The organism is Acidovorax sp. DMC1 (assembly GCF_056314325.1).
This window is the reverse complement of the sequence record NZ_JBQUYO010000011.1, coordinates 1-56173: the sequence shown is the minus strand read 5'-3', so window position 1 is coordinate 56173 and position 56173 is coordinate 1. Positions and strand designations below refer to the sequence as shown.

The following is a 56173-nucleotide window of genomic DNA, read 5'->3' as shown; positions in this document are numbered from 1 at the left end:
AGACCGTGCTGGGCCAACCCGTGGTAATGGACTACAAGGCCGGTGCCGGTGGCACCGTGGGTGCGCAGGAGGTCATGAGAGCGCCCCCGGACGGCCACACGATCATGCTGGCCAACACGGGGGTGATGGTTATCAACCCCGCGCTGTACAGCCGACTGCCCTATGCCACCCTGAAGGACTTTGTGCCCGTGGCGCGCACCGCCATGCAGCCGCTGGCCTTGCTGGTCAACCCCAGCGTGCCCGCGAAGAACCTGCAGGAGTTCATGGCCTATGCCAAGTCGCGGCCCGGTCAGGTCAACTTTGGCTCGGCGGGCAATGGCGGCATCAGCCACCTGGTGCCCGAGATGTTCAAGACGGCCACGGGCCTATTCATGGTGCACATCCCCTACCGGGGCAGCGCCCCCGCGTTCACCGACCTCATGGGCGGGCAGGTGCAGTTCATGGCCGAGAGCATTCCCCAGGCTGCTTCGTACCACAAGCAAGGCAAGGTGCGCGCCCTGGCCGTGACTAGCAAGGAGCGCAACCCCGCGCTGCCCGAGGTGCCCACAGTGATCGAGAGCGGCATCAAGGGCTTTGAGGTGGTGGGCTTCTACGGTTTTCTGGCGCCCGCAGGCACGCCCAAGGACGTGGTCAACAAGCTCAGTGACGCCTTTGGCCAGGTGTTGCAGATGCCCGACGTGCGCAACCGGATGGTGAGCCAGGGTGCCGATCCGGCGTTTTTGGGCGCAGACGACTTTGCCAAGTTCCTGGCCGCCGAGATGCCGCGCTGGGCGGATGCTGTCAAGAAGTCCGGCGCGAAGATGGATTGACCCCCTGAGGCGCTAAGCGCCTTCCCCCTGAAGGGGGACACCACCGGTGGCCCGGTGAGGCCGGCCCACGGTGGCCGCTGGAATGGGATGGGGTGTTTTGGTGAAGTGGTGCCCTAAGGCTTGGCAGGCGAGAAAAAATCCACCCGGTCGGTGATGATGCCGTCCGTGCCCAGCGCGATGAGGCGCTGCGCTGCCCAGTCGTCATTCACCGTGTAGCTCAGCGTACGCATGCCCATGCCGTGCACTTGGGTCACCAGAGCCTGGTCCCACAGCGCGTGGTTGCACACGATGGCCACGCAGCCAAGCGCCTGGGCCTTGTCCAAACACCCGTCCCAGAGCGCGTCGATGAGCAGCGCGCGGGGTATATGGGGGGCGGTGGCCATGGCACCGGCCAGTGCCTCGGGCTTGAACGACGAGAACAAGGGCGGCACAGCCTGGCCTTGCCATAGCCGCGCAGCGTATTCACCCACCACGCGGCCAGTCACTTCTTCCTGCCCCGGCGTGGGCTTGATCTCGATGTTCAGGAAAAAACCGTTGGCGATGCAGTAGCGCGCCAGGTTCTCCAGGGTGGGCAGGGGCTCGCCCGCGTGACTGCGAGAGTGCCAGCCGCCGGCGTCCAGCTGGGCGAGCTGGGCCCAGGGCAGATCACCGCCGGTGCCGTGGCCGTTGGTCGTGCGCTCCAGCGTGGCGTCGTGCATCAGAAAAGGCACGCCGTCGCTGCTCAGCTTGGCGTCGCACTCGAACATGCGGTAGCCGTACTGGGCGCCCAGCCGGAACGCGGCCAAGGTGTTTTCAGGGGCCAGCTTGCCAGCGCCGCGGTGGGCGATCCAGCGGGGGTAGGGCCAGGGGGCGAGGGGGGACGAGGGTGCGCTCATGCGGGTTCACCAAATTTCAGCAGGTTGCCGTGGGGGTCGATGACAAACATCTCCTTCATGCCCCAGGGCTGGACGGTAGGGGACGCCAGTTGCAGGCCCCGTGCCGTGAAATCCGCGTGCAGCAAGCCGGTGTCTGCACGCACGTAGCACGAGGTGTTTTCTGCAATGTGGCGCTCGGTGCAGTGCCAGAAGTGCAGTTCGCAGCCGTCGCGCTGCAGGATCAGGTAGTTGTCCATCTCCAGCAGCACGGTGAAGCCCAGCCGTTCGACGTAGAACTGCCGGGTTTCTGCCAGGTGCAGGGAGGCCAGCACCGGCACGGTGGCCAGAATGCCTCGCCTGGCGCGGACGGCTTCACCCGGCTGCACAGGCTCAGCCGGGGATGCGTTTGCCCGTGGTGGCATCGAACGCATGCAGGCGGTCCGGGCGCGGCAGCACATGGATCACCGCGTCGGGCTGCGGCGCATGGGTGCCTTCTTCCACGCGCACGATGATCTGCTCGCCGTTGAGGCGGCCGTAGATCAGGCGCTCGGCGCCCAGCAGCTCCACGGTTTCGACCGTGACCGCCCAGCCCTCGCTGCCCACGTCCAGATGCTCGGGGCGGATGCCCAGGATGGTGCCCGGCTTGGCGCCCGGGGCGTTCTTGAGCAGGTTCATGGGGGGCGAGCCGATGAAGCTGGCCACAAAGGTGGAGGCGGGCGTGTGGTAGACCTCTTCGGGCGTGCCGAACTGCTCCATGTTGCCTGCGTTCATCACGATCATGCGCTGGGCCAGCGTCATGGCCTCGACCTGGTCGTGCGTCACGAACAGGCTGGTGATGCCCAGTTCGCGGTGCAGTTTCTGGATTTCGAGGCGCGTCTGGGCGCGCAGCTTGGCGTCCAGGTTGGACAAGGGCTCGTCAAACAAGAAGACTTGCGGCTGGCGCACGATGGCGCGGCCCATGGCCACGCGCTGGCGCTGGCCGCCGGACAGTTCGCGCGGCTTGCGCTCCAGCAGGTGCGAGAGTTCGAGGATCTTGGCGGCCTTGTCCACGCGGCGCTGGATTTCTTCCTTGGGCACCTTGGCGATCTTCAGGCCGTAGGCCATGTTCTCGTAGTTCGTCATGTGCGGGTACAGCGCGTAGTTCTGGAACACCATGGCGATGTCGCGCTGTGCGGGCTCCAGGTCGTTGACCACGCGGTCGCCGATGCGCAGCTCGCCGCCGGAGATTTCTTCCAGGCCCGCCACCATGCGCAGCAGGGTGGACTTACCGCAGCCTGAGGGGCCGACGATGACGACGAACTCGCCGTCCTTGATCTCGGCGTTCACGCCGTGGATGACCTGGTTGGCCTTGGGGCCCACGCCGTAGCGCTTGACGATGTTGCGAAGAGAGAGGGATGCCATATGTGCAATGAGTTTGATAGCTACAGGGGCTTATTGAACAAGCGCTTGCAGGGGTTTTGTCTTATTTTTCGGTATCCACCAGGCCCTTGACGAACCAGCGCTGCATGACCACGACCACGAAGGCGGGCGGCAGCATGGCCAGCAGGGCCGTGGCCATCACGATGTTCCACTCGTTGCCTGCATCGCCGCCGGCCAGCATGCGCTTGATGCCGATGACCACGGGGTACATGTCCTCGGAGGTGGTCACCAGCAAGGGCCAGAGGTACTGGTTCCAGCCGTAGATGAACTGGATCACGAACAGCGCGGCAATCGAGGTGCGCGACAGCGGCACCAGGATGTCCTTGAAAAAGCGCATGGGGCCGGCGCCGTCCACGCGTGCGGCCTCCACCAGCTCATCGGGCACCGTCAGGAAGAACTGCCGGAACAGGAAGGTGGCAGTGGCCGAGGCGATCAGCGGCACGGTCAGGCCCGCGTAGGTGTTGAGCATGCCCAGGTTGGACACGACCTGGTAAGTGGGCCCGATGCGCACTTCCACCGGCAGCATCAGCGTGATGAAGATCAGCCAGAAGCAGATGCCCTTGAAGGGAAAGCGGAAATACACGATGGCAAACGCCGACAGCAGCGAGATGGCGATCTTGCCCAGGGTGATGACGATGGCGGTGATGAAACTCACCCACATCATGCGGGCCACGGGGGCGCTGGAGCCTGGGCCTGAGCCGCCGCCAAACAGCGCATCGTGGTAGGTCTGCCAGAAGTTGCTGCCGGGCACCATGGGCATGGGCACCTGCACGATGTCCTGCGCCGTGTGCGTGGAGGCCACGAAGGCCAGGTACAGCGGGAAGCCGACGATGATCACGCCCAGCACCATGATGAGGTGCGAGAACGCGGTGAGGTAGGGACTGCGTTCAACCATTTCAGTACTGCACTTTCTTCTCGACGTAGCGGAATTGGATGACCGTCAGCACCACGACGATGGCCATCAGCACCACCGACTGCGCGGCCGAGCCGCCCATGTCCATGGCCTTGAAACCGTCGTGGTAGACCTTGTAGACCAGGATGGAGGTGTCGCGCCCGGGGCCGCCTTGCGTGGTGGAGTCCACGATGGCAAAGGTGTCGAAGAACGCATACACGACGTTGATCACCAGCAGGAAGAACGTCGTGGGCGAAAGCAGCGGGAACTGGATGCTCCAGAACCGGCGCCAGGGGCCGGCGCCGTCGATGGCGGCAGCTTCGATCAGCGACTTGGGGATGGACTGCAGGCCTGCGAGGAAAAACAGGAAGTTGTAGGAGATCTGCTTCCACACCGCAGCAATCACGATCAGCGTCATCGCATGGTCGGAGTTGAGCATGTGGTTCCAGTCAAAGCCCGACTGGCGCAGCATGTACGCCACCACACCCAGGGAGGGCGAGAACATGAACATCCACAGCACCCCTGCCACCGCAGGGGCCACGGCGTAGGGCAGCAGCAGGGCGGTCTTGTAGACGATGGCGCCCTTGATGATGCGGTCGGCAAAGATCGCGAGGATCAGCGACAGGCCAATGCCCACCACTGCCACCAGGATCGAGAAGAAGGCCGTGGTCTTGAAGGATGCCAGGTAGCCAGGGTCCTCGAACAGGGCCTTGAAGTTGTCCAGCCCCACCCATTCGGTGGACATGCCGAAGCTGTCCTGCATCTGGAACGACTGCACCAGGGCTTGGCCTGCGGGCCAGAAGAAGAACACGCTGATGATGACCAGCTGCGGCGCCAGAAGCACCCAGGGCAGCCATGCAGAGCGGAAAAGTACGCGTTTTTCCATGACGAAACTCTCAAAAAGAAAACCCCGCCGCCCCGTGAACCATGCTGGTTGACGGGGCGGCGGGCTTTCGGTGTCACCCTGCTGTGGGGCGGGGTAACACCGACAGATGGTGGACCGTACTTACTTGTTGGCGCGTGCGAAGCGGGCCAGTTGTTCGTTGCCACGGGTCACAGCGGTGTCCAGGGCTTCCTTGGGCGACTTCTTACCCGACCAGATCTGTTCGGTTTCCTCGTCGATGATCGTGCGGATCTGCACGAAGTTGCCCAGGCGGATGCCGCGCGACTTGTCGGTGGCCTTGCGGATCATCTGCGTCACGGCCACATCGGTGCCGGGGTTCTTGTCATAGAAACCGGAGGCCTCTGTGAGCTTGTACGCGCCCATGGTCACAGGCAGGTAGCCCGTGCGCTGGTGGCTGGCGGCCTGCACCTTGGTGTCGTTCAGGAAGTTCAGGAAGCTGGCCACGCCCTTGTATTCCTCGGGCTTCTTGCCGGCCATCACCCACAGGCTGGCACCACCGATGGCGGTGTTCTGGGGAGCGCCCTTCACATCAGGGTAGTAGGGCAGGGTGGAGATGCCGTAGGCAAACTTGGCTTCCTTGGCCACGCGGGCGTACAGGCCCGACGAGCCGGTGATCATGGCGCATTCTCCGGAGGGGAAGGATGCATCGGCGGTGTTGTTGCGGCCCTTGTAGACGAAGCTGCCTTCCTTGGAGGCCTTGGCCAGGTTCTCGAAGTGGCGAACGTGCAGGGGGGTGTTGATCTGCAGCTGGGCGTCGTTGCCATCAAAGCCGTTGTTCTTCGATGCGAACAGAGTGTTGTGCCACAGCGAGAAGCTCTCCAGCTGCGTCCAGCTCACCCAGCTGGTGGTGAACGGGCAGCTGTGGCCGCTGGCCTTGAGCTTGGAGGCGGCAGCGAACACTTCGGGCCAGGTCTTGGGCGGCTTGTCGGCGTCCAGGCCGGCCTTCTTGAAGGCGTCCTTGTTGTAATAGAAGATGGTGGTGGAGCTGTTGAGCGGGTAGCTCAGCATCTGGCCGTTGGGGGCGGTGTAGTAGCCGGCCACTGCGGACACATATTCGGTGGGCTCAAACTTGAAGCCTGCGTCGTTCAGCACCTTGGCCGCAGGCACGATGGCGCCCTTGCTAGCCATCATGGTGGCGGTGCCCACTTCGAACACCTGCAGGATGTGGGGGGCATTGCCGGCGCGGAAGGCGGCGATGGCACCGGTCATCGATTCGTCATACTGGCCCTTGTACGTGGGAACCACTTTGTACTGGGTCTGGCTGGCGTTGTATTGCTTGGCCAGGTCATTGACCCAGTCGCCCAGCGCTGCACTCATCGAGTGCCACCATTGGATCTCAATGGGAGCCTGCGCTTGTGCAGGCACGCAGACCGACATGGCAACAGCAGCACAGACCGCCAGAAGCTTCGTTTTCATGAATATTTCCTCCGAGGATAACGAAAAGCACAAGGGCCGGATGCTATGCAGCCTTTGTGACATTGATATGTCGTTGTCGCATGACCTCGCGCCATGCATCAACCGGGGAAACCCCTTGGGTTACCCGTAAGGGGTGCGATTGTGACCTTTTTGTGACAAGGTGTGGCGCATTTGCCGAGGCTTGCAAGGTTTTGTGCAATGCACCATGCTGGTGACTGTTCACCTGCGTGGGCACCCTCGGTTCGTTCGCGCCGCCGCGCGCCGGACGTTTCCTTCTTTCATCCCTTCTCCTTCATCGCCATGGCCACCAATTCGCTCGACAAGAACAAGATCAAGTTTCTGCTGCTCGAAGGCATCCACTCCTCCGCAGTGGATGTGATCCGGGCGGCGGGCTATACGCAGATCGAGACGGTGTCCGGGGCGTTGCCTGACGAGGAACTCAAGCGCAAGATCGCCGATGTGCACTTTGTGGGCATCCGTTCGCGCACCCAGCTCACGGAAGAGGTGTTGGCCCAGGCCCACAAGCTGGTGGCCGTAGGCTGCTTTTGTATTGGCACCAACCAGGTGGACTTGAACGCCGCGCGCGAGCGGGGCATTGCGGTGTTCAACGCGCCGTACTCCAACACCCGCTCTGTGGCCGAGCTGGTGCTGGCCGAGGCCATCCTGCTGCTGCGCGGGGTGCCCGAGAAGAACGCTGTAGCGCACCGGGGCGGCTGGCTCAAGAGCGCCGACAACGCCTACGAGATCCGCGGCAAGACCCTGGGTATCGTGGGTTATGGCTCCATCGGCACGCAGCTGTCGGTGCTGGCCGAGGCGCTGGGCATGCACGTGGCGTTCTTTGATGTGGTCAACAAGCTGCCCCTGGGCAATGCGCGGCAGGTGCAACACCTGCACGACCTGCTGGGCCAGAGCGACATCGTGAGCCTGCACGTGCCCGAGCTGCCGTCCACCGAGGGCATGATCGGCGCCGCCGAGATCGCTGCCATGAAACCCGGCGGCATCCTCATCAACGCCGCGCGCGGCACGGTGGTGGATATTGAGGCGCTGGCTGCGGCCCTCCAGGCCAAGAAGCTGCTGGGCGCCGCCATCGACGTGTTCCCGGTCGAGCCGCGCACCAACAAGGACGAGTTCCAGTCGCCCCTGCGCGGGCTGGACAACGTGATCCTGACCCCGCACATCGGCGGCTCCACTATGGAGGCGCAGGCCAACATTGGCCTGGAGGTGGCCGAAAAGCTGGTCAAGTACAGCGACAACGGCACCAGCACCTCGTCGGTCAACTTCCCCGAGGTGGCGCTGCCGGCCCACCCCGGCAAGCACCGCCTGCTGCACATCCACCGCAACGTGCCGGGCGTGCTGTCCGAGATCAACCGCATCTTCTCGGACAACGCCATCAATGTGTCGGCCCAGTACCTGCAGACCAACGAGAAGATCGGCTATGTGGTGATCGACATCGACGCCGCCTCGTCCGACCTGGCGCTGGACAAGCTGGCCCGGGTGAGCGGCACCCTGCGCAGCCGCGTCCTGTTCTGAGGCTCTGGCAGGGCTGCTTCGGCTCAGCCGGGCAGCCCTGGCCCGGCAAGCCGTAGGCCGGTGGCTTAAAATCGCGCCCCCACCCCAGGTAGACCCCCATGAATGTACCGATCGCGCTGGCGGCCTTGCAGACGCAGGCCGCCGAGCCTGCCCGACTGCGAGAAATTCCCTATAACTACACCTCGTTCTCCGACCGGGAGATCGTGATCCGGCTGCTGGGCTCCGCCTCCTGGGAGGTGCTGGACCAATTGCGCAAAGAGCGCCGCACGGGCCGCTCGGCCCGCATGCTGTATGAGGTGCTGGGCGATATCTGGGTGGTGCAGCGCAACCCCTACCTGCAGGACGACCTGCTGGACAACCCCGGCCGCCGCAAGCTGCTGGTTGATGCGCTGAACCACCGGCTGGCCGAGATCGAAAAGCGCCGCACCCCCGCCGACGACGCCGACCGCGACCGCCTCGTGGGCGAGCTCGTCGTCGCCGCGCGCCGTGCGGTGGCCGAGTTCAACGCCACTTTCGAGCAGGCCGCGCAGCTGCGCCGCCAGATCCAGAAAACCCTGGGCCGCCTCACGGCCAAGGACAACATCAAGTTCGACGGCCTCTCGCGCGTGTCCCACGTGACCGACGCGACCGACTGGCGCGTCGAGTACCCCTTTGTGGCGCTCACGCCCGACACCGAGGCCGAGATGGCGGGCCTGGTCAAGGGCTGTATTGAACTGGGCCTGACCATCATTCCCCGTGGGGGCGGCACCGGCTACACCGGCGGCGCGATCCCGCTGACGTGGAAGAGCGTGGTCATCAACACCGAAAAGCTCGAAGCCATGACCGAGGTGGAGATGCGCCGCCTGCCGGGCCTGGACCGCGAAGTGGGCACGGTGTGGACCGAGGCCGGCGTGGTCACCCAGCGCGTGGCCGATGCGGCCGAGCGCGCAGGTTTTGTGTTTGCGGTGGACCCGACCAGCGCCGAAGCATCGTGCATTGGCGGCAACATCGCCATGAACGCAGGTGGCAAAAAGGCCGTGCTGTGGGGCACTGCGCTGGACAACCTGGCCAGCTGGCGCATGGTCACGCCCGACGCCCAGTGGCTGGAGGTGACGCGCCTGGACCACAACATGGGCAAGATCCATGACGTGGAGGTCGCCACCTTCGAGCTGCAGTACTTCGAGGCCGATGGCAAGACGCCCGTGCGCACCGAGCGGCTTGAAATTCCGGGCCGCACCTTCCGCAAAGAAGGCTTGGGCAAGGACGTGACGGACAAGTTCCTGGCGGGCTTGCCCGGCATCCAGAAGGAAGGCTGCGACGGCCTCATCACCAGCGCGCGCTGGGTGGTGCACCGCATGCCCGAGCACACGCGCACCGTATGCCTGGAGTTCTTCGGCAACGCCAAGGACGCCGTGCCCAGCATCGTCGAGATCAAGGACTTCATGTTCGCCGAGCAAAAGCGCAGTGGCGTGTTGCTGGCGGGCCTGGAGCATCTGGATGACCGCTACCTGAAGGCTGTGGGCTACGCCACCAAGAGCAAGAAGGGCAACGGCGGCCTGCCCAAGATGGTGCTGATTGGCGACATTGCCGGTGACAACGCCGATGACGTGGCCCGCGTGACCAGCGAGGTCGTGCGCCTGGCCAACACCCGCAGCGGCGAAGGCTTCGTGGCCATCACAGCCGATGCGCGCAAGAAGTTCTGGGCCGACCGCAAGAAGACGGCGGCCATCAGCCGCCACACCAACGCCTTCAAGATCAACGAAGACGTGGTGATCCCGCTGCCACGCATGGCCGAGTACACCGACGGCATCGAGCGCATCAACATCGAACTGAGCCTGCGCAACAAGCTCAAGCTGTGCGACGCGCTGACCGAGTTCTTCGAGCGTGGCAACCTGCCCCTGGGCAAGCACGACGCCGACGACGAGGTGCCTTCGCCCGAGCTTCTGCAAGACCGCGTGGCCCAGGCCATCGCCCTGGTCGAAGAGGTGCGCGCCCTGTGGCAGGGCTGGCTGCACGATGTGGAAACCCTGTTCCCCCAGCTGCAGGACCACACGCTGCGTGCCAGCTGGAAGACCCAGCTGCGTGCGCCGCTGCAAGGCATCTTCACCGGTGCGGCGTTCAAGCCCATCCTGGACGAGGCCGTGGCCATCCACAAGCGCGTGCTCAAGGGCCGCGTGTGGGTGGCGTTGCACATGCACGCGGGCGATGGCAATGTGCACACCAACATTCCCGTCAACAGCGACGACTACGAGATGCTGCAGACCGCACACGAAGCGGTGGCACGCATCATGGTGCTGGCACGCAGCTTGAACGGCGTGATCTCGGGCGAGCACGGCATTGGCATTACCAAGCTGGAGTTTTTGACCGACGACGAGCTGCGTCCGTTTGCCGAATACAAGCGCAAGGTGGACCCGGAAGGCCGCTTCAATAAAGGTAAATTGCTCCGAAATCAGGAGCAATCAGGGCATGTTCCACTGGCGCTTGGTGCCGATTTGGCCTCAAAACCTGCGCTGCATGCCGATCTGACCAACGCCTACACGCCCAGCTTCGGGCTGATGGGCCACGAGTCGCTGATCATGCAGCAGAGCGACATCGGCGCCATTGCCGATTCGGTCAAGGACTGCCTGCGCTGCGGCAAGTGCAAGCCCGTGTGCTCCACGCACGTGCCACGCGCCAACCTGCTGTACAGCCCGCGCAACAAGATCCTGGCGACCTCGCTGCTGGTCGAGGCTTTCCTGTACGAAGAGCAGACCCGCCGGGGCGTGAGCATCAAGCACTGGCAGGAATTTGAGGACGTGGCCGACCACTGCACGGTGTGCCACAAGTGCGAGAGCCCTTGCCCGGTGAAGATCGACTTCGGCGACGTCACCATGAACATGCGCAACCTGCTGCGCAAGATGGGCAAGAAGACCTTCCGCCCCGGCAACGCGCTGGCGATGACCATGCTCAACGCCACCAACCCGGACACCATCAAGCTGATGCGCTCGGCCATGGTGGACGTGGGCTTCAAGGCCCAGCGCATGGCCGTGGACCTGCTGCGCAAGGTGGGCCGCAAGCAAACGGCCAAGCCGCCAGCCACGGTGGGCACGGCTCCGATCAAGGAGCAGGTGATCCACTTCATCAACAAGAAGCTGCCCGGCGGCCTGCCCAAGAAGACGGCGCGTGCGCTGCTCGACATCGAGGACAAGGACTACGTGCCGATCATCCGCAACCCGCAGGCCACCACGGCCGAGACGGAGGCGGTGTTCTACTTCCCGGGCTGTGGCTCGGAGCGCCTGTTCTCGCAGGTCGGCTTGGCAACCCAGGCCATGTTGTGGCACGCGGGCGTGCAGACGGTGTTGCCGCCCGGCTACCTGTGCTGCGGCTACCCCCAGCGCGGCTCGGGCCAGTTCGACAAGGCCGAGAAGATGATCACGGACAACCGTGTGCTCTTCCACCGCGTGGCCAACACACTCAACTACCTGGACATCAAGACCGTGGTGGTGAGCTGCGGCACCTGCTATGACCAGCTGCAGGGCTACGAGTTTGACAAGATCTTCCCGGGCAGTCGCATCATCGATATCCACGAGTACCTGCTCGAAAAGGGCATCCAGCTGCAAGGCAAGGGCGCCTACCTGTACCACGAGCCCTGCCACAACCCCATGAAGCAGCAGGACTCGATGAAGACCGTGAAGGCGCTGGTGGGCGAGCAAGTCTTGAAGAGCGACCGCTGCTGCGGCGAGTCGGGCACGCTGGGTGTGACCCGGCCCGACGTGTCCACGCAGGTGCGCTTCCGCAAGGAAGAAGAAATCCGCAAGGGCGAAGCCAAGCTGCGCGAAAGCGGTGCCGTGGGTGCCCAGGACAACGTGAAGATCCTCACCAGCTGCCCCAGCTGTCTGCAGGGCCTGAACCGCTACGAAGGCGACCTGAACAACGGCCTGCTCGAAGCCGACTACATCGTGGTCGAGATGGCGCGGGAGATCCTCGGCGAGAACTGGATGCCCGAGTACGTACACCGTGCCAACAACGGCGGCATTGAGCGGGTGCTGGTCTGATGACCTGTCCCTTGTGCGCTGAAGATGGCGGCGCCTTGGTCTGGCGCGGCGAGCGCCTGCGTGTCATCCGTGCGCAGGAGGCGGGGTTCCCCGCCTTCTACCGCGTGGTCTGGAATGCGCATGTGGCCGAGTTCTCGGACCTGGCCGCCGCTGACCGTGCGCATTGCATGGAAGCCGTGACCCTGGTGGAGCAGGCGCTGCGCCAGCACCTGTCGCCCACCAAAGTCAACATCGCAGCGCTGGGCAACATGGTGCCGCACCTGCACTGGCATGTGATTGCGCGGTTTGACTGGGACAGTCACTTTCCATCGCCCGTATGGGCCGCGGCACAGCGGCCGAGCCCCGCAGCGCAAGAGGCCGCCGTGCGGGCCTTGTTGCCCGCGCTGGAGGTGCAGCTGCAGTTCCAGCTGGCGCAGTGGGCCGCCCGGTAACCTGGCTGGCAGCGTGTGCCGGGGCGGGTGGGACAATGGCAGCCGTCGTTTCTGACAACAGTTTTCTCAAGGTGATTCCATGGCAGGTTTGAAAGCGGGCGCTCCCACGCCGCAGGCCCTGACGGTGCATGAACAGTCGCGCGTGCTGGAGGTGGTCTTTTCGGATGGCGCCACATTCCGCATTCCGTTCGAGCTGATGCGCGTGTACTCGCCCTCGGCCGAAGTGCAGGGCCACGGCCCGGGGCAAGAGGTGCTGCAGACGGGCAAGCGCAATGTGGCGCTGGTCAACCTGGAGCCCGTGGGCAACTATGCCGTCAAGCCCACGTTCTCTGACGGGCACGACAGCGGGATCTTCACCTGGGACTACCTCTACGAACTGGGCCAGAAGCAGGACGCACTGTGGGCCCAGTACACCGAGCGGCTGGCTGCGGCCGGGGCCGATCGCGACGCGCCCATGGCGCCCAAGGGTGGTGCAGGGGGCCACGCCTGCGGCGGCCACTGAGGCTGTGCGCAGAAGCGCCGGGGTGCCAGGCACCTTCAGCTGCACAAGCCCCTGTTCACCAAGGTGCTATTGAAAATATAGCTGTCAGCGCAATATTAGCTTGCGCTAGCGGCTGGTTTTGTTTCAATAGCGTTCTCCAAATTGCGACAGATGCCCCAATTCAGTGCGGGGTTGTCGCTGTACCTCTGGCGTTCACGCGCCTAGCATGATTCTTATGAGCACCACGCATTTCGGTTTTCAGTCGGTGGACGAGCAGGAAAAGGCACGCCGTGTGCGCGGTGTGTTTGATTCCGTGGCATCCAAGTACGACGTGATGAACGACCTCATGTCGGCGGGCCTGCACCGAGCCTGGAAGGCTTACACCGTGATGGTGGCCAACCTGCGCGAAGGCAGCCAGGTGCTGGACATTGCCGGTGGTACGGGTGACCTGGCGCTGGCGTTTTCCAAGAAGGTGGGCGCCTCGGGTCGTGTTGTGCACACCGACATCAACGAAGCCATGCTGCGCGTGGGCCGTGACCGGCTCATCAACGAGGGCGTGGTGCTGCCCACGCTGGTCTGTGACGCCGAAAAGCTGCCGTTCCCCGACGCGCATTTCGATGTGGTGAGCGTGGCCTTTGGCCTGCGCAACATGACCCACAAGGACCAGGCGATTGCCGAGATGTGCCGCGTGCTCAAGCCCGGCGGCAAGCTGCTGGTGCTGGAATTTTCCAAGGTGGCCAAGCCTCTGGAGAAGGTGTACGACTGGTACTCGTTCAAGGTGTTGCCCCAGCTGGGCAAGCTGGTGGCGGGCGACGACGCCAGCTACCGCTACCTGGCCGAGTCCATCCGCATGCACCCGGGGCAGGAAGAACTCAAAAGCCTCATGCAAAAAAATGGTTTTGGGCATGTGGACTATCACAACATGACGGGGGGAATTGTCGCCCTCCATGTTGGAATCAAGTGCTGAGCGGTTTGCTCGGTCGATAACGGAGACGGAGAAGTCATGATGAAACTGTGGTCTGTGGTGTTGGTCGCGATGCTGGCGTTTGCACACGCCGATGCCGACGCCGCGCGGCGACTGGGTGGTGGCAAATCGGTGGGCAAGCAGTCCAGCAACGTGACGCAGCGCGAGGCAGCCACGCCGCCCGCTGCACCGGGCGCACCCGCACAGAGTGCGACCAACACGGCGGCGGCCGCCAAGCCTGCCACCGCTACGCCGGCAGCAGCCCCGGCCGCTCCGGCCAAGAAGCCCTGGGGCGCCATGCTGGGCGGCCTGGCAGCGGGGCTGGGTCTGGCCTGGCTGGCGCACTCGCTGGGTCTGGGCGCAGGCTTTGCCAACATCCTGATGATTGCGCTGCTGGCGCTGGCGGCGTTTGCCATCTTCAAGATGGTCATGCGGTCGCGCAACGGTGGCGGAAATGGCTCAGGCAACGCGGCGGGTGGTGCTCCGTTCGCATTCCAGGGCGCGGGGGCCGCAATGCCTGCCGCTGCGCAGGTGCCTCCGCAGTACAGCCCCAACAACGTGGGCAACGACGCATCGGCCCGCCCCTGGGAGCGCAGCAGCATGGCGTTTGACGCCTCGCGTGCTTGTCAGGGGGGCGTGGGCTCGGGTGTGGTGATCGGCTCGGGCCTGTCGGGCTCGCAGAACTGGGGTGTGCCCGCAGACTTCGACACCGAGGGTTTCCTGTCGGCCGCCAAGCGCAACTTTGTGACCCTGCAAGGCGCGTGGGACCGGTCGGACATCGCAACCCTGCGGTCCATGATGACGGACAACATGCTCGATGAAATCCGCACCCAGCTGGCCGAGCGCGAAGCCCACCGGGGCACGCAGCCGAACCACACCGATGTGGTGATGATCGAGGCGCAGCTGCTGGGCATCGAAGACCTGGGCGATGGCTACATGGCCAGCGTCGAGTTCTCCGGCATGATCCGTGAGGAGCCCTCGGCCGGGCCCAGCCCGTTCCGGGAGGTCTGGAACATGACCAAGCCCAAGACCGGCAACACCGGCTGGCTGGTGGCTGGCGTGCAAGCGCTGCAGTAAACGCAGCCCATGGGGCCCCTGCGGTTCAGGGGCATTCCAGTTCAGGGAATAATCGGGGACTATGGCAACACCACAGTCCCCTTTTCCTTTTCTGGACGGCCTCTTCGAGCGCCTGGCCGCTGGCCCGCAGCCCCCGCAATGGCTGGTCCACGAAGTGCAGCAACGCCTGGTGCTGTTTCTCAACCATGTGCTGATGCAGGAAAAAGAGGCCACGGACCGGCTGGTGCGCCAAAAAGGCCGCATCGCGCGGGTGCAGTGGCGGGCCTATTCCCTGTCGCTGGTTATCACCCCGGCCGGCCTGCTCAATCTGGCGCCCGAATCCGCGGTGCCCGACCTGCGGCTGGAAGTGACCGACACCTCTCCTTTCACCCTGGCCCAGGCCGCGTTGCGGGGTGACAAGCCGTCCATCCGCATTGAAGGTGACGTGCAACTGGCGGCCGAGATCAACTGGCTGGTGGACCATGTGCGCTGGGATGTGGAAGAAGACCTGGCCCGCGTGATCGGCGATGCCCCTGCACACACGCTGGCGCAGTTTGCCAGCCGGGCTTCACAGACATTGCGCCAGTTTGTGGGTTCGCGCATGGCCGCCGCCAGCGCGTCGTCTTCCTCGGTGGTGGTTGCGACGGCACCGGTGGCACCCGGCGCTCCGGCGGCTGCACCACTGTCACCCTCGGGTGGTTCGGACCGGGCCGACGCATGAAGCGCTTCTTGCGGGGGGCTGCCATCCTGTGGGTGGTGTTCCGGTTCGGCCTGGATGGCTTGCTGCTCGACAGCTTCAACAAGCCCTGGCTGCGCATGATTTCGCGCATCGTGTCCATCGGGCGCAATCTGGATGCGCCGCGTGGCCAGCGCCTGCGGGAGGCGCTGGAGAGCCTGGGCCCCATCTTCGTCAAGTTCGGCCAGGTGCTGTCCACCCGCCGCGACCTGTTACCGCCCGACATTGCCGACGAACTGGCCCGCCTGCAGGACCGCGTGCCGCCGTTCGACCCCGACATTGCCATTGCCACCATCGAGCGTGCGTTCCGCCGCCCGGTGGATGAGGTGTTCACCTCCTTCGACCGCATACCGGTGGCCAGCGCGTCCATCGCCCAGGTGCATTTCGCCACGCTGCGTGACCGCCAGGGCATTGAGCGCGAGGTGGCCGTCAAGGTGCTGCGCCCCGGCATGCTGCCGGTGATTGAGAAGGACCTGAGCCTCATGCGCATGATGGCGGGCTGGGTGGAGAGTCTGTCGGCCGACGGCAAGCGCCTCAAGCCCCGCGAGGTGGTCGCCGAGTTCGACAACTACCTGCACGACGAGCTGGACCTGGTGCGCGAGGCCTCCAACGCGGCCCAGCTGCGCCGCAACATGGCGGGGCTCGACCTGGTGCTGATCCCCGAGATCTTCTGGGACTTCTGCCACCCCGAGGTCATGGTGATGCAGCGCATGAAGGGCGTGCCCATCAGCCAGATCGACCGCTTGCGTGAGGCGGGGGTGGACATCCCCAAGTTGGCGCGCGACGGCGTGACCATCTTCTTCACCCAGGTGTTCCGCGACGGGTTCTTCCACGCCGACATGCACCCGGGCAACATCCAGGTGAGCCTGGAGCCCGCCACGTTCGGCCGCTACATCTCGCTGGACTTCGGCATCGTGGGCACGCTGACCGAAGTGGACAAGGAATACCTGGCGCAGAACTTTGTGGCGTTCTTCCGGCGTGACTACAAGCGCGTGGCCGAGCTGCACATCGAAAGCGGCTGGGTACCGCCCGAAACGCGGGTCAACGATCTCGAATCGGCCATCCGCGCCGTGTGCGAGCCGTACTTTGACCGTCCGCTCAAGGAAATTTCACTCGGGCTGGTGCTGATGCGTCTATTCCAGACTTCGCGCCGTTTCCACGTCGAGATCCAGCCCCAGCTGGTGCTGCTGCAAAAGACCCTGCTTAATATCGAGGGCCTGGGCCGCGAGCTGGACCCGGACCTGGACCTGTGGAGCACGGCCAAGCCGTTCCTCGAAAAGTGGATGCTGGAACAGATGGGTCCCCAGCGCCTGTGGCGCGAGCTGCGCGCCGAGGCGCCGCACTACGCCAAGCTGCTGCCCGAGCTGCCGCGCCTGATCTACGACGCGCTGCGCCAGCGCCCCGCAGACCACCAGCCCGCCCTGCGCGAGTTGCTGGAGGCGCAAAAGCGCACCAACCGGCTGCTGCAATCCATCATTTATGGCGGCGTGGGGTTTGTGCTGGGGCTGCTTGCCATGCAGCTATTCATGCGCATCCGGGTTTTTTAGCGTCTGCGGCACAAAAGTTGCCTTCATAATCCGCAGCAATTTTGTAACGTGTTTGTAAGCGGGGCTGCGGCCCCATGGTCGTCAGGCGCCGCAGTGTGACCACCCCAGCCACTTTGCGCGCGCGCTGCCTTTTTCGCTACCACCTCTGGAGTTTTGGAGCGGCGCCATGCTGTTGTCATTCATCGTTCTGTACCTGCTGGTTTCGATTGGTGTGGGCCTGTATGCGGCCACTCGCGTGCACAACACCGCAGACTACGCGGTAGCCGGGCGTAGCCTGCCGTTGGCGGTGGTGATTGCCACCACGTTTGCCACCTGGTTTGGATCGGAAACCGTGCTGGGGGTGTCGGCCCGCTTTGTGGATGGAGGGCTGGGCGCCGTCGTGGAGGACCCCTTTGGCGCGTCCATGTGTCTGGTGTTGGTGGGACTGTTTTTCGCCTACAAGCTGTACCAGAAGAACCTCATCACCCTGGGCGACTACTACCGCCAGCGCTACGGTCGTGTGATTGAAGTGACCTGTTCGGCCATCATCATGTTCAGCTACCTGGGCTGGGTGGCGGCGCAGATCACGGCCCTGGGCCTGGTGTTCAACCTGCTCACCCAAGGCGCTGTGTCGATCACCATGGGCATGATCATTGGCACGCTGGTGGTGCTGGTTTACACCCTGTACGGCGGTATGTGGTCGGTCGCCATGACCGATTTTGTGCAAATGATCGTCATCGGCGTGGGCCTGCTGGCCATCGCTTGGTATGCGGCCGACCTGGCGGGCGGTGCAGGCAAGGTGGTCGAATTTGCGGCGCGTGAGGGCAAGTTCCATTTCTTCCCGACGGGTGGCGTCAAGGAATGGACATTTTTCATTGCTGCTGCCATCACCATGATGCTGGGCTCCATCCCTCAGCAGGACGTGTTTCAGCGCGTCATGTCGTCCAATAGCGCTGCCACCGCGCGCAAGGGACCGGTGATCGGCGGCCTGTTGTATTTGCTGTTTGCCTTCATCCCGATGTTCGTGGTCACCGCTGCAGTCTTGGTGATGCCCGAAACGGCGCAGGCGCTGCTCAAAGATGACCCCCAGAAGGTATTGCCCACCCTGGTGATGGAGCGCATGCCATTGATGCTACAGGTGGCGTTTTTTGGCGCGCTTCTATCGGCCATCATGTCTACTGCATCCGCTACCTTGCTGGCGCCTTCCACCACATTTGTTGAAAACATCCTGCACAACCTGCGCCCTGGGATGAATGATCAGCAGACCCTCAAGGCAATGCGCATCTCCGTGCTGGTGTTCACGGGCTGTGTGCTGACCTATGCCATCACCATGCAGGGCACCTCGATCTATGAGCTGGTGTCGGGCGCGTACCAGGTGCCGCTGGTCGGTGCCTTTGTGCCGCTGGTGTTTGGCCTGTACTGGAAACGCGCCACCACCCAAGGCGCTCTGCTGGCCGTGGCGATGGGTCTGGGTGTCTGGCTGCTGTTTGTGGCGAGCCCCATGCTGTCGGAGGCTTTCCCGCAACAACTGGCAGGTGTGCTGGCCGCTTTGGTCGGGATGCTGGCGGGTTCGTTGGCTCCGCAGTGGATCGATGATCACAAGGGGCATGTCACCCACTACCAAGGCAGTGCCAGCTGAATGCCCGGGCCCGCGCTATGGTGCGGGCCTTGCAGATGGGCATGCCGCCTATAATTGAGGGTTTTGCACTTTCCCTCAACACACTGACATGCCTATTTACGCCTACAAATGCGGCTCCTGCGGCCATGCCAAGGATGTGCTGCAAAAAATCTCCGATGCACCCCTGACGGTGTGCCCCGCCTGCGGCGCTGAAGCCTTCTCCAAGCAGGTCACTGCGGCGGGATTCCAGCTCAAGGGTTCGGGCTGGTATGTGACGGATTTCCGGGGGGGCAGCGGGGGCAGCTCCGCTCCCGCAACTGAAGCCAAGTCGGAATCCAAGACCGAGTCTTCTGCATCTGCCAGTGGTGGTGATGCTCCTAAAAAAGAAGCATCCAGCGCAAGTACCACTAGCGCTGGAAGTGCCGGCGGCACTTCTTCCTCTTCGAGCTGAGGACCTGCATGGCTGCCTTGCGCAAATGGCTGTTGACAGGCCTTCTGGTCATCGTGCCCGGTGTCATCACGGCCTGGGTGCTCAACTGGATTGTGAGCACCCTCGACCAGACCCTGCAGATCCTGCCGGGCGCGTGGCAGCCCGACAAGCTGCTCGGGGTGCATGTCCCGGGCTTTGGCGTGGTGCTCACGCTGGCCATCTTGCTGGTGGTGGGTGCCATTGCCAGCAACTTTGCGGGCCGCAAGCTCGTGGAGTGGGGCGATGCGCTGGTGCACCGCATTCCCGTGGTGCGCTCGATCTACTCCAGCGTCAAGCAGGTGTCGGACACGCTGTTTTCCGAGAGCGGCAACGCCTTTCGCAAGGCCGTGCTCGTGCAGTGGCCCCGCGAAGGGGTGTGGACCGTGGCGTTCGTCACGGGTGCCCCCAATGGTGAAGTGGCTGCCTACCTGCGCGACGAGTTCGTCAGCGTATACGTGCCCACCACCCCGAATCCCACCGGTGGGTATTTTGTGATGGTACGCAAGAGTGACTGTGTCGAGCTCGAAATGAGCGTGGACAGTGCCCTCAAGTACATCGTCTCCATGGGTGTGGTGGCTCCGGCGGACCCAACGCTGCCCCCGCCCAAGTAAAAAAAGCAATCTCTTTCAACGTCAACGCGCCCTGCGGCGCCGGAAGTTTTGTCATGGCCATGCGTTCCCACTATTGCGGTCTTGTGACCGAAGCCCTGTTGGGCCAAACCGTTACCCTGTCGGGCTGGGTGAACCGCCGCCGTGACCATGGTGGCGTGATCTTCATCGACCTGCGTGACCGCGAAGGCTACGTGCAGGTGGTGTGCGACCCCGACCGCGCCGAGATGTTCAAGATCGCCGAAGACGTGCGCAACGAGTTCTGCGTGCAGGTCAAGGGTGTGGTGCGTGCTCGCCCCGCCGGCACCACCAACGACAAGCTCAAGACCGGCCAGATCGAAGTGCTGTGCCATGAGCTGAACGTGCTCAACCCTTCGGTCACGCCTCCGTTCCAGATCGACGAGGACAACCTGTCCGAAACCACGCGCCTCACGCACCGCGTGCTGGACCTGCGCCGCCCGTACATGCAGAACAACCTGATGCTGCGCTACAAGGTGGCCATGGAGGTGCGCAAGTTCCTCGATGCCAACGGCTTCATCGACATCGAAACCCCCATGCTCACCAAGAGCACGCCCGAAGGCGCGCGCGACTACCTCGTGCCCAGCCGCGTGCACGACGGCCAGTTCTTCGCGCTGCCCCAGTCGCCCCAGCTGTTCAAGCAGCTGCTGATGGTGGCGGGCTTTGACCGTTACTACCAGATCACCAAGTGCTTCCGCGACGAAGACCTGCGCGCTGACCGCCAGCCCGAATTCACCCAGATCGATATCGAAACATCGTTCATGGAAGAGCAGGACATCCGCGACATGTTCCAGGGCATGATCAAGACGGTGTTCCAGAACACGCTGGGCGTGGACCTGGGCGAGTTCCCCGTCATGACCTACCAGGACGCTGCGCGCCTGTATGGCTCCGACAAGCCCGACCTGCGTGTGAAGCTCGAATTCACTGAGCTGACCGACGTGATGAAGGACGTGGACTTCAAGGTGTTCTCGGGTGCCGCCAACATGAAGAACGGCCGCGTCGTGGCCCTGCGCATTCCCGGCGGCTCCAAGGAAAACGGCGGCATCAGCCGCGGCGAGATCGACGCCTACACCGAGTTCGTCAAGATCTACGGCGCCAAGGGCCTGGCCTACATCCGCGTGAACGAGCTGGCCAAGGGCCGTGACGGCCTGCAGTCGCCCATCGTGAAGAACATCCACGACACCGCCCTGCAAGCGGTGCTGGAGCGCACCGGTGCACAAGACGGCGACCTGATCTTCTTCGGCGCCGACAAGGAAAAGATCGTCAACGACGCCATTGGCGCGCTGCGCATCAAGATCGGCCACAGCGAGTTCGGCAAGAAGAACGGCCTGTTTGAAGACCGCTGGGCGCCGCTGTGGGTGGTGGACTTCCCGATGTTCGAGTACGACGAGGAAAACCAGCGCTGGAACTCGGTGCACCACCCCTTCACCAGTCCCAAGGACGGCCACGAAGACTGGATGGTCACCGCGCCCGAGAAGTGCATCTCCAAGGGCTACGACATGGTGCTCAACGGCTGGGAAATGGGTGGCGGCTCCGTCCGTATCCACCGCGCCGATGTGCAGCAGAAGGTGTTCGACGCCCTCAACATCACGCCCGAAGAAGCCCAGCTCAAGTTCGGCTTCCTGCTGGACGCGCTGCAGTACGGCGCGCCCCCGCACGGTGGCCTGGCCTTTGGCCTGGACCGCATCGTGACGCTGATGACCGGTGCCGAGTCGATCCGCGACGTGATCGCCTTCCCCAAGACCCAGCGCGCCCAGTGTCTGCTCACGCAGGCACCCAGCCCTGTGGACGAAAAGCAGTTGCGCGAGCTGCACATCCGCCTGCGCAACCCCGACGCGGTCAAGACTGCGGCCTGATTTCGGACGCATCACGTCCTTCGCGTATGCAGCCATGCATCGCACAACAAGCGGCTCGGGCCTAGTGCCCGGGCCGCTTTTTTCATGCGCGGCGCATCAAGGCACTGACCGCCGGGCACGGACTGAAAGAGGTACCTCCATGCGTTTGTTGACACGCTCCCATTGGCTGTTGGCAGCGGCCGCCTGCATCGCCCTGGCCGGATGTGGCGAGAAGAAGACCGAACTGGGGCAGGGCGGCTCGGTGGTCACGGGCTCGGCCGGACCGCAGGGCGCGCAGAACGCGGCCCGCGAACTGGTGCGTTGTGATGCGCCCGTGGCCACCCTGGCGCTGGCCGAGAACCCCAACGGCTACATCATGGGTTCGGGCTACCAGCTGCCTTCGTCACCGGTGCCGCTGGTCAAGCTGCTGGCTCAGCAGAGCGGGTGCTTCCGGGTGGTGGACCGGGCGGCCGGCCTGAAGGGGACGATTCAGGAGCAGGAACTGAAGGACGCAGGTGTGCTGCGCAAGAACAACTCCACCGTGGCCAAGGGCAAGGGCTACGAGGCGCAGTACACGCTCACGCCCAGCCTCACGTTCAGCGAACAGGATGCGGGCCGGGGCCTGGCCGGGGTGATCGCCATGATCCCGGTGCTGCGCGACATTGCAGGCCTGGCCGGGCTGGTGGAGCAGGTCAAGTTCAAGGAAGCGCAGACGGCCTTGCTGCTGTCCGACAACGAAACCACCGAGCAGGTGGCAGCGGCCACCGGCTCCGCACGCACTACCGACCTCGGGGTGGGCGGCCTGGTATTCGGCAAGCTGGGCGGCGCCGCAGGCGCTGGCTGGAGCAATACCAACGAGGGCAAGGTCATCGCCGCAGCGTTTCTGGACGCACACAACCAGCTGGTGGTGCAGGCGCGCGCGTTGCAGGCCAAGGAGCTGCCCCCGCCCGTACCCACCACCACGGCAGCCCAGCGCCCCAAGGGCGGTTGAAGGCAAAGGGCGCCGAGCCATGGCAACCGCCGGGCCGCAGCGGCCGTACAAGCTTCCGGAGTCGGTGCTGGTGGTGATCCACACGCCTGCGCTGGACGTGCTGCTGATCCGTCGCACCGGGGGCGAAGGGCATTGGCAGTCGGTCACCGGTAGCAAGGACGCGCTGGACGAGCCCTTTGCCGAGACGGCCCGCCGTGAAGTCGCCGAAGAAACCGGCATAGACACCCGGGCACCGGGTTGCCTGCTGACCGATTGGGCGCTGGAGAACGTGTACGACATCTGGCCCCAATGGCTGCACCGTTATGCCCCTGGCGTGGTGCGCAACCGCGAGCGCGTGTTTGGTCTGCGTGTACCCCCCGGGACACCCGTGGTGCTGAGCCCGCGCGAGCACGATGCCTATGAGTGGCTGCCCTGGCAGCAGGCAGCAGACCGGTGTTTTTCTGCCTCCAATGCCGAGGCTTGCCTGTTGCTGCCCCGGTTCGTGAGCCCCTGAAAATCCGGCGAGCCACTGGCCGCTGGCCAGTTGTTGAGGACGGCCGCGGGCCAGGCGCCGTTGTCTCAAGGAGAGTCTGGCGGCCGCAGCCGCAGGGCTGCCGCAGGGTCGTCGGCCTCGTCAGTGGGTGCTGGGTTCAGTGCCAGGCTGTCTTGCGGAGGCGGTGGGATGCGTGCCGGTGCGTTGTCGCCGCTGCTGCGCACCCGCAGTGCCACGCCGCCGGGGTGCCGCTCGCTGTCTTGCCCCAGGATGGCCCTTGCCGGGGCCGTACCCATGCGGGTACGCAGTGCGTCGATGGCTGCCTGCAGGGGCTCGGGCGCGGCCATGCGCGCGCTGTGGCGCAGCAGCACCTGCTGGGCCATATCCAGCAGTTTGGAGTTGAGGGTGCGTTCAGCCTCGGACAGCAGGTTTTGCACAGCCCCGCCCGGGTCGCCCCCCAGGCTTTGTGCCATCGCGACTTCGGCCGTCTTGTTGACCCGTTGCAGGCAGTCGCGCACCAGCTCGCTGTAGGGCTCATGCAGGTTGCAGGCATTGGCCATCAACTCGGTCAGACCCCTTGTGTTGGCATAGCGCATGCCCAGGGCGCGCACCCAGCTGTCACCCTCGGGCAGCTCAATGGATGTGACGGCCAACACGGCCAGCAGGCTGCCCAGGTTGCAGGCGGCTTCAAAGTCAAAGGTGCTGGACGTGATCTCGCGGGCCATGCCACGCACCGATTCGACTGCCTGCGAGAACTGCCGCTGCTGGATGAGCTGCAGCGCGCGCGCCACCTCCGCAAACCGACGGATGCGTGCGCTGCTGTGGTGGCGCTCCAGGATGCGGGCAAAGTCGGCCATGCAGCGCTCAATGCCCTTGCGGTCGTTTTCGGCGTAATAGGCAAACGTCAGCAGCACCAGTGACTGGTAGTCGAACAGCTTGGAGTCAATGCCCAGCACCGTGGCGCGCGCCAGCACCTTGGTGGCTGTGGCGCGGTCGCCCATGTAATACGACATCATCCCCAGCTTCTGCAGCCGCACGACCGAGTCGGGCGTGAGGGTGCTGGCCGTGCGGTAGGTCTCGATGGCCTGCGCAAAGTTGCCCATCTCCACCTGCGCGCGGCCCAGCACGTCGTAGGCGTCGGCAAACGAGGCGTCCTCGCCAATCAGCTCCTGCAAGGTGGTGATGGCGCGCGCGGCCTGTCCTGATTCGATCTGCGCACGGGCCACGCCCAGCTTGGCCCAGGGCAGGGCACGCGCGGCGATCACGGCCTCGAACAGGGTGCGCGCCTTATCGTGCCGTCCCAGGCGCAGCAGCAGCTCCGACCCGATGCGGGCGGCGTACAGCCAGTAGGGTTTGCGGGCCTCGAAACGCTCCACGCACAGCGCAGCGGCCTGCTCGAAGTCCTCGGCCTCGATGGCATCGAAGATGGGCTTGAGATGGATCTTGCGCAGGCGCGCCAGGCTCAGGCGCTCAAACAGCGCGCTGGGCGTGAAGGGCTTGAGCAGGTAGCCGTCCAGGGCCGACTCGGCAGCCTCGGCCACGGCGGCATACGACGCCTCGGCCGTGACCATGAAGAACACGGTGGAAAACGGAAGCAACTGCGCGCGCCGCAGGTCGTCCAGCAGGGTCTGGCCCGAATAGTTGGACTCGCCAAAAAACTGGTCGCACAGCACGTAATCGAACACCGTGTGCTCCAGCCGGGCGCGCGCGTCCTGCACACGGGAGCATTGCACGATGCGGGTCACGCCGTATTCGCGCAACTGTCCCACCAGGATGCTGCGCGATGTGGCATTGCTGTCCACGATCAGCGCCTGGGTCGGTGGGGCGGGATTGGGGCCGCTCTCGGTAGCCATAGGGGTCGGGGCCGTCCCTGCGTGCTCAAAATATGAAGACACCCAGTGTAAGGCGCTACAGCCACCCGCCCGCGTCGGGCAAACCCGCTTTCCGCGCGGCTTGCGACACAATTCAGCCATGCAACACGACGACATCCTGCGCGTAGCCACCTACAACATCCACAAGGGGGTGCAAGGCATCGGGCCCGCGCGGCGGCTGGAGATTCACAACCTGGGTCTGGCGGTGGAGCAGCTCGATGCCGACATCGTCTGCCTGCAGGAGGTGCGCAAGCTGCACCGGCGCGAGGCGGCGTATTTCCAGCGCTGGCCTGAGCTGCCGCAGGCCGAGTTTCTCGCGCCGGAAGGCTACGAGGCGGTGTACCGCACCAACGCCATCACCAAACACGGCGAACATGGCAATGCGCTGCTGACCCGCTGGCCGGTGATCGGGCACCAGCACGAAGACATCTCGGACCACCGCTTCGAGCAGCGCGGCCTGCTGCATGTAGAGGTGGATGTGCAGGGCCGCAATGTGCACGTGATCGTGGTGCACCTGGGCCTGATCCCCGGCAGCCGCATCCGCCAGATCGAGCGTCTGCAGGCCTTCATCGAGCGCGAGGTGCCGCCCGGCACGCCGCTGGTGGTGGCGGGTGACTTCAACGACTGGGGGCAGTTGCTCAAGCGCATGCTGGCGGGCTTTGGCCTGTATGAATGGGATGCGCCCCGCACTTTCACCTACCCCGCACGCCTGCCCTTGGCGCAGCTCGACCATGTGTATGCGCGCGGGCTCACGCCGCTGTCGCTGCAAGTGCCCCGTGGCCGCATCTGGTGGCGCATGTCGGACCATCTGCCCTTGATTGCGGAGTTCCGGCTGTGAGGCCCGGGCGGGGCGTGCTTGGTGTGTGCGGTGGCGGGGGGGCCGGATGAGGCGCAAGCCCTTTGCGCAGGCCCCAGGCACCGGGCCCGCCGACGACCACCAGGTCCGTCTGCTGCAAGGTGCCGAGGAGTTCTTCCCGGCGCTGATTGAGGCCATGGATGCCGCCATGGCGGACATCCAGTTCGAGACCTATATCTTTGACTTCACCGGCGCCGGAGCCACGGTGGCCCAGGCGCTGATGCGCGCCGCAGCGCGCGGCGTGCGCACCCATCTGGTGGTCGATGGCGTGGGCACTGGTGCTCTGCCCAAGGCCTGGGCCGAGCAGTTGCAGGCTGCCGGGGTGCTGTGCAGCGTGTATTCGCCGCTGGGGCCGCTGGGGCTGCTGCTGCCGCACCGCTGGCGGCGCCTGCACCGCAAGCTGTGCGTGGTGGATGGGCGGGTGCTGTTCTGCGGCGGCATCAACGTGCTGGATGACTTTCACGACCCCAACCACGGCACGCTGGAGGCGCCCCGTTTTGATTTTGCGGTGCGGGCCACCGGCAGCCTGGTGGCCTCGGCCAGCGACACCATGGACCAGCTCTGGTGGCGCATGCAGGCCGTGCGCGACGCGCGCCAGCGCCGCCTGCCGGAGGCCCTGCGGGCCCTGCGCGCGGCCAGCGCCGCACGGCATGCGGAGCAGGGCGGCGACCCCGATGCCGGCCCCCCCGTGCGTGCGACCCTGGTGCTGCGTGACAACGTGCGCAACCGCAGCCGCATCGAGAAGGCATACCGCAAGGCCATCGGCACGGCGCGGCACGAGGTCATCATCGCCAACGCCTACTTCATGCCCGGCGGCAAGCTGCGCCGCGCGCTGGTGATGGCCGCGCGCCGGGGCGTGCGCGTGCGCCTGCTGCTGCAGGGGCGGTACGAATACTTCATGCAGTACCACGCAGCCCGCCCGGTGTATGGCGCGCTGCTGGAGGCCGGGGTCGAGATCTACGAGTACGCCCCCAGCTTTCTGCACGCCAAGGTGGCCGTCATCGATGCGCAGGGCGACCGGCCCTGGGCCACGGTGGGTTCGTCCAACCTTGACCCGCTCTCGCTGCTGCTGGCGCGCGAGGCCAATGTGGTGGTGGAAGACGCCGCCTTTGCCATCGACCTGCGCCAGCGCCTGGTGCACGCCATGCAGCACGCGGGCCGCCGCATGGACCCTGCGCGCTATGCCGGCCGCCCGCTGCGCCAGCGGGTGCTGGACCGCGTGGCGTTTGGTCTCATGCGCCTGGCGCTGTGGGTGACGGGCAAGCGGTACTGAGGGCATCTTTGTCGAGTGCGCTACTTTATTGATAGCTGCTCAGGCATATTGCACTAGCGCTTGCTGCCTAAAACCCTTGTAATCGATCAAACTGTGTTCGCTGGTACGATGCCACCCATGTCCAGCCAACCTGCCGCCGATATGACGCCCATCCCACCGGACGAAGGCACGCCCGTTTCCGTCAAGATCCGAGAACGCCTTGCCGCCGCGCGCAAGCGCTTTCACGCCAACGACAACATTGCCGAATTCATCGAGCCCGGCGAGCTGGAGAAACTGCTCGACGAGGTTGAGGTCAAGATGCAGGGCGTGCTCGACAGCCTGGTCATCAACACCGAGGGCGACCACAACACCAACAACACCGCGCGCCGCGTGGCCAAGATGTACCTCAACGAGGTGTTCCGTGGTCGCTACGTGGCGCAGCCGCCCATCACCGAATTCCCGAACGCCGAGCACCTCAACGAGCTGATGATCGTGGGCCCGCTCACCGTGCGCAGTGCCTGCAGCCACCACTTCTGCCCCGTCATCGGCAAGATCTGGATCGGCGTGATGCCCAACGAGCACACCAACGTGATCGGCCTGTCCAAATACGCGCGCCTGGTGGACTGGATCATGGGCCGTCCCCAGATCCAGGAAGAAGCCGTGGTGCAGCTGGCCGACCTGATCATGGAAAAGACCCAGCCCGACGGCCTCGCCATCGTCATGGAAGCCAGCCACTTCTGCATGTCCTGGCGCGGCGTGCGCGACAACGACAGCCGCATGATCAACTCGGTCATGCGCGGCGTGTTCCTCAAGGACAGTGCTCTGCGCCGTGAATTTTTGTCCCTCATTCCTGGAAAGAACTGACCATGCTGGTACGCCTGCTTTACGCCAGTCGCGCGGTCGATACCTCGCCCGCCGCCATCGAAGCCATCCTGACGCAGTCGCGCCAGCACAACCCGGGCTCCGGCATCACCGGCGTGCTGTGCTACGGCGGTGGCGTGTTCCTGCAAGCCATCGAGGGCGGCCGCTCTGCGGTGAGCGAGCTGTACGGCCACATCCAGAAGGACCCGCGCCACAAGGACGTGGTGCTGCTGCACTACGAAGAAATCGCCGAGCGCCGGTTTGGCGGCTGGACCATGGGCCAGGTCAACCTGTCCAAGATCAACCACTCCATCCTGCTGAAGTATTCCGAGAAGCCTGAGCTGGACCCGTACTCCGTGTCGGGCAAGGTGTCGTTTGCGCTGCTCGAAGAGTTGATGGCCACGGCCTCCATCATCGGAAGAGCATAGAGATCACCCCCCTGAGGCGCTGCGCGCCTTCCCCCCGCTCTCGCTCCACTTCGCGGTGCGGGCAGGGGGACGCCACCAGTGCGGCGGGGCGGCCCTTGCACGGTGGCCCCCAGCTTGGGCCGCGCCAGTTGCAGATGCCGTGAGCGGTACCTAGCCCTTCAATTCAAGCCGCAGCCGCCATCGCGCTGCGGCTTTTTGCATTCAAGCCCTCTCTCTTTCTGACCCGTGACCTTCACCGCCTTCGCCCTCATCATCCTCGCCGGCCTCATCCACGCGTGCTGGAACATCGTGGCCAAAAAGGCCGGGGGGGACTCGCGGTTTGCGTTCTTCACCTCGGTGATCATGATGGTCGTCTGGGCGCCGCTGGGCTGGTACCTGGGGCGCGACGCGGTGCCGCAGTGGGGTGCGGTGGAGTGGGGCTTCGTGGCCGCCAGCGGGCTGCTGCATGTGGCGTACTTCGTCATCCTGCTGCGCGGCTACCGTGTGGCGGACCTCACCGTGGTCTACCCGCTGGCGCGCGGCTCGGGGCCGCTGTTGTCGTCGCTGGTGGCTATCACGCTGCTGGGCGAGCAGATCTCGGCGCTGGGTGCCTTGGGCATCGTGGGCGTGGTGGGGGGCGTGTTTCTGATCGCGGGTGGCCCGGGCCTGCTGCGCGCCGCGCACGACCCTGCCGCGCGGGCGCGGGTGCACAAGGGCATGTTGTACGGCTTGCTCACGGGGGCTTTCATTGCCAGCTACACGGTGGTTGACGGCTATGCGGTCAAGTTTCTGCTCATGTCGCCCATTCTGGTGGACTACATGGGCAACTTTGTGCGTGTGGGCCTGTTGGCCCCGGTGGTGCTGCGCGACCTGCCCACGGCCCGCACGCTGTGGCTGGCGCAGTGGCGTTTTGCCCTGGCCGTGGCGGTGGTGAGCCCGGTGGCCTATGTGCTGGTGCTTTATGCCATGCAGCAGGCGCCCCTGTCGCACGTGGCCCCGGCGCGCGAGGTGTCCATGCTGTTTGCCGCGCTGATTGGCGGGCACCTGCTGGGCGAGGGGGACCGCCTGGCGCGTATCTGTGGCGCGCTGTGCATTGCAGCGGGTGTCACGGCCCTGGCCTTGGGATGACCACCATGGCACCCCAACCCCCATTCCACCTGCTGGGCTGCGACTTCTCCAGCAGCCCCACGCGGCGCAAACCCATCGTGCTGGCGCTGGGCCAGCGCCAGGGCGCGCGTGTGGTTATCACCGCGCTGCAGCCGTTCGACACCCTGGCCGCATTCGGCCAGTGGCTGGAGCAGCCCGGCGACTGGGTGGGCGGTTTTGACCTGCCCTTCGGCCTGCCTCGCGAGCTGGTGCAGGCGCTGGGTTGGCCCACCGACTGGCATGCCTGCATGCAGCACTACCGCAGTCTGAGCCGCGAGCAGATCCGTGCCCAGTTTGCGGCGTTCTGCGACGCCCGCCCGGTAGGTGGCAAGTTTGCGCACCGCGCCACCGACGGGCCCGCGGGCTCCAGCCCGTCCATGAAATGGGTGAACCCGCCGGTGGCCTACATGCTGCACGCGGGCTTGCCGCTGCTGCTGGACGCCGGTGTGCACCTGCCAGGCCTGCACGCAGGCGACCCCCACCGCGTGGCGCTGGAGGCCTACCCCGGTCTGCTCGCGCGCGAGGTGCTGCAGCGGCGCAGCTACAAAAGCGACGACCGCGCCAAGCAGACGCCCGACCGCCTCATCGCCCGCAAAGACCTGGTCAACGCGCTGGAGCTGGGCCACACCCGCCTGGGCCTGCGCCTCAAGCTCAGCCACGCCCAGCGCGACGCGCTGGTGCAGGACGCCAGCGGCGACAGCCTAGACGCCGTGCTGTGCCTGCTGCAGGCCGCCTGGGCCGAGCAGCGCCATGCCGAGGGCGATGCGCTCTATGGCCTGCCGCCGGGACTCGATCCACTCGAAGGCTGGATCGTCACGGCGGACAAGCCCTGACCAACGATTCCGCCGCTTTTCCGGGCATCGGCCCGCCGCAGGCTGCGTAGCATGGGCGGTACACGTAGGACTTTGTTTGCCATGTCTTTTGTCCCCCGCCGCTTGCTGGTCCTGACTCTGCTGGCCCCGCTGCTGGTACAGGCCGCCCCCGCGCCCTGGTACTACTGGCGCAGCCTGGTCGATGGCCAACGTGTGTGCGCGCAAACCTCGCCCGGCCCGGGCTGGGAGCAGGACAGCGCCCCCCACGAAGGCCCCGGCTGCCAGCCGCGCCGCAAGGTGCTCATCGTGCCCATGCGGTGACAGGCCGCACGGTGGACGGTGGATTGCGGTTGTTATAAAAAACATAGCTATCAGCGCTTATTGCATAAGCGCTAGCAGCCAAAAATGCTTGCAATCATGTGCATGCATTCGATAATGGCACGCATGACCGAACTCATCCTGATCCGCCACGGCGAGACCGACTGGAACCGCGAACTGCGCTTTCAGGGCCACGTGGATGTCCCCCTCAACGCCACTGGCCACGAACAGGCTCGCCGCCTGGCCGAGCGCCTGGCCGCAGAGCGCCCCGTGGTGCACCACCTCATCTGCAGCGACCTCATCCGCACCCAGCAGACCGCCACGCCCAGCCTGCAGGTGCTGTTCCCTGAGGCCCGCATCGACACCCTGACCGACAGCGCCCTGCGCGAGCAAAACTTTGGCGTGGTGGACGGCAAGCGCGTGGACGACGTCAAGCAGGAACACGCCGACGCCTGGAACCAGTGGCTGCGCTTTGAAGCCGACTACGGCATGCCCGGCGGCGAGACCACCCGCCAGTTCCACACCCGCGTGATGGACGCCGTCTACCGCATCGCCCAGCAGCACAGCGGCCAGACCGTGATGGTGGTCACCCATGGCGGCGTGCTCGACATGATCTGGCGCACTGCGCGTGGCACAGGGTTGGATGGCCCGCGCCAGAGCGACATCCCCAATGCAGGGCTCAACCGCGTGCGGGTGAGCGGCGAGGTGGTGGAGGTGTTGGACTGGGCCGATGTGCGGCACCTGGCGGATTTGCCGGAGCAGCCGGTGTATGACCAGACGAAGTTGGTGGTGCGGTGATGGCTAGGGAGGCTCCGTCCACGATGTAGAGCCTTCAGAAACCAACGATAAATGAGGGTACTGAAAAGGGAGGGTAGCCGCGCATGGTGCATAGCAAGAGGAACCCCCAAACGATAGAGAGCGCAATAGCTACGTAGATTGGTACTCTGCTCACGGAAAAACGTTTCAGGACCAGCGCGCGTGTAAGTCCGATGCCTTTGCCAGACAGCCGATCGTTGACCATCTGACGATAGATGTGATCGTCCTCGTGGAATAGATGGAAGATGGCGGCTCTTTTGGAGCTAGGAACTATGAGGTGTTTCACTAGCTCCTCTTCGACTTTCTGAAGGGCTGCCTCCCAGTACTCTTGCCAAAACTTAGCTCCAGCAGCCATTTGCACTTGGTACAAAGATACTGAGAGGCCCGCGAGGCATACGAGGAAACTCACAATAGGCTTTGAGTGTCCCGACTGGACCACCCCAGCCAGCAAGACACCCTGAAAAATCATGAAGAAGTTGTTGCGCTGTACTAGCTGAGATATCTCAAAGTTACGTGTTTCTAGCGCGATCTGAAAAAGGCGCTTCAGTGCGACTAGATCAGGTTTTTCTGAAGGATCTCCTGCTTCAACGGTTACGCCAACAACGACCGTCTGCTTGCCTTGGTGTTGATCGCGCTTTGGCAATATCTCATCCGTTTCCTCTGTCACTGATGTCTCCCTTGCGTTTGTTTAGTTTGGATAGGATATTGTTGGCGTGTCAAAGTTGACAACTCTTATCTTTCACATTGTGGGCGGTGGTCGGATGAATATTGGTCTAACCCCAGCACCCCATTCACCACCCCCACCTGCCGCGCCAACCTCACCGACTCCGGCTGCCCATTCACCAACGGCTGCAACACGTTCTGCACCGCCGCCCACTGCCCATTGCGCTGCAGCGCATCCAGCCAGATCTGGTGGAAAAGATCTCTCTGCGCATGGCTGCCGCCAATCTCCACAAGCCGGGGCAGAGCCACGCCCAGCTTCTCCACGGCCGTCGCCCAGTCGCCCTGCGCATGCGCCAGCAGGCCGTGGGCGGCAGGCACGCACACCTGCTGCCACACGGTGCGTTCATGCGCCTCGGTGCGGGTGGCGGCGTGGGCGGTGATATTGTTTTGCAGCGTGCGCGCGGCCTCCATGCGCCCGGCGCGGGCCAGGCCGTAGAGGTATTGCAGGTCCAGGAAGGGCAGTACGTGGTCGGCCAGGCGCAGTGCCAGGTGGTCAGCCACATCAGCCCAGCGGTCGCCCACGTCCACGCCTGCCAGCTCCAGCCGGGCGAGCAGGGACACGGCGTTGATCTGGTCCTGGGTGTATTCCTTGACCACGCCCCAGACCTGGCTGTCGTAGAGCGCGAGCACCTCGGCATGCCGGTCCTGCTCCAGCAAAAACAGCGCCTGGTGCCACCAGTTGTGCGTGACCATGAAGGAGTTCAGGCCCGTCCAGGTGTCGCTCACGCTGGCCATGAAGTCTGTACCTTCGCGGATGCGGCCCTGGGTCAGCATGACGTGGGCCAGCGCATGGTGGGCCCAGGGCTCTTTGCGGCACAGGCTGATGGCGTGGCGTGCGGCGCTTTCGGCCTCGGGCAGGCGGTGGCATTGCTCCCAGCCAAAGGCCAGCATGCCGTGCAGGTAGGGCACCTCGGCTGCTGCGGGCAGGGCCTGGAGCGCCAGGCGCAGCATGCCGGGCGAGTCGCCCCGGTTGAACAAATGGTATTGGCCGAGCTTGAGGGAGGCGAGGTCACGCGGGTGCAGGCGGGCTTGCTCCTCGTGCAGCGCAATGGCGCGGGGCAGGTCGCCATCCACCCAGGCAGCGACGGCGGCCACAAAGCGTTGTTCACGCTCGGTAGCCTCTGTGGCGCGGGCCAGGGCCTGGTCGATGAAGGGGCGGGCGTTGCGCGGGGCGTCGGCCGACTCGGCAAACATGTGCAGTGCGGCGCAGCTGGCCTGAACGATGGGGCTGGTGTCAGCCGCCGCTTTCAGCACGTTCACCGCGCGGGCCTCGCAGGCGATGAAGCCTTCTACAAAGTCATTCAGCGCTGTCGCGCTGGTGGCGTCGTGCAGCGTGATGGGGTTGCCCAGGCTGTCGGTCATGCGGGTGTGCGTGGAGGATGGCATGGGGCATTGTTGGGTCGCTGGGCTCAGCCGCCGTTGATCAAGGTCAGGTAGGCGTTGCGGGTTTCGGCCGAGACGGAAGCGACGAGCTGTTCGTGCGGCGTCTGGTGCCGCGCCAGCATGCGGGCGCTGGCCACGGTTTTGGACTTGCAGTACCAGTGGCAGGTGTGCTGCATCAGAAACAGCTCGGCCGTCATCATGTAGGCGCGGTCCTTGGGCGACAGGTGGCTGGTGTTCTGCACCACATGGGCAATGCCGCGCGCGTGGATGGCGAGCGCTCGGCGCACGTCAAAGGTCATGGCGGGCAGCAGCTTGTCGGCAAATGGGATTGGCACGGAGAGCCGGCTGACGCGGGCGTGGGCTTCGTCCACCTTGGCAAAGTCGGCGGCAAAGCGGCTGAACTGCTCGCTCAGCTGCGACTCGGTGGTGCTTAGCAGGCTCCAGATCTGGCTGCGGCGCTCGTCGGTGCTCTCGCCCAGGGCGCGCAGGTAGCCGTCGGTCAGCGCCTCCATCAGCTTTTCGATCTGGTAGTTGGCCAGGTGTTTGCCCAGCAGTGCAATGCGCTTGCGCTGCTCTTTGGCATTGAGCATGAAGGTGCCGGTGGCGATGAGGATCGCCAGGATGATGATGTCCATGCGGTGGTGGGGTGGTGGTTGGTAGGGCGGGGGGCTCCAGCGGTGGTGCCAGCGTCAGAGCATGCCCCCAAGGTTACCAACAACAGCGCACGACAGACGCAGGGTTATGCCGCAGGCGGCTGGGGCCATGCGCGCTGGGGTTCGCGGATCAGCTCGAAGGCATGCGCAACCTGCAGCACGCCCAGGTCGTCAAAGCGCGCACCCGCAATCTGCAGGCCGATGGGCAGACCCGCGCGGGTGTACCCGCAGTTGACCGAGGCCGCAGGCTGCTCGGACATGTTGAATGGCACGGTAAAGCCGATGTGTTCCAGCGGGCGCAGCGGGTCGTTGGTGGGCGAGGGCAGCTCGGCCTGGAAGGCGACGTTGGGCGCCACGGGCGAGATCACGTAGTCGAAGGCACTGCAGGCCTTGACCGTGTTCACCCGGGTCAGGTGGAACTGGTGGCTGGCGTTGAAGACTTCGGTGCCGCTCATGCTGGCAGCACTGTCGGCCCAGGTGCGGATGTAGGGCAGCACCTTGTCGCGCCGCGCCGCAGGCAGGGCCTGCAGGTCGATGTGCGAGCGCATGCGCCAGAAGTGGTCCATGCCGTCGAGCATGGCTTGGGTCATGAAGGGCACCATGGGCACGATGGTGGCGCCAGCGGCTTCCATGAGTTTTGCGGCGCGCTCCACGGCGGCCTTCACTTCGGGCTCCACGGGCAGGCCGCAGCCTGCATCCAGCAGCAGGCCTATCTTCAAACCTTGCAGGCCGCGCGGGCGCTCGGCCAGTTGGTTGAACTGGCTCCAGGCGATGTCCTGGTAGGGCAGGCTCATGCTGTCGCGTGCGTCGGGCTGGCTCAGCACCTGCATCATCAGCGCGGCGTCGGCCACGGTGCGGGTCATGGGGCCGGCGGCGCGGCCTGTGTAGGGCGGGTCAATCGGGATGCGGCCCAGGCTGGGCTTGAGGCTGAAGATGCCGCACCAGCTGGCAGGCAGGCGCAGCGAGCCACCAATGTCGGTGCCGATGTGCAGCGGGCCATAGCCCGCAGCGGCCGCCGCGCCGCCGCCAGCGCTGGAGCCGCCCGGGCCCTTGCTCACGTCCCAGGGGTTGCGCGACAGCGGGTGAAAGGTGGACAGGCCGGATGACAACATGCCGTAGTCGGGCATGGTGGTCTTGGCGACGATGACGGCACCTGCCTCGCGCATGCGGGCGGCGGGGGGGGCGTCAGCTGCGGCGGGCACCAGCTCGACGGCGGCTGTGCCCAGCGGGGTGGGGTCGCCTTCGGTGGCAATGTTTTCCTTGATGGTGCTGGGCACGCCGTCGAGCAGCCCCTTGGGCTCACCGCGCAGCCAGCGGGCCTCGGAGGCACGGGCCTGGGCTAGGGCGGCCTCGGGGCGCAGCAGGTAGGTGGCTTTGATGTGGGGCTCCCACCGTTCAATGTGGGCCAGCACGGACTGCGTGACCTCGACCGGTGACAGCTTGCGCTGGCGGTAGGCGGCAATCAGGTCGTGGGCGGGCAGGTCGTGCAGTTCGGTCATGGCGGGGTGGGTGGTCGCCGTAGCGATGTTTATCAATAAAAAAGGCTGCAAGCGCTAGTGGATCAAGCGCTGGCAGCTATTGTTTTAGGAGTCTTGACTCCTGCACGCGCCGCGTTGCGGCGCGTGGCTGTCAGGACCAGGACAGCGCGGAGATGTCGTTCACGAACACGGGCATGTCTTTCCACAGGCCCTTGAGGTTCTTGTTGGCCACCGTGATCCACTGGTTGGAGTACAGGAAGGCGTGCACCGCATCGTTGGCCAGCAGGCGCTGCGCATCGCCCAGCAGCTTGGCGCGGTCGGCAGGGCGGGCGGCGTTCTTGATCTGGCTGAACAGGTCGTTGAACTTGGGCGAGTTGTAGGCCCAGTAGTAGTCGGGCTTGGCAAAGTTGCCCAGGTCAAAGGGCTCCACGTGGCTGATGATGGTCAGGTCGTAGTTCTTGCTGCCGTAGGTGCCGCTGAGCCACTGCGCCCATTCCACGTTCTGGATCTTGGCGATGATGCCGACCTTGGCCAGCTGGGCAGCCACCACCTCGCCGCCCTGGCGGGCGTAAGGCGTGGGGGGCAGCGTCATGGTCAGCTCCAGCGGTGTCTTGATGCCGGCCTCGGCCAGCAGCTTCTTGGCCTTTTCAGGGTCGTAGGGGTTCACGCCCGTGGTGTCCACATAGCCAAACGCGCCGGGCACGTAGTGGCTGCCGATGGGTGCGCCGTAGCCGTCGCCCGCGCCTTCGATCACGGCCTTGCGGTCAATGGCTGCGGCAATGGCGCGGCGCACGCGCACGTCGTCCAGCGGCTTCTTGCCGTTGTTGATGGCCACGATGGTTTTGGCGCGCGAGCCGCTGACCACCACCTGGAACTTGGGGTTGGCCTTGAACTGCGCCACGCTGCGCGGCGTAACGCGCGGGAAGGCGTCCACGTCACCGGCCAACAAGGCAGCCACCTGGGCAGCCGGGTCGGAGATGAAGCGGAAGGTGGCGCGCTTGATCTTGAGCGCCTTGGCGTCGCGGTAGTCGGCCCAGGCGGTCAGCACCACCGATGAGCCCTTGTTCCAGGCCTGCAGCTGGTAAGGGCCGGTGCCCACGGGCTTGTTGGCGTTGGTGTCGGCGCTCTTGGGCTCCACGATGATGGAGGTGGCCTGGCCCAGCACGAACAGCAGGTCGGGGTCGATCTCCTTGTTGAGCAGCACCACGGTGTAGTCGTCCACCACCTGGGTGGTGATGCCGGCAAAGGTGCGCTTGTCCTTGTTGGTGCTCTTCTCGCCACCTGCGCGGTCGTACGAGAACTTGACGGCCGCAGCGGTGAAGGGCTCGCCGTTCTGGAACTTCACACCACGGCGCAGCTTGAAGGTGTAGGTCTTGAGGTCGGGCGAGACCTCCCAGCTTTCGGCCAGCAGGGGCGACACGCTGCCGTCGGGGTTGATCTTGGTGAGCGTCTCGAAGATGTTGTACTGAACGATCTCGGCGATGGCGGAGGCTGCACCGGCGGTCGGGTCCAGGCCTGGGGGCTCCAGCGTCATCGCCAGCGTCACCGCATCTTTGCGGCCTTGCGCCAGGGCGCCAAGCGAGGTGGTCAAGGGCACAGCGGCGATGGCGCCAGTGGCAAGGACGGTACGGCGGTTCAGCATGTTCGGACTCTCCAGACAAAAAACCAGACAACAACCATAGAGACCCCCGGTGCAATTTGTTACCGGGGAGGAAAGAAGCTTTTTACACCATCACACCTGCATGTGGTTATGCGGTTTTTGCCGTTGCCGCAGTCGCTGCAGCGGCGGCAGCTGCACGGCGTGCCCGTGCCCGGCCGGGCAGCACCTGCGGCACGGCACCCACCAGCGACTGCGTGTACGGGTGCTGCGCGTTGCGGAACAGCTCGCCCGGCGAGCCGCGCTCCACGATGCGGCCCTGGTACAGCACCACCACCTCGTCGCACAGGTGGTTGACCACCGCGAGGTCATGGCTTATGAGCATGTAGGTGATGCCGAACTGCTGCTGCAGGTCTTGCATCAGGTTCAGCACCTGGGCCTGTACCGACACGTCGAGCGCGCTCACGGGCTCGTCGGCCACGATGAGGCGCGGCCGGGTGATGAGGGCGCGTGCAATGGCAATGCGCTGGCGTTGGCCGCCCGAAAATTCGTGCGGGTACTTGCCCAGGTCGTTGGTGCGCAGACCCACTTGCGACAGCACCTGGGCGGCCTGCTCGCGCTGCTCGGCGCGCGTGGTCTGGCCTTGCGCCTGCAGTGGTTCGGTCACGATGCGCTCCACGGTCTGGCGCGGGTCCAGCGATCCGTACGGGTCCTGGAACACCATCTGAAAATCGCGGCGCGCCTGGCGCAGCTGCTCGGCGGGCAACTGGTGCAGGTTGCGGCCCAGCAGCTCCACCGTGCCGGAGGTGGGCGCATCCAGCGCCATCACCAGCCGTGCCAGGGTGGACTTGCCCGAGCCCGATTCGCCGACTATGCCGAGGCTGCGGCCAGAGGCAATCGAGAAGTTCACGCCGTTGAGCGCATGCACCTTGCCCGGCGGGCGAAACAGGTGCTCGCGGGGCAGTGTGTATTCGCGCACCAGGTCGGTCACCTGGAGCAGCGGCGCGGTGGCTGGCGCGCCAGTGGTGTGGGGTGCCTGGGTCATGCAGCCACCTCGATGACGTTCACCACATCCGCACTCTGCGCCTCGGCAATGGCTTCGCGCCGCAGGCAGCGCACCAGGTGGTCGCCGTCGGTATCGGTGGCCACCAGCGTGGCCTCGGGCTGCTTGTGGTGGCAGTCATCCACCGTGTAGCTGCAGCGCCCTGCAAACGGGCAGCCAGCGGGCAGGTCCACCAGCTCGGGCACCGTGCCCGGAATGGTGGACAGGCGCGGGCGCTCGCCGGGGGCATGCACGGCACCCAGGTGGGGCCGGGCGGCGAACAGCCCGCGTGTGTAAGGGTGGGCCATGGCCGAGAAGACCGAGGCAGTGGAGCCGCTTTCGACCACGCTGCCGCCGTACATCACCATCATGCGGTCCACGTTCTGCGAGATCACCCCCAGGTCGTGCGAGATGAGGATCAGCGCCATGTTGCGCTCGGCCACCAGGTCGCTGATGAGGTCCAGGATCTGCTGCTGGATGGTCACGTCGAGCGCCGTGGTGGGCTCGTCGGCGATCAGCAGGTCGGGCCCGCAGGCCAGCGCCATCGCAATGGTGATGCGCTGGCGCTGCCCGCCCGAGAACTGGTGCGGGTAGGCGTCAAAGCGCTGTGCGGCGTTGGGGATGCCCATGCGGTCCAGCAAGGCAATCGCTTCGGTGCGTGCGGCTGCTGCATTCATGCCCCGGTGCAGGCGCAGCGGCTCCGCCACCTGGCGGCCAATGGTGTGCACGGGGTTCAGGGCCGTCATGGGCTCCTGGAACACCATGCCAATGCGGTTGCCACGCATCTTGCACATCTGTGCATCGGTGCGGCCCACCAGCTCTTGCCCATCAAAGCGGATGCTGCCGGTGACCCGTGCACTCTCGGGCAGCAGGCCCATGAGCGACATGGCAGTGATCGACTTGCCGCAGCCTGATTCACCGATCAGGCCCAGGGTTTCACCGCGCGCCAGCGAAAAGCTCACGCCGCGCACGGCATCGGCGGGGCCCCGGTGCGTCTGCAGGCGGATGCGGAGGTTGGAGACTTCTAACAGAGACATCGTGGAATGCAGGTGGTCTTCGGTGCGGAGCTGTCAGCGTTTGCGGGAGAGGCGGGGGTCGAGCAAATCGCGCAGCCCGTCGCCCAGCAGATTCAGCCCAAGCACCGCCAGCGCAATCGCCATGCCGGGCCACACCGCCAGCAGCGGGGCCTGGAACATCAGCGTCTGTGCCTCGCTGAGCATGCGGCCCCAGGAGGGCTGGGGCGGCTGGGTGCCCAGGCCCAGGTACGACAGGGCGGCCTCGGCCAGGATGGCGATGGCGAATCGGATCGACACCTGAACGATCAGCACCGATGTGATGTTGGGCAGCACATGCTCAATGGTGATACGCCAAGGCCCCTTGCCGCAGGCACGGGCCGCGAGAACGAACTCCCGGCCCCAAATCGCATTTGCCGATGCACGCGTTAGCCGCGCGAAGTTTGGGATGTTGTAGATGCCAATGGCGATGATGGAGTTGACAATACCCGCGCCAAACACTGCCGTGAGCATGATGGCAGAGAGAATGGCAGGAAACGCGAAACTGAAGTCGGAAAGTCGCATGATGAGCTCTTCCACCCACCCACGCTTGGCGGCGGCTAGCAGCCCCAGCGCTGTACCGATGGTGAGGCCGATGCCGACTGCGATCACGCCCACGAGGATTGAGCTGCGCGCCCCGACCAGCAGCAGCGAGGCTACGTCACGGCCAAAAGCATCGGTGCCGAGCCAGTGCTTTGCAGAGGGGCCGGCCAGCTTATTGGCCAGGTCCATCTCGTAAGGCGACCAGGGGGTCCACACGAACGATAGCAGCGCGGCCAGGATCAACAGCAGCGACAGGACCGCTCCGATAACGAAGCTGCGGTGACTCAACGCGCGGTGAAGCCAGCCGGGTGCGGAAGACGAAGAGGAGGGGGAGACGGAGGCGCTCATGGATGGATCAGATGTCGGAGGCCTTCACGCGGGGGTCGATCACGGCGTAGAGGATGTCCACGACGAAGTTCACGATCACCACCATGGCGGCGAGCAGCATCACGCAATTGCGCACCACGATCAGGTCGCGGTTGGAGATGGACTGGAAGATCAGGCGCCCGAGGCCGGGCAGATAGAACACGTTCTCGACCACGATGGTGCCCGCAAGCAACTCTGCAAATTGGAGTCCCATCACCGTGACGACCGGGACCATCGCGTTACGTAGCACATGGCCCCACAGCGCAGCGCGCTGCGTGAGGCCCTTGGCGCGGGCGGTGCGTACAAAGTCTTCACGCAGCACCTCCAGCACGGCCGAGCGGGTGATGCGCGCGAGGATGGCAGCCTGCACCACGGCCAGCGCAATGGCGGGCAACAGCAGGGCTTTGAGGGCTTCTAGCGTGCTGCCGCCAGCGTCTTCCGTCCAGCCCGGAAAGCCGCCGGCCGAGAACCACTGCAGCTTCACCGAGAACAGCAGGATCAGCAGGATGGCGAACCAGAAGTTGGGGATGGCAATGCCGATCTGCGCAAGCCCCATCACGCCCACGTCACCCAGCTTGTTGTGGCGCGCGGCGGCGTACACACCGGCGGCCAATGCCAGCACCGTGGTGATCACCATGGCCATCAGGGCCAACGGCACGGTAAGCGCCAGGCGCTCCAGCACCAGGTCGAGCACGGGCGAGCTGTAGGCGTAGCTGTCGCCCATGTTGCCCACCACCAGGCCGCTCACCCATTGCCAGTAGCGCAGGCTGGCGGGCTGGTCCAGACCCAGCTTGGTGGCCAGAGCCGCCACCGCATCGGGAGAGGCATCGGGACCCATCAGAATCTGCGCGGCATTGCCCGGCAGGATTTCCAGCACCAGGAACACGACGATGGAGGCGCCAATCAACGTGGCCAGGAGGGTGACAAACCGCTTGAGAAAAAACAGGCCCATGGGTGGGGTGCGTTGGCAGGTGGGTCAGACGCAGGGGCGTCAAAATTAATGTGTATACACAGCATAACGGTAAAAACATCCCCGTCGGCGGTGGTGGGTTGCAGTGTGGCACGCAAGGCACATGCCACCGGCGCGGGATAATACGGAGCATGAACTGCGCCGCTCGCTCCGTTGCCCCTGTTTTTGGCCCCGTGCACTGGGAGGCTGTATGGCGCTGATGATTACGGACGAGTGCATCAACTGCGATGTGTGCGAGCCCGAGTGCCCCAACCAGGCGATCTACCTGGGGCAGGAGATCTACGAAATCGACCCGAACAAGTGCACGGAATGTGTGGGGCATTTCGACGAGCCCCAGTGTGTGCAGGTCTGCCCTGTGGCCTGCATCCCCGTGAACCCGCAACACGTGGAAAGCCGTGAAACCCTGTGGCAGAAGTTTCAGCGGCTGCAGGCGTCTGCGCCGACGTAATTTGAATCCAATCGGCCGATTGCGCTAGTGAATCATATCTGGAATGCTATTGAATAGATAGCAGAATTTGCTGCGTAACGGCTGAGTGTGATGGTGGCCCTTCAGTCCTCGACGGGCCGAGGGGGCTTGGGGCGGGGCGGTTTGGTGGTGTGGATGAGCAGCGTGGCCTTTTCCATGTCCCCCGCCAACAGAGCGGGGTAGGCCTTGAGCGAGTGGGCGATGCTGTCCTCGATCAGCGTGCGCTGGTCTGGTGACGGTTTCTTGAGCACCCAGTTGGCGACTTCGCTCTTGACGCCCGGATGGCCGATACCGATGCGAAGGCGCCAGTAGTCGGGCGATCCCAATTGTCCGTGGATGTCGCGCAGGCCGTTGTGTCCGGCATGGCTTCCGCCGCGCTTGAGCTTGACCTGGCCGGGGGCAATGTCCAGCTCATCGTGCACCACCAGGATTTCCTCGGGCAGGATCTTGAAGAAGCGCGCCAGCGAGGCCACGGACTTGCCCGAGAGGTTCATGAAGGTCTGCGGCTCCAGTAGCCATACGTTCTGGCCATGCACCGTGGTGCGCGCCACCAGCCCGTGGTAGCTGCGCTCGGGCACCAGCGTAGCCTTGAGTTCGCGCGCCAGGGCATCAATCCACCAGAAGCCGGCGTTGTGCCGCGTGTCTTCGTAGTCCGGCCCGGGGTTTCCCAGGCCTACAAACAGCTTGATCATGTGCGGGATTATCGGTGGCTGGGGTGGGGGCAGGCCGTCGGGAGGGCTGTGGCTGCCTGAGGATGCAGTCGGCGAGATAGAGGTGCGGCGTGAAAAGTGCGCTACACCAATGAAAACGGCCCACACGAAGTGGGCCGTTTCGTGGTCAACACCGCAACGCGGGTTGACCGGGTGAAGTGATCGGGGTCGTGGACCGACGAATTACTTCTTGCCCTTGCCCTTGCCCTTGGCATCGGCTGCAGGAGCGGCGTCAGCAGGGGTCTCAACCACCACGACGGGAGGCACAACAGACACCAGCACGGGGTTGTTGTTCTGGCCGCCACGGACCTTGGCCACCACGCCCTTGGGCAGCTTGATGTCCTTCAGGTGCAGGGAAGCACCCTTTTCCAGCTTGGACAGGTCCACAGCGATGAATTCGGGCAGGTCCGAAGGCATGCAGGTCACGTCCAGTTCGTTCACGACGGGGTTGACCATGCACTTGTCCACCTTGACGGCGTTGGACTCTTCAGCACCGCTGTAGTGCAGTGGCACCTTCAGGTGCAGCTTGGTCTTGTCGTCCACGCGCTGGAAGTCGATGTGCAGCACCAATTGCTTGTAGGGGTGGTATTGCACGTCACGCAGCACGACCTTGGACGTAGTGCCAGCCACTTCCATATCCAGCACGCTGGAGTGGAACGCTTCCTTCTTGAGGGCGTGCCACAGAGCGTTGTGGTCCACCTCGATCAGTTGGGGCTCTGCAGCACCACCGTACACGATGCCAGGCGTCTTGCCCGAATTACGCAGACGGCGGCTCGCACCCGTACCCTGCTTGGCGCGCTCAAAAGCGACGAAGTTCATAGTTAGCTCCTGAAAAGGACAGACCGCGACCAGTCATATCCCGATTAAAAAAGACCTGTGACGCCACTGTGGCGGCAGGCCTGCGCATTGCTCTCGAACAGACAAGCCTCCCTAAGGAGGCCTGCGTGCAATCCGACTGCAACGCTCCCGGGGGAGCGCGTCAGAACAGGTTGTCCTGGTCCGAGAACAGACTCATGACCGACTCACCCTTGGCAATGCGCTGGATCGTTTCGGCGATCAGCGGGGCCACGGAGAGTTGGCGAATCTTGGAACATCCCTTGGCGTTATCGCTCAGCGGGATGGTGTTGGTCACCACGACTTCATCGAGGGCTGTGCCCTTGGCGATGCGTTCGATGGCAGGGCCCGAAAAAATGGGGTGCGTGCAGTAGGCGTACACGCTCTTGGCACCACGCTCCTTGAGCACTTCGGCCGCCTTCACCAGCGTGCCGGCGGTGTCGATCATGTCGTCCATGATCACGCAGTTGCGGCCTTCGATTTCGCCGATCACGTGCATGACTTCCGACACGTTGGCCTTGGGGCGGCGCTTGTCGATGATGGCCAGGTCGCAGCCCAGCTGCTTGGCCAGTGCACGTGCACGCACCACGCCTCCCACGTCGGGGGAGACGACGATCAGGTCTTCGTAGTTCTTCTGGCGCAGGTCGCCCAGCAGCACTGGCGACGCGTAGATGTTGTCCACGGGAATGTCAAAGAAACCCTGGATCTGGTCAGCGTGCAGGTCCATGGTCAGCACGCGGGCCACGCCCACGGCTTGCAGCATGTTGGCCACCACCTTGGCCGTGATCGGCACACGGGTAGAGCGGGGGCGACGGTCCTGGCGGGCGTAACCGAAATAGGGGATCACGGCGCTGATGCGTTCAGCCGATGCACGCTTGAGCGCATCGACCATGATCAGCAGTTCCATGAGGTTTTCGTTGGTGGGTGCGCAGGTAGACTGCACCACGAAAACGTCACGTGCACGCACGTTTTGCTTGATTTCGACGGTGACTTCACCGTCAGAGAAGCGACCCACGTCAGCCGCACCGAGGGTGGTGCCGAGGTGTTGGGCAATTTCAGCTGCCATGCCAGGATTGGCATTGCCGGTGAAAACCATGAAGTCGGGGTGGTTGGCTTGCATGAGCGTCCCAGCAGTCTGAAATAAAAGCCCGTACGCGGAAAGCGTTTGGCAGGGGAAGAAGGATTCGAACCTTCGCATGCCGGAATCAAAATCCGGTGCCTTAACCAGCTTGGCGACTCCCCTACACAGGTCAATTGCCGAAGGCAACCAACCTTAAATTTCTCCTGATGCCCAACCTGCCAGAGGATGAATCATCAGATTTTCACATGCCTTCACTTGCCAGCCCTCTGGGGCTCCGCTCAGGTCGACTGCATGTGACATCTGCGCAAACACTGCACTGCCTGAGCCTGTCATTCTGGCTTTGAGACCGCGATCGTTGAGCCATTCAATGGCTTGCGAAACATCCGGGCAAAGGGCCTGAGCAACCGGCTGCAAGTCATTTCGACCGAAGTCAAAGTGTGCTGCAGCAAAGCCTAAGATTGTAGCACTATCTGAATCGCGTTTCAAACTTGGTGACGAAAAAATTTCTTTTGTCTCCAAACCTGCAGCGGGCTTCACGATCACAAAGCTCGCTTGCGGCAGCTGGCGCGCTTTCTCAAGCGGCATGATTGTCTCACCAATTCCCTCCACCCAAGCGTTGTGACCGCATAAAAAAAACGGAACATCTGCACCCAGTTGCAAACCGATCTTGGCCAACGCATGTCTTGGCAGGTTGAGTCCCCACAACCGGTTCAATGCGAGCAGCGTGGTTGCGGCATCAGACGAGCCTCCTCCCATGCCCGCTTGTGCAGGCACGCGTTTCAGGATGCTGATGTGCGCACCCTCGCTGCAGCCCGTGGCGGCTTGCAGCGCGCGAGCTGCACGAACCGAGAGATCCACTTCGGGCAGTGCCATCGACAGGTCTTCCCGCGAAATCAACCCATCGGCTCGGCGCTCGAAGTGCAAGGTGTCGCACCAGTCCACAAGCATGAACACGGACTGCAGCAAGTGGTAGCCATCCGCACGGTGCCCGGTAATGTGCAGAAAGAGATTGAGCTTGGCCGGGGCCGGCACGTCATACAAGGCTTGCATGGGGAGGTGGTACGAGGTGGTGCCGTGCGAACGGTGCTGCTGGCCGTCGCAGAGGGCAGGCCGTCAGGGAGTCAGTGCAATGCGCAGCGTGGCGGTGGGCTGTGGATCGTCACGGCGTGCCGTCAGCCGTCCGTCGGCAATGCCGGTGAGGTCAGCTTGCCACCCCGTCGCACTGGCCTGGGTGCCCTTGAGCCAGCTAAACAGGGCGGTCACAGGAATGCGCGTACCGGTCACATCCTGGAGCAGCGTGTCGAGGGAATCAGAGGTGCGGGTGTCCTGGCCGCTGACCAGTTGCGCATGCCCATCCTTCCAGTCGAGTTGCGCAATGCGATTGCCGAAAGGGCTGAGCAAAACGAGTCCGCCGGCCTGGGCGGTGCCGCGCAGCTCAAACATGGCGGAAAAAGACTGCGAAGCCTGCCCGTCAATCTGAAGTGCGATGCGACCGTTCCAGCTGTTTTCCTCCGCAGGGGCTGATGGCATTGGCTGCGCACAGCCCGCAAGCCATAAGGCACACAACACCAGCCAGCCCCTCCATCGATGGAGAAGCGTTCCGGTCAGTGGGCTGGCGATGGTGCCAAACAGGCCTGGCATCAGAGGGAGGCTCCGAGGCGTTTCAGGGTCTCTTTGAGGGTGTCGTTGTCGGGGCTGGCGCGCTGTCCTTCTTTCCAGACGCGCGTTGCGCCGTCCTTGTCACCCATGCTCCAGAGAACCTCACCCAGATGTGCGGCTATCTCCACGTCGGGCCGGGCCTTGAAGGCCGCTTCGAGGTGCTTGCGCGCGTCGGCCTTGTTGCCCAGGCGGAATTCCACCCATCCCAGGCTGTCCATGATGAAGGGGTCGTTGGGGGCAAACTGCAGGGCCTTCAGGATGAGCTGTTTGGCCTCGTCCAGCCGCACGCCCCGGTCCGCGAGCGAATAGCCGAGGGCGTTGTAGGCGTGGTGGTAGTCGGGCTGGCGCGCGATCACCTGGCGCAGCAGCTGTTCCATGGTGTCGGGCTGGCCAGCCTTTTCGGCAAGCATGGCCTGGTCGTAGACCAATTCCGCATCGTCCGGAGCTATGGCCACCAGTTCCGTTTGCACTTTGTAGGCTTCCTGGTACAGGCGTTGGTCGCGCAGCAGCTGTACTTCGGCCATGAGTTTCAGGCGGTGGCTTTCCGGGGAATTGCCTGGCAAGCTGCGCAACAAGGCCCGCGCCTGGGTGAGCTTGCCCTGGCGTGCCAGCAATGACGCTCGACGCGTCTGTGCACCAAAGACTTCCTCGGCGTTGTCGATGCGTGCGAGCCAAGCTTCTGCGCCCGCAAAGTCTTTCTTTTTCTCGGCAATCTGTGCGTGCAGCAAGTACGCCTGCGTGAGACTCTTTCGCCGCAGGTCGGCATCGGCGGACGTTGAGGCAAGCTCCATGAACCGCTGCAGCGACGCCTCAGCAGCGGGCAGCCGGTTGTCTTGGTATTGCAGAGTGGCCGCCACCAGCCAGGCCTCCGTCAGATCAGGCTTTTCCTTCGTGACGGTTTCCAACTGGCGACTGGCCTCTGGGTAGCGCTGCAGGCCCAGCAATACCCGGGCATACGCCATGCGCAGGTCCGGGATGGGCTGCTTGGACAGGGTTTGCGTCACGATGGGCTCCGCGTCCAGCAGGCTTTCGTCCATCAGCTCCAGCGCCAGTCGGGCGGCACTTTCGCTGGCATTGTCCAAGCCCTGCGCCCTGCGTGCCGCGTCCAGCGCGCCGGCCTTGTCGCCCGCAGCAAGTCTCACGCGGCCCAGCGATACCCAGGCCTCGGGCCCGGTGGCTGGATTGGTGAGTTCGTTGACCAGGGCTTGTTCCACCACTTTGGCGGCCAGCGCTTTGTCACTCGCACGTCCATACAGTTGCGGCAAGGAGGCCAGCGCAGAAGCCTTGGACCGGGGAGAGGCCTGTGCGAGTTCCTGGCGCAGCAATTCCGGTGTTTCGGCGATGCGGTTCAACGCGATCAGGATTTGCAGCACATATTGATTGGCCTCGCGCGACTGGGGCAGGGCTTCCTTCCAGGCTCTGGCGGCAGCCAGGGCGTATTCGCCCGATCGTGACTGCAAGGCAATGTCAGCGGCGCGTTGGTAAAGCTGACCATCCGCACTACGGCGCGCGGCCTCCAGCATGAATGCGTAGCCGGCGCCTGGGTCCCCGGTTCGCGCACTGATCTCGCCCAGGAAGATTTCGTAGAACAGCTCTGCGTCCAGCGTGGGGTTGGAAGCCACTGAAGAGGAGGACTCGCTCGGGGGGCGGCTTTCGCCGGCGGGCTTTTGGGCCCAGGCAGAGTGGGCGGCGGCCGCAATCACAGTGGCCAAGGCGACGGTACGAAAGCTGTGGGATAACACCATCGGGCCATAATAATCCATGCCTGTTAAGCCGTTGCCCGGTTGTTTGTATGCCTGAGTTGCCTGAAGTGGAAGTGACGCGGCGCAGTTTTGCTAACGCGATCACTGGAGCCCGGATCGAGGCGGTGGTGATGGGCAAGCCCTTGCGATGGCCTCTGGGTTGCGACCCGCAATTGCTGGTGGGTCAGCAAGTGGTCGGATTGCGTCGGCGGGGCAAGTACCTGTTGCTGGATATGGAGCAAGGCCTGCTGCTTCTGCATCTGGGCATGTCCGGCAGCCTGAGGTTTGCTACTGACATGCCGGAAGCGGGCCCGCATGACCATTTTGACCTCGTCACCAACCGTGGCACGCTGCGCCTGCACGACCCACGCCGATTTGGCGCGGTGGTCTATGCGCCATCAGATGATTCGCCCGTGGCCGCGAAGCTGCTGGGTGGGTTGGGCATGGAGCCCTTGTCAGAAGAGTTTCTGCTCCCGACTTTTCAGGCGGGACTCAAGAAAAGCCGGATGCCCATCAAGCAATTGCTTCTGGCGGGACGCTTGGTGGTGGGGGTGGGGAATATCTATGCCTCCGAGGTGCTTTTCTTGTCTGGCATCCGTCCCACTACTGTGGCTTCCCGCATCGGCGCTGCCCGGGTCCAGAAGTTGCATCAGGCCATTCGTTCCGTGCTGGCCCGCGCTGTAGAAATGGGGGGGAGCACACTGCGCGACTTTTCGAATGCCGATGGAATGGCGGGCCACTTTCAGACGGCCGCGAATGTGTATGGCCGCGATGGTCAGCCATGCCACGCCTGTGGTACAGCCATCGAGCTGATTCGCCAGGGACAAAGAAGCACTTACTTCTGCCGGCAGTGTCAACGCCCCTAGGTGCCGTCGTCCGATCGGCGGTTTGTGACAGCTGGCGGACGGTCGATGCTATATTTTGTATATACCTGCCTCGCGGGCCATCCATAGATCTCTGGGAGCAAAGTGGGACCTTCATTCAACGAACAGTTTGACCAGCATGGCGTCTGGCGACGGGAGTTCGCCCAGCAGCTCAAGCGGCTGGCCGATTGGATGGCCACGCATGACCTCATGGACGCAGCGGTGCAAGAGCGCCTACAACGCCTGGAGGAGCAGGTACGCAGCGACAAGGTCATGGTGGCGTTTGTGGCGGAGTTTTCGCGCGGTAAGTCAGAACTGATCAATGCGATCTTTTTTGCTGACTACGGCCGCCGCATCATGCCTGCCAGCGCTGGCCGCACGACCATGTGCCCCACCGAGCTGGGTTACGACGCCAATGTGGCGCCCAGCTTGCGGCTGCTACCCATTGAAACCCGGCTTCAGATGCAGAGTCTGGCGGAGTGGCGCGTCAAGGCAGACCGCTGGCACGAGATTCCCCTGGACGTGGGCAACGCGGACCAGATTGCCAAAGCCCTCGAAAAAGTGGCGGAGGTGCGCAAGGTCAGTTTGGACAATGCGCGTGCGCTGGGTTTCTGGCATGACGATCTGACGGACGAGAATCCTGTGCCCGATGCGCAGGGCATGGTGGAGGTGCCCATGTGGCGCCACGCCATCATCAATATCCCTCACCCTCTTTTGAAGCAAGGGCTGGTGATTCTGGACACGCCCGGCCTGAACGCCGTGGGTGCGGAGCCGGAGTTGACCGTCAACCTCATTCCCCAGGCACACGCGGTAGTGTTCATCCTGAGCGCTGATACCGGTGTGACGCGCTCGGACCTCTCGATCTGGCGTGAGCACCTGGCCATCTCAGCAGAGAGCGTGGAAGCGCGTTTGGTGGTGTTGAACAAGATCGATACGCTCTGGGACACGCTCAACACCGCCGAGCAAGTCCAGTCGCAGATGGAGCGGCAGTGCGCGACCTCGGCGGAGATGCTTGGTGTGTCTCTGGATCGTGTGGTGCCGGTATCGGCCCAAAAGGGCTTGGTCGCCAAGATCACCGCGGATGACGTATTGCTGGAAACCAGTGGACTCCCCGCGCTGGAAGAGGCCCTGGCCAAAGGCATCATGGGCAGGCGCCAGTCCATATTGCGCGCTGCTGTGGCCACAGGCGTGGCGAGCCTGCGCACCGAAACGTCGCGGGTCATCAACATTCGGCGGCGGGACCTCGATGACCAGATGGCAGAGCTTCGCAGCCTGCGGGGCAAGAATGCATCAGTGATCGAATCCATGCGCCATCGCATTGAGCAAGAGCAGCGTGAATTCGACCTCAGTACCGCCAAGATTCAGGCGGTTCGCGCGGTTCATCTCAAGTTGCTGCGTGATGTGTTCCAACAGCTGGGCGCCAAGGCTCTCAAGGCAGAGCTGGCCGAGCTGGCCCAGACGCTGCAGCAAAAAGGGCTCAAGCTCGGCGTCAAGAAGATATACGTCCAGACCTTTGACAAGCTGCGAGGCACCTTGGACAAAGCGCAAGCCTCTGGAACCGAGATCCAGGCCATGCTGAGCGGGACCTTCCGGCAGCTCAATGCCGAGTTCGGTTTTTCCTTGCAGGTGCCTACGCCGCCACAGCTGGAGCATTTTGCGCAAGACCTGCACCAAATCGAGCAGAGCCATTTGCAGTACCTGGGCATGAGCAATGCGCTCAAGCTGGCGCAACCCGAGTTTGCCGAGCGTCTGGTGCGCGCTTTGGCGATGCGTTTGCGTACGGTCTATGAGTCGGCCGCCAACGACCTGGAACTGTGGAGCAAATCCGCCACCGCGCAATTGGACGCGCAGCTGCGGGAGCGGCGGCGCAGCTTCGCTCGTCGCATGGAGGCGGTAGATCGTATCCAACAGGCTGCCAGCGGGTTGGTGGAGCGGATCTCCGAGATTGAAGCTGGCGAAGAAGAACTTGGACAGCTGGAGCGTAAGCTCCACGAGCTCACCTCCAAGTTGGTGGCTCTGCCAGGGGCTACACCCGCATTGACTGACGCGCATCCGGTTTCTGCATGAGTGCTGAATCCCGAGAGGGTGTGGCCGAGCGGGTAGTCGCTTGGCAGGCGGTACATGGGCGTAACCATCTGCCCTGGCAGCAGACCCGAGATCCCTACCGGGTATGGCTGTCGGAGATCATGCTGCAGCAAACCCAAGTCACCACGGTACTGGACTACTACACGCGCTTTCTGGACCGATTTCCTGATGTGAGTGCCCTAGCGGCAGCCCCTCAGGACGAAGTTCTGGGATTGTGGAGTGGCTTGGGTTACTACAGCCGTGCACGCAACCTCCATCGCTGCGCCCAGCAAATCATGACCGACCATGGCGGTGCCTTCCCGCGAACGGCATCGGTGCTGGCGTCATTGCCGGGCATCGGGCGTTCAACCGCCGGCGCCATTGCAGCATTCTGTTTTTCAGAGCGCGTACCCATTCTGGATGCCAATGTGCGGAGGGTCCTGACGCGTCTGCTGGGCTTTGACAAAGATCTTGCCTCTGCCAAGAACGAGCGCCTTCTATGGGAGCATGCCGATGCGCTGTTGCCTGTGCGCGATCTCAATGTGGCGATGCCCCGTTACACCCAGGGCTTGATGGACTTGGGGGCTTCCCTGTGCACGCCTCGCGCTCCAAAATGCTCCGATTGTCCTTTGTCTGGCGATTGCGTCGCTTTCAAGGAAGGCAATCCTGAAAGCTATCCCGTCAGAACCAGGAAAATGTCACGCCGGGCCGAATCCTGGCAATTGGCGATTCTGCGCGATGGCCAGGGCCGCATCTGGCTGCAGCGCCGCCCTCCAACAGGGATCTGGGCGGGAATGCACTGCGTACCCGTCTTCCCTGACCTGGAGTCCCGAGATACTTTTGTGAATAGCTTGGGGGGCAATGAGCAATTGGTGCAGCAAGAGCTGCAGCCCTTCGTACATGTGCTGACGCACCGGGACCTGTACCTTCATCCCCTGTTGATACAGGCTAACGGGATGATCGCCCTAGCAGAAGAGGGGGAGTGGCTGGGGCCAGACCAATGGTCTTCGGTGGGGTTGCCGGCGCCTATTCGCAAGTTGCTGGACACCACGCAATCTACCCTTTGGTAGGTGCGCATGTCGCTCCAGCGAATGTCTGTGCCGCCTTCGCCAGCGCCGAGATCCCGTTACTCATGCTGCGCGCAGGTTAGCGCGTAGCAATCAGGCGCCAGCGTAAGAGTCAGCGCCCGTCCAGTTCGCGGTGGCGCTTCAGCGCGGTCCACCGGTCGCTGAAAGCCTGGGCCAGTCTTTCGACCAGATAGACAGAGCGATGTTGCCCGCCCGTGCAACCGATGGCTACCGTGACGTAGCTTCGGTGGTTGCGGTCCAGCATGTCCAGCCAGTGCGTCAGAAACTGTTCAATGTGCGCTCGCATCAGAGCCACGTCCGGCTGCAGATCCAGAAAATCAGCCACAGGCTGGTCCAGTCCTGTGAGATCCCGAAGGGCCGCCTCATAGTGCGGGTTGGGCAGCATGCGCACGTCGAAGACGTAGTCGGCATCCATGGGAATGCCGCGTTTGAACGCAAAGGACTGGAATACCAAGGTCAATTGCCCTTGCGCCGTGGACATCAGACCTTTGACATAACTTTGCAATTGGGAGGCGCGGATGGTGCTGGTGTCGATCACGTGCGATTGTTCGCGCAGCTCTGCCAGCAACTCCCGCTCCAGCTCAATGATCTGGACCAACGCCCTGCGCCCTTGCTGGAGATCGTCGTGCGACAAGGGATGGCGGCGGCGCGTTTCGGAGAAACGCCGCACCAGGGTATCAATCGTGGCATCCAGAAAAAGGGATTTCACGGCCACGCCCTGGCTGCGCAAACGGCTCAATTCCTGAGGCACCTGGTGCAGCGAGGTGGCGCTGCGGACATCCACTGCAATGGCTACGCGGTTGCCATGGTGTTTGTGTTCCAGCGCTACGAAGGCTGGCAGCAGTTCGGGTGGCAGGTTGTCTACGCAGTAGTAGCCAGCATCTTCCAGTGCATGCAAGGCGACGGATTTTCCAGATCCCGACATGCCTGTGATGACAACGATCTCAAGAGCCATCAGCGTTTCCTAGCGGCAGAGGAGGAGACAGAGGAATCCAAAGGTGGGGTAGGCGCTCTGGCCAACGTCGGAACAGCAGTACCCAACATTTCGCGCGCGTGCGCCAGTGTGGTCTCGGTAGCGCGCTCGCCACCCAGCATGCGAGCGATTTCTGCCACGCGTTCATCTTGCTGCACAACCAGAACCGTGCTGGTTGTGCCCTGAGCGCTCTTGTTTTTCGCCACCTTGAGGTGGTGATGCGCACAGGCTGCCACTTGCGGCAGGTGGGTCACCGCTAGCACTTGCCGATCTCGCCCCAGCTGTTGCATCAGCCTTCCTACGGTTTCGGCGACTGCTCCACCCACGCCGGAGTCCACCTCGTCAAAAATGAGCGTAGGTGCTGCTCCCAACTCGCTGGTTGTGACCGCAATGGCGAGCGAAATGCGAGACAGCTCGCCGCCCGATGCGACCTTGCCGACGGGCTTGGGTGTCATGCCGGGGTGCCCTGCAACCAGGAACACGACATCGTCAATCCCATCGGATGAGGGCTCTGCCGCCTTGCTCACTGATACCTCGAATTTGCCACCCTCCATGCCGAGTCCCTGCATGGCCTGAGAGATGGAGGCTGAGAGTTTGGGGGCCGCTTTGGCGCGTGCCATAGAAAGCGTGCGCGCTGCTGCCTGGTATGCCTTGGCGCTGGCCGACTCGCTGGCTTGCAGCCTGTCAAGATCGGTCGCAGCATCAAGCTCATGCAGGGATGCTTTCCAGTCCTTGAGCAGCACGGGTAGCTCTGCAGGAGGGCGTTTGTACCGGCGTGCCAGTCCCATCCACTGGGACATGCGCTCGTCCAGCTCCGTCAGCCGTTGCGGGTCGATGTCTGCATGGCGCAAGTAGCTGTGCAGCGAATGCACTACATCGGTCGTCTGCGCCAGGCTCGACGCCAAGATATCGGCCAGATTGGCGAACTCTGGCTCAATATGTTCCTGAGCTTGAAGAAGGGCATGCGCGCGGGTCAATGCGGAAACAGCTCCACCTTCGTCTTCCTGCAAGGCCTGAAGCGTCCCCTGCGCTGCGTCCAGCAGGGCCTGTGCATGGGACAGGCGTTTGTGTTGAGCGTCGAGTTCCTCCCACTCGTCATCACCGGGCCCCAGCTTGTCCACTTCGCTGATTTGCCACTGCAGGCGCTCGCGCTCTTGCTGTAGTGTGGCTTGTGCGGCGCGCGCCTGTTGCAATGCTTTGAGGTCCGCGCGCCATTGCGCCCAGCGGGATGCTGTGTCCCGGGTGTTCACACCGGCGAATGCGTCAAGCAAGCCTCGCGCCGACTCTGGTCGGGTCAGGCTTTGCCACGCGTGCTGACCGTGGATGTCGACAAGCATCTCACCCAGCGAGCGCAACTGGGAGGCTGTGGCAGGGGTGCCATTGATCCACGCGCGGCTCTTGCCCTGCGTGTCGACGGTGCGGCGCAGCAGCAACCGATCATCCGCTTCAAACCCTCCTTCATCCAGCCAGGGGCGGGCGTGCGCGGGACAGTCAAATTCCGCGCAAATGTCGGTCTTGTTGCATCCCTCTCGCACCACCCCAGCATCTGCACGTGCCCCCAAGGCCAGTTGCAATGCGTCGATCAGAATGGACTTTCCTGCACCTGTCTCCCCGGTCAACACGGTGAAGCCATTTCGCAAATCCAGTTCCAGCGTTTGTACGATCACGAAATCGCGCAGGGTAATCTGCCGCAACGCCATGGTCAGGAGCCCCCTTCATTCCAGCGCAGCTTCTTGCGCAGTGTCGCGAAGTAGTTCCAGCCCTGCGGGTGTAGAAAACGTACGCGGTGTTCCGACCGTTTGACGAGGATGCGGTCGCCATGCAGCAAGGATGCGAGAGACTGCATGTCGAAGTTTGCGCTGACATCGCGCCCGCTCACCACTTCAACGGCTACTTCCGCCGCATCGGAGAGCACGATGGGGCGGTTGGACAGCGTATGGGGTGCGATAGGAACCAGCACCCAACCTGGGATGGAGGGGTGAAGCATCGGGCCTCCTGCGGACAGCGAATAGGCTGTCGATCCGGTGGGGGATGCAATGATGAGACCGTCGGCCCTCTGGTTGGCCACAAACTGTCCACCCACTTCCACGCGCAGCTCCACCATGCCTGAAGTTGCGCCACGGTTGACGACCACATCGTTCATGGCAAGGGCTTCAAACACCACACGCTCATCGCGAACCACGGTTGCGTGCATCAGTGGCCGCTGGTCTTCTTCGTAGGCCCCTCGCAGCATGGGCGGCAATGTGGTCTGATAGGTGTCGAAAGGAATGTCGGTAATAAAACCAAGTCGGCCCTGGTTGATGCCGATCAGTGGCGTTCCAAAACGGGCCAGGCGGCGACCAATCCCCAACATCGTCCCATCACCCCCGACCACCAAGCCCAGATCGCACCGCGCACCGATCTGGTCTACATTCAAAGATGGATAGTGTGTCAGTCCGGTATTGCTGGCGGTTTCTGCTTCCAGCGCAACCTCACATCCCTGGCGCTCCAAGAAATGTGCAATGTCTTCCAAAGCCCTGCGCGAGCCATCACCGGAGGCGCCTGCAGCTGAAGTCTGGTACTTGCCTATAAGTGCGACATGGCGGAAATTGGACGTCATCACGAAATTACATCATTAAAAATGGCCGCCGAGTGCGTGGGGCAGAATTCGGCCAGGAGCAGTCGGTGACGCCGAGCGGAAGCTGACGTTCAGCGCGAAGGTAGCAAGGTATCCGAAGCAATCCTGTCGTTCGGACAATTCAGCAATACCGTCACTAGCACTTGAATTCGCCCGCGACTGAAACAGTCCAATTGCCAACACCCTTCTTGGCCTCGACTGGATAGCAACGCTTGTTACGCGTAAGCGTGAAGTTTGCTTGCCCGGAAATGAGGCCCTCTGAAAAGTGATACGAGCCAAGCATTGTCAGGGTTGGCGCTCCACCTTCTGAGCCGAAACGAGTGCTTATCTCACGCTGCGCAATTGCAAATACCTCGGAGTTTTCGATCATTCGTTTTCCAGCCATGGAGACAAAAATCACCATGACGGAGATAAGAACTACGGTAACGGCAAGCTTTCTCCACATTGCGCGGTCTAATGCAATGTATCCCGCAGAGCCTGCGGTATGAGCTTAGCAATGAAGGGTATTCGAGACACAGATTAGTCTTGAGAGGTACTCGCAACCTGGGGGCCAGACGCTGATCTTTGCAAATAGTTGAGAGTAGAAGTTCCAAGCAATCGACGAACCTCAACCAGACCAACTATACCTTTCAAGCGCGCAGGACTAGGCTTTCCAGCGGCACGTCTCGTGCTCCAATCAAGCCGTTTCTGGGTGATTGACCGCTTTAGGGAACGGGACACACTGACAGCTCAGGGCCCGCTAGCGTCCCTCGCCGTGGGGCAGAATCCGGCCAGGAGCAGTCGGTGGCGTTTGACCAAAGCAGACGTAAAGTGGGCTGCTGCCGGTTCCGTTGACACCGACCTAAGCTTCTTGAGCTTTCTCGAACTGTACGGGACTGAGATAGCCGA

52 protein-coding genes and 1 tRNA gene (1 of these 53 cut by a window edge) are annotated in these 56173 nt (G+C 63.7%); 27 read left to right on the top strand and 26 right to left on the bottom strand.

Annotation, left to right across the window (positions count from 1 at the left end):
* Positions 1-809 carry the 3' portion of a Bug family tripartite tricarboxylate transporter substrate binding protein gene (locus ACT531_RS19765; RefSeq protein ID WP_476018526.1) on the top strand. It extends 160 nt beyond the left edge of the window, so 809 of the gene's 969 nt are visible here — the last part of the coding sequence; its start codon lies beyond the left edge, outside the window; it ends in the stop codon at positions 807-809.
* 113 nt (positions 810-922) lie between these two features.
* Here ACT531_RS19765 and ugpQ read toward each other — a convergent pair whose 3' ends face one another.
* The 6 genes from ugpQ to ugpB form a co-directional block, all read right to left on the bottom strand.
* The gene (gene ugpQ / locus ACT531_RS19760) at positions 923-1684 is read right to left on the bottom strand and encodes a glycerophosphodiester phosphodiesterase (protein ID WP_476018525.1); all 762 of its coding nucleotides are present in this window, start codon (positions 1682-1684) and stop codon (positions 923-925) included.
* Positions 1681-2049 (bottom strand): bleomycin resistance protein, encoded by a 369-nt coding sequence (locus ACT531_RS19755; protein ID WP_476018524.1) that lies wholly within the window; start codon positions 2047-2049, stop codon positions 1681-1683. Before ACT531_RS19755 ends, ugpQ begins: the two co-directional genes overlap by 4 nt.
* Before the next feature lie 4 nt (positions 2050-2053).
* A complete protein-coding gene (locus ACT531_RS19750) occupies positions 2054-3064 on the bottom strand; it encodes a sn-glycerol-3-phosphate import ATP-binding protein UgpC (protein ID WP_015012734.1) in 1011 nt (336 codons plus the stop codon).
* 61 nt (positions 3065-3125) lie between these two features.
* Positions 3126-3977: a sn-glycerol-3-phosphate ABC transporter permease UgpE gene (gene ugpE / locus ACT531_RS19745; RefSeq protein ID WP_015012735.1), complete on the bottom strand. Its 852-nt coding sequence runs from the start codon at positions 3975-3977 to the stop codon at positions 3126-3128.
* Position 3978: 1 nt separating this feature from the next.
* Positions 3979-4860 (bottom strand): sn-glycerol-3-phosphate ABC transporter permease UgpA, encoded by an 882-nt coding sequence (gene ugpA / locus ACT531_RS19740; RefSeq protein WP_015012736.1) that lies wholly within the window; start codon positions 4858-4860, stop codon positions 3979-3981.
* Between the two features lie 120 nt (positions 4861-4980).
* On the bottom strand, positions 4981-6294 hold the full coding sequence (gene ugpB / locus ACT531_RS19735; protein WP_110959697.1) for a sn-glycerol-3-phosphate ABC transporter substrate-binding protein UgpB: 1314 nt from the start codon (positions 6292-6294) through the stop codon (positions 4981-4983).
* A 300-nt stretch (positions 6295-6594) separates the two neighbouring features.
* On the opposite strand from ugpB, the gene serA reads away from it, so the two are divergent.
* From serA to nudB, 14 genes are all read left to right on the top strand, one after another.
* Positions 6595-7824: a phosphoglycerate dehydrogenase gene (gene serA / locus ACT531_RS19730; RefSeq protein ID WP_476018523.1), complete on the top strand. Its 1230-nt coding sequence runs from the start codon at positions 6595-6597 to the stop codon at positions 7822-7824.
* Between the two features lie 98 nt (positions 7825-7922).
* Positions 7923-11837, top strand: coding sequence for a DUF3683 domain-containing protein (locus tag ACT531_RS19725; RefSeq protein ID WP_476018522.1), 3915 nt, complete (start codon positions 7923-7925; stop codon positions 11835-11837).
* On the top strand, positions 11837-12268 hold the full coding sequence (locus ACT531_RS19720) for an HIT family protein (protein WP_476018521.1): 432 nt from the start codon (positions 11837-11839) through the stop codon (positions 12266-12268). The genes ACT531_RS19725 and ACT531_RS19720 overlap by 1 nt, the downstream gene beginning before the upstream one ends.
* Before the next feature lie 79 nt (positions 12269-12347).
* Positions 12348-12770: a gamma-butyrobetaine hydroxylase family protein gene (locus tag ACT531_RS19715; protein ID WP_476018520.1), complete on the top strand. Its 423-nt coding sequence runs from the start codon at positions 12348-12350 to the stop codon at positions 12768-12770.
* 214 nt (positions 12771-12984) lie between these two features.
* Complete coding sequence (gene ubiE, locus ACT531_RS19710; protein WP_015012742.1) at positions 12985-13716, top strand: bifunctional demethylmenaquinone methyltransferase/2-methoxy-6-polyprenyl-1,4-benzoquinol methylase UbiE; 732 nt, start codon at positions 12985-12987, stop codon at positions 13714-13716.
* Positions 13717-13752: 36 nt separating this feature from the next.
* Positions 13753-14790 (top strand): Tim44 domain-containing protein, encoded by a 1038-nt coding sequence (locus ACT531_RS19705; protein WP_476018519.1) that lies wholly within the window; start codon positions 13753-13755, stop codon positions 14788-14790.
* Between the two features lie 61 nt (positions 14791-14851).
* Entirely contained in the window at positions 14852-15490 is a 639-nt protein-coding gene (locus ACT531_RS19700; protein ID WP_476018518.1) for a hypothetical protein, read from the top strand.
* Positions 15487-17052 (top strand): ubiquinone biosynthesis regulatory protein kinase UbiB, encoded by a 1566-nt coding sequence (gene ubiB / locus ACT531_RS19695; RefSeq protein ID WP_291445603.1) that lies wholly within the window; start codon positions 15487-15489, stop codon positions 17050-17052. The genes ACT531_RS19700 and ubiB overlap by 4 nt, the downstream gene beginning before the upstream one ends.
* 166 nt (positions 17053-17218) lie before the next feature.
* Positions 17219-18670, top strand: a complete 1452-nt coding sequence (locus tag ACT531_RS19690; protein ID WP_476018517.1) for a high affinity choline transporter 1 — start codon at positions 17219-17221, stop codon at positions 18668-18670.
* Positions 18671-18758: 88 nt separating this feature from the next.
* Complete coding sequence (locus ACT531_RS19685; RefSeq protein WP_015012746.1) at positions 18759-19100, top strand: FmdB family zinc ribbon protein; 342 nt, start codon at positions 18759-18761, stop codon at positions 19098-19100.
* Between the two features lie 8 nt (positions 19101-19108).
* A complete protein-coding gene (locus ACT531_RS19680) occupies positions 19109-19729 on the top strand; it encodes a DUF502 domain-containing protein (RefSeq protein ID WP_015012747.1) in 621 nt (206 codons plus the stop codon).
* A gap of 53 nt (positions 19730-19782) precedes the next feature.
* Positions 19783-21600, top strand: a complete 1818-nt coding sequence (gene aspS, locus ACT531_RS19675) for an aspartate--tRNA ligase (RefSeq protein ID WP_060986755.1) — start codon at positions 19783-19785, stop codon at positions 21598-21600.
* 139 nt (positions 21601-21739) lie between these two features.
* Positions 21740-22570 carry a CsgG/HfaB family protein gene (locus tag ACT531_RS19670; protein WP_060986754.1) on the top strand — a complete coding sequence of 277 codons (831 nt, stop codon included), beginning with the start codon at positions 21740-21742 and terminating at the stop codon, positions 22568-22570.
* Positions 22571-22589: 19 nt separating this feature from the next.
* On the top strand, positions 22590-23063 hold the full coding sequence (gene nudB, locus ACT531_RS19665) for a dihydroneopterin triphosphate diphosphatase (RefSeq protein WP_110959687.1): 474 nt from the start codon (positions 22590-22592) through the stop codon (positions 23061-23063).
* 65 nt (positions 23064-23128) lie between these two features.
* Here nudB and ACT531_RS19660 read toward each other — a convergent pair whose 3' ends face one another.
* Complete coding sequence (locus ACT531_RS19660) at positions 23129-24895, bottom strand: response regulator (RefSeq protein ID WP_476018516.1); 1767 nt, start codon at positions 24893-24895, stop codon at positions 23129-23131.
* Between the two features lie 118 nt (positions 24896-25013).
* Between ACT531_RS19660 and ACT531_RS19655 the strand changes: the two genes are divergently transcribed.
* From ACT531_RS19655 to ACT531_RS19620, 8 genes are all read left to right on the top strand, one after another.
* Positions 25014-25751 carry an endonuclease/exonuclease/phosphatase family protein gene (locus tag ACT531_RS19655; protein ID WP_015012752.1) on the top strand — a complete coding sequence of 246 codons (738 nt, stop codon included), beginning with the start codon at positions 25014-25016 and terminating at the stop codon, positions 25749-25751.
* A gap of 46 nt (positions 25752-25797) precedes the next feature.
* Positions 25798-27042, top strand: a complete 1245-nt coding sequence (gene clsB / locus ACT531_RS19650; protein ID WP_309826343.1) for a cardiolipin synthase ClsB — start codon at positions 25798-25800, stop codon at positions 27040-27042.
* Positions 27043-27159: 117 nt separating this feature from the next.
* Positions 27160-27885 (top strand): GTP cyclohydrolase I, encoded by a 726-nt coding sequence (folE, locus tag ACT531_RS19645; protein ID WP_015012754.1) that lies wholly within the window; start codon positions 27160-27162, stop codon positions 27883-27885.
* Positions 27886-27887: 2 nt separating this feature from the next.
* Positions 27888-28310 carry a BLUF domain-containing protein gene (locus ACT531_RS19640; protein WP_015012755.1) on the top strand — a complete coding sequence of 141 codons (423 nt, stop codon included), beginning with the start codon at positions 27888-27890 and terminating at the stop codon, positions 28308-28310.
* A 225-nt stretch (positions 28311-28535) separates the two neighbouring features.
* The gene (locus ACT531_RS19635) at positions 28536-29417 is read left to right on the top strand and encodes a DMT family transporter (protein WP_056060430.1); all 882 of its coding nucleotides are present in this window, start codon (positions 28536-28538) and stop codon (positions 29415-29417) included.
* The gene (locus ACT531_RS19630) at positions 29414-30268 is read left to right on the top strand and encodes a DUF429 domain-containing protein (protein ID WP_476018515.1); all 855 of its coding nucleotides are present in this window, start codon (positions 29414-29416) and stop codon (positions 30266-30268) included. The genes ACT531_RS19635 and ACT531_RS19630 overlap by 4 nt, the downstream gene beginning before the upstream one ends.
* Positions 30269-30349: 81 nt before the next feature.
* Positions 30350-30568 carry a hypothetical protein gene (locus ACT531_RS19625; protein WP_476018514.1) on the top strand — a complete coding sequence of 73 codons (219 nt, stop codon included), beginning with the start codon at positions 30350-30352 and terminating at the stop codon, positions 30566-30568.
* A 123-nt stretch (positions 30569-30691) separates the two neighbouring features.
* Positions 30692-31363: a histidine phosphatase family protein gene (locus tag ACT531_RS19620; RefSeq protein WP_476018513.1), complete on the top strand. Its 672-nt coding sequence runs from the start codon at positions 30692-30694 to the stop codon at positions 31361-31363.
* A gap of 34 nt (positions 31364-31397) precedes the next feature.
* On the opposite strand, the gene ACT531_RS19615 is transcribed toward ACT531_RS19620, so the two are convergent.
* From ACT531_RS19615 to ACT531_RS19575, 9 genes are all read right to left on the bottom strand, one after another.
* Positions 31398-32048, bottom strand: coding sequence for a RipA family octameric membrane protein (locus tag ACT531_RS19615; protein ID WP_476018512.1), 651 nt, complete (start codon positions 32046-32048; stop codon positions 31398-31400).
* Positions 32049-32113: 65 nt separating this feature from the next.
* Positions 32114-33490, bottom strand: coding sequence for a tetratricopeptide repeat protein (locus ACT531_RS19610; RefSeq protein ID WP_476018511.1), 1377 nt, complete (start codon positions 33488-33490; stop codon positions 32114-32116).
* A gap of 23 nt (positions 33491-33513) precedes the next feature.
* Positions 33514-34122: a hypothetical protein gene (locus ACT531_RS19605; RefSeq protein WP_015012762.1), complete on the bottom strand. Its 609-nt coding sequence runs from the start codon at positions 34120-34122 to the stop codon at positions 33514-33516.
* 104 nt (positions 34123-34226) lie between these two features.
* Positions 34227-35639, bottom strand: coding sequence for an amidase (locus tag ACT531_RS19600; RefSeq protein ID WP_476018510.1), 1413 nt, complete (start codon positions 35637-35639; stop codon positions 34227-34229).
* 130 nt (positions 35640-35769) lie between these two features.
* The gene (locus tag ACT531_RS19595) at positions 35770-37260 is read right to left on the bottom strand and encodes an ABC transporter substrate-binding protein (protein ID WP_476018509.1); all 1491 of its coding nucleotides are present in this window, start codon (positions 37258-37260) and stop codon (positions 35770-35772) included.
* A gap of 106 nt (positions 37261-37366) precedes the next feature.
* Positions 37367-38260 carry an ATP-binding cassette domain-containing protein gene (locus ACT531_RS19590; RefSeq protein WP_056060458.1) on the bottom strand — a complete coding sequence of 298 codons (894 nt, stop codon included), beginning with the start codon at positions 38258-38260 and terminating at the stop codon, positions 37367-37369.
* A complete protein-coding gene (locus ACT531_RS19585; RefSeq protein WP_476018508.1) occupies positions 38257-39294 on the bottom strand; it encodes an ABC transporter ATP-binding protein in 1038 nt (345 codons plus the stop codon). Before ACT531_RS19585 ends, ACT531_RS19590 begins: the two co-directional genes overlap by 4 nt.
* Before the next feature lie 33 nt (positions 39295-39327).
* The gene (locus ACT531_RS19580; protein ID WP_108499514.1) at positions 39328-40200 is read right to left on the bottom strand and encodes an ABC transporter permease; all 873 of its coding nucleotides are present in this window, start codon (positions 40198-40200) and stop codon (positions 39328-39330) included.
* Positions 40201-40207: 7 nt separating this feature from the next.
* Positions 40208-41170 carry an ABC transporter permease gene (locus tag ACT531_RS19575; RefSeq protein WP_476018507.1) on the bottom strand — a complete coding sequence of 321 codons (963 nt, stop codon included), beginning with the start codon at positions 41168-41170 and terminating at the stop codon, positions 40208-40210.
* Positions 41171-41378: 208 nt separating this feature from the next.
* Here ACT531_RS19575 and ACT531_RS19570 point away from each other — a divergent pair, with 208 nt between their 5' ends.
* The gene (locus tag ACT531_RS19570) at positions 41379-41636 is read left to right on the top strand and encodes a YfhL family 4Fe-4S dicluster ferredoxin (RefSeq protein WP_295937503.1); all 258 of its coding nucleotides are present in this window, start codon (positions 41379-41381) and stop codon (positions 41634-41636) included.
* 101 nt (positions 41637-41737) lie between these two features.
* Here ACT531_RS19570 and pth read toward each other — a convergent pair whose 3' ends face one another.
* The 7 genes from pth to ACT531_RS19535 form a co-directional block, all read right to left on the bottom strand.
* Positions 41738-42346: an aminoacyl-tRNA hydrolase gene (pth, locus tag ACT531_RS19565; protein WP_015012770.1), complete on the bottom strand. Its 609-nt coding sequence runs from the start codon at positions 42344-42346 to the stop codon at positions 41738-41740.
* Between the two features lie 201 nt (positions 42347-42547).
* Positions 42548-43183, bottom strand: a complete 636-nt coding sequence (locus ACT531_RS19560; RefSeq protein ID WP_015012771.1) for a 50S ribosomal protein L25/general stress protein Ctc — start codon at positions 43181-43183, stop codon at positions 42548-42550.
* Positions 43184-43343: 160 nt separating this feature from the next.
* Complete coding sequence (locus tag ACT531_RS19555) at positions 43344-44318, bottom strand: ribose-phosphate pyrophosphokinase (protein ID WP_015012772.1); 975 nt, start codon at positions 44316-44318, stop codon at positions 43344-43346.
* Positions 44319-44364: 46 nt separating this feature from the next.
* A tRNA-Gln gene (locus ACT531_RS19550) sits at positions 44365-44441 on the bottom strand.
* Positions 44442-44471: 30 nt separating this feature from the next.
* A complete protein-coding gene (gene ispE / locus ACT531_RS19545; RefSeq protein WP_476018506.1) occupies positions 44472-45329 on the bottom strand; it encodes a 4-(cytidine 5'-diphospho)-2-C-methyl-D-erythritol kinase in 858 nt (285 codons plus the stop codon).
* Positions 45330-45392: 63 nt separating this feature from the next.
* The gene (locus tag ACT531_RS19540) at positions 45393-45809 is read right to left on the bottom strand and encodes a lipoprotein insertase outer membrane protein LolB (RefSeq protein WP_476018609.1); all 417 of its coding nucleotides are present in this window, start codon (positions 45807-45809) and stop codon (positions 45393-45395) included.
* A gap of 110 nt (positions 45810-45919) precedes the next feature.
* Positions 45920-47701 carry a tetratricopeptide repeat protein gene (locus tag ACT531_RS19535; protein ID WP_476018505.1) on the bottom strand — a complete coding sequence of 594 codons (1782 nt, stop codon included), beginning with the start codon at positions 47699-47701 and terminating at the stop codon, positions 45920-45922.
* Positions 47702-47730: 29 nt separating this feature from the next.
* On the opposite strand from ACT531_RS19535, the gene mutM reads away from it, so the two are divergent.
* From mutM to mutY, 3 genes are all read left to right on the top strand, one after another.
* Positions 47731-48546 carry a bifunctional DNA-formamidopyrimidine glycosylase/DNA-(apurinic or apyrimidinic site) lyase gene (mutM, locus tag ACT531_RS19530; RefSeq protein ID WP_476018504.1) on the top strand — a complete coding sequence of 272 codons (816 nt, stop codon included), beginning with the start codon at positions 47731-47733 and terminating at the stop codon, positions 48544-48546.
* Between the two features lie 102 nt (positions 48547-48648).
* A complete protein-coding gene (locus ACT531_RS19525; RefSeq protein WP_476018503.1) occupies positions 48649-50610 on the top strand; it encodes a dynamin family protein in 1962 nt (653 codons plus the stop codon).
* On the top strand, positions 50607-51677 hold the full coding sequence (gene mutY, locus ACT531_RS19520) for an A/G-specific adenine glycosylase (protein ID WP_476018502.1): 1071 nt from the start codon (positions 50607-50609) through the stop codon (positions 51675-51677). The genes ACT531_RS19525 and mutY overlap by 4 nt, the downstream gene beginning before the upstream one ends.
* 109 nt (positions 51678-51786) lie before the next feature.
* Here the strand turns inward: mutY and rapZ are convergent, their stop codons facing one another.
* Genes rapZ through ACT531_RS19505 form a run of 3 tightly spaced genes read right to left on the bottom strand, consistent with a single transcriptional unit; the run spans position 51787 to position 55267 of the window.
* Positions 51787-52650: an RNase adapter RapZ gene (rapZ, locus tag ACT531_RS19515; RefSeq protein ID WP_110959671.1), complete on the bottom strand. Its 864-nt coding sequence runs from the start codon at positions 52648-52650 to the stop codon at positions 51787-51789.
* Positions 52650-54368: a DNA repair protein RecN gene (gene recN, locus ACT531_RS19510; RefSeq protein ID WP_476018501.1), complete on the bottom strand. Its 1719-nt coding sequence runs from the start codon at positions 54366-54368 to the stop codon at positions 52650-52652. Before recN ends, rapZ begins: the two co-directional genes overlap by 1 nt.
* Positions 54369-54370: 2 nt before the next feature.
* Complete coding sequence (locus ACT531_RS19505; RefSeq protein ID WP_476018500.1) at positions 54371-55267, bottom strand: NAD kinase; 897 nt, start codon at positions 55265-55267, stop codon at positions 54371-54373.
* Between the last annotated feature and the right edge of the window lie 906 nt (positions 55268-56173).

Bases quoted from the DNA above. Each gene is read 5' to 3' on its own strand.
- ugpQ (WP_476018525.1), bottom strand. From the start codon at position 1,684: ATGAGCGCACCCTCGTCCCCCCTCGCCCCCTGGCCCTACCCCCGCTGG.
- ugpA (WP_015012736.1), bottom strand. From the start codon at position 4,860: ATGGAAAAACGCGTACTTTTCCGCTCTGCATGGCTGCCCTGGGTGCTT.
- ACT531_RS19720 (WP_476018521.1), top strand. From the start codon at position 11,837: ATGACCTGTCCCTTGTGCGCTGAAGATGGCGGCGCCTTGGTCTGGCGC.
- ACT531_RS19625 (WP_476018514.1), top strand. From the start codon at position 30,350: ATGTCTTTTGTCCCCCGCCGCTTGCTGGTCCTGACTCTGCTGGCCCCG.
- clsB (WP_309826343.1), top strand. From the start codon at position 25,798: ATGAGGCGCAAGCCCTTTGCGCAGGCCCCAGGCACCGGGCCCGCCGAC.
- ACT531_RS19680 (WP_015012747.1), top strand. From the start codon at position 19,109: ATGGCTGCCTTGCGCAAATGGCTGTTGACAGGCCTTCTGGTCATCGTG.
- ACT531_RS19585 (WP_476018508.1), bottom strand. From the start codon at position 39,294: ATGTCTCTGTTAGAAGTCTCCAACCTCCGCATCCGCCTGCAGACGCAC.
- ACT531_RS19630 (WP_476018515.1), top strand. From the start codon at position 29,414: ATGACCACCATGGCACCCCAACCCCCATTCCACCTGCTGGGCTGCGAC.
- ACT531_RS19750 (WP_015012734.1), bottom strand. From the start codon at position 3,064: ATGGCATCCCTCTCTCTTCGCAACATCGTCAAGCGCTACGGCGTGGGC.
- ACT531_RS19715 (WP_476018520.1), top strand. From the start codon at position 12,348: ATGGCAGGTTTGAAAGCGGGCGCTCCCACGCCGCAGGCCCTGACGGTG.
- folE (WP_015012754.1), top strand. From the start codon at position 27,160: ATGTCCAGCCAACCTGCCGCCGATATGACGCCCATCCCACCGGACGAA.
- recN (WP_476018501.1), bottom strand. From the start codon at position 54,368: ATGGCGTTGCGGCAGATTACCCTGCGCGATTTCGTGATCGTACAAACG.
- ACT531_RS19600 (WP_476018510.1), bottom strand. From the start codon at position 35,639: ATGACCGAACTGCACGACCTGCCCGCCCACGACCTGATTGCCGCCTAC.
- ugpB (WP_110959697.1), bottom strand. From the start codon at position 6,294: ATGAAAACGAAGCTTCTGGCGGTCTGTGCTGCTGTTGCCATGTCGGTC.
- serA (WP_476018523.1), top strand. From the start codon at position 6,595: ATGGCCACCAATTCGCTCGACAAGAACAAGATCAAGTTTCTGCTGCTC.
- ACT531_RS19605 (WP_015012762.1), bottom strand. From the start codon at position 34,122: ATGGACATCATCATCCTGGCGATCCTCATCGCCACCGGCACCTTCATG.
- rapZ (WP_110959671.1), bottom strand. From the start codon at position 52,650: ATGGCTCTTGAGATCGTTGTCATCACAGGCATGTCGGGATCTGGAAAA.
- ACT531_RS19505 (WP_476018500.1), bottom strand. From the start codon at position 55,267: ATGACGTCCAATTTCCGCCATGTCGCACTTATAGGCAAGTACCAGACT.
- ACT531_RS19590 (WP_056060458.1), bottom strand. From the start codon at position 38,260: ATGACCCAGGCACCCCACACCACTGGCGCGCCAGCCACCGCGCCGCTG.
- ACT531_RS19690 (WP_476018517.1), top strand. From the start codon at position 17,219: ATGCTGTTGTCATTCATCGTTCTGTACCTGCTGGTTTCGATTGGTGTG.
- ACT531_RS19670 (WP_060986754.1), top strand. From the start codon at position 21,740: ATGCGTTTGTTGACACGCTCCCATTGGCTGTTGGCAGCGGCCGCCTGC.
- ACT531_RS19535 (WP_476018505.1), bottom strand. From the start codon at position 47,701: ATGGATTATTATGGCCCGATGGTGTTATCCCACAGCTTTCGTACCGTC.
- aspS (WP_060986755.1), top strand. From the start codon at position 19,783: ATGGCCATGCGTTCCCACTATTGCGGTCTTGTGACCGAAGCCCTGTTG.
- pth (WP_015012770.1), bottom strand. From the start codon at position 42,346: ATGATCAAGCTGTTTGTAGGCCTGGGAAACCCCGGGCCGGACTACGAA.
- ACT531_RS19560 (WP_015012771.1), bottom strand. From the start codon at position 43,183: ATGAACTTCGTCGCTTTTGAGCGCGCCAAGCAGGGTACGGGTGCGAGC.
- mutM (WP_476018504.1), top strand. From the start codon at position 47,731: ATGCCTGAGTTGCCTGAAGTGGAAGTGACGCGGCGCAGTTTTGCTAAC.
- ACT531_RS19725 (WP_476018522.1), top strand. From the start codon at position 7,923: ATGAATGTACCGATCGCGCTGGCGGCCTTGCAGACGCAGGCCGCCGAG.
- ACT531_RS19640 (WP_015012755.1), top strand. From the start codon at position 27,888: ATGCTGGTACGCCTGCTTTACGCCAGTCGCGCGGTCGATACCTCGCCC.
- ACT531_RS19700 (WP_476018518.1), top strand. From the start codon at position 14,852: ATGGCAACACCACAGTCCCCTTTTCCTTTTCTGGACGGCCTCTTCGAG.
- ACT531_RS19705 (WP_476018519.1), top strand. From the start codon at position 13,753: ATGATGAAACTGTGGTCTGTGGTGTTGGTCGCGATGCTGGCGTTTGCA.
- ubiE (WP_015012742.1), top strand. From the start codon at position 12,985: ATGAGCACCACGCATTTCGGTTTTCAGTCGGTGGACGAGCAGGAAAAG.
- nudB (WP_110959687.1), top strand. From the start codon at position 22,590: ATGGCAACCGCCGGGCCGCAGCGGCCGTACAAGCTTCCGGAGTCGGTG.
- ugpE (WP_015012735.1), bottom strand. From the start codon at position 3,977: ATGGTTGAACGCAGTCCCTACCTCACCGCGTTCTCGCACCTCATCATG.
- ACT531_RS19570 (WP_295937503.1), top strand. From the start codon at position 41,379: ATGGCGCTGATGATTACGGACGAGTGCATCAACTGCGATGTGTGCGAG.
- ACT531_RS19575 (WP_476018507.1), bottom strand. From the start codon at position 41,170: ATGGGCCTGTTTTTTCTCAAGCGGTTTGTCACCCTCCTGGCCACGTTG.
- ACT531_RS19610 (WP_476018511.1), bottom strand. From the start codon at position 33,490: ATGCCATCCTCCACGCACACCCGCATGACCGACAGCCTGGGCAACCCC.
- ACT531_RS19540 (WP_476018609.1), bottom strand. From the start codon at position 45,809: ATGCCATCAGCCCCTGCGGAGGAAAACAGCTGGAACGGTCGCATCGCA.
- ACT531_RS19555 (WP_015012772.1), bottom strand. From the start codon at position 44,318: ATGCAAGCCAACCACCCCGACTTCATGGTTTTCACCGGCAATGCCAAT.
- ubiB (WP_291445603.1), top strand. From the start codon at position 15,487: ATGAAGCGCTTCTTGCGGGGGGCTGCCATCCTGTGGGTGGTGTTCCGG.
- ACT531_RS19620 (WP_476018513.1), top strand. From the start codon at position 30,692: ATGACCGAACTCATCCTGATCCGCCACGGCGAGACCGACTGGAACCGC.
- ACT531_RS19580 (WP_108499514.1), bottom strand. From the start codon at position 40,200: ATGAGCGCCTCCGTCTCCCCCTCCTCTTCGTCTTCCGCACCCGGCTGG.
- ACT531_RS19595 (WP_476018509.1), bottom strand. From the start codon at position 37,260: ATGCTGAACCGCCGTACCGTCCTTGCCACTGGCGCCATCGCCGCTGTG.
- ACT531_RS19655 (WP_015012752.1), top strand. From the start codon at position 25,014: ATGCAACACGACGACATCCTGCGCGTAGCCACCTACAACATCCACAAG.
- ACT531_RS19660 (WP_476018516.1), bottom strand. From the start codon at position 24,895: ATGGCTACCGAGAGCGGCCCCAATCCCGCCCCACCGACCCAGGCGCTG.
- ispE (WP_476018506.1), bottom strand. From the start codon at position 45,329: ATGCAAGCCTTGTATGACGTGCCGGCCCCGGCCAAGCTCAATCTCTTT.
- mutY (WP_476018502.1), top strand. From the start codon at position 50,607: ATGAGTGCTGAATCCCGAGAGGGTGTGGCCGAGCGGGTAGTCGCTTGG.
- ACT531_RS19685 (WP_015012746.1), top strand. From the start codon at position 18,759: ATGCCTATTTACGCCTACAAATGCGGCTCCTGCGGCCATGCCAAGGAT.